This is a genomic window from Tabrizicola sp. (assembly GCF_022842145.1).
In the GTDB taxonomy this organism is placed as follows: domain Bacteria; phylum Pseudomonadota; class Alphaproteobacteria; order Rhodobacterales; family Rhodobacteraceae; genus Tabrizicola.
Genome location: NZ_JALHQD010000001.1, coordinates 61,301 through 116,749, shown reverse-complemented (window position 1 = coordinate 116,749; position 55,449 = coordinate 61,301). Strand labels below are relative to the sequence as shown.

General features: G+C 65.4%; 56 protein-coding genes and 1 tRNA gene (2 of these 57 only partly in view). 34 read left to right on the top strand and 23 right to left on the bottom strand.

Annotated elements, in window-relative coordinates:
- The 3 genes in view from Q0C42_RS00605 to Q0C42_RS00595 are tightly spaced (each overlapping or abutting the next) and all read left to right on the top strand, a layout consistent with a single transcriptional unit that may run on beyond the window.
- Positions 1-948: the 3' portion of an adenosine deaminase gene (locus Q0C42_RS00605; protein ID WP_295070504.1), read on the top strand. It extends 30 nt beyond the left edge of the window; 948 of the gene's 978 nt are visible here — the last part of the coding sequence; its start codon lies beyond the left edge, outside the window; its stop codon occupies positions 946-948.
- Positions 949-1,581 (top strand): uracil phosphoribosyltransferase, encoded by a 633-nt coding sequence (gene upp, locus Q0C42_RS00600; protein ID WP_295070502.1) that lies wholly within the window; start codon positions 949-951, stop codon positions 1,579-1,581.
- Positions 1,578-2,102 carry an SPOR domain-containing protein gene (locus tag Q0C42_RS00595; RefSeq protein WP_295070499.1) on the top strand — a complete coding sequence of 175 codons (525 nt, stop codon included), beginning with the start codon at positions 1,578-1,580 and terminating at the stop codon, positions 2,100-2,102. The genes upp and Q0C42_RS00595 overlap by 4 nt, the downstream gene beginning before the upstream one ends.
- Before the next feature lie 6 nt (positions 2,103-2,108).
- Here Q0C42_RS00595 and Q0C42_RS00590 read toward each other — a convergent pair whose 3' ends face one another.
- The gene (locus tag Q0C42_RS00590; protein ID WP_295070498.1) at positions 2,109-3,125 is read right to left on the bottom strand and encodes a hypothetical protein; all 1,017 of its coding nucleotides are present in this window, start codon (positions 3,123-3,125) and stop codon (positions 2,109-2,111) included.
- A 173-nt stretch (positions 3,126-3,298) separates the two neighbouring features.
- Between Q0C42_RS00590 and Q0C42_RS00585 the strand changes: the two genes are divergently transcribed.
- Entirely contained in the window at positions 3,299-4,234 is a 936-nt protein-coding gene (locus tag Q0C42_RS00585; RefSeq protein ID WP_295070495.1) for a DMT family transporter, read from the top strand.
- Here the strand turns inward: Q0C42_RS00585 and Q0C42_RS00580 are convergent.
- The gene (locus Q0C42_RS00580) at positions 4,207-4,785 is read right to left on the bottom strand and encodes a thymidine kinase (protein WP_295070492.1); all 579 of its coding nucleotides are present in this window, start codon (positions 4,783-4,785) and stop codon (positions 4,207-4,209) included. The two genes, Q0C42_RS00585 and Q0C42_RS00580, sit on opposite strands and share 28 nt — an antisense overlap.
- A gap of 366 nt (positions 4,786-5,151) precedes the next feature.
- Here Q0C42_RS00580 and Q0C42_RS00575 point away from each other — a divergent pair, with 366 nt between their 5' ends.
- Positions 5,152-5,607 carry a hypothetical protein gene (locus Q0C42_RS00575; protein WP_295072780.1) on the top strand — a complete coding sequence of 152 codons (456 nt, stop codon included), beginning with the start codon at positions 5,152-5,154 and terminating at the stop codon, positions 5,605-5,607.
- Between the two features lie 46 nt (positions 5,608-5,653).
- On the opposite strand, the gene Q0C42_RS00570 is transcribed toward Q0C42_RS00575, so the two are convergent.
- The gene (locus Q0C42_RS00570; protein WP_295070489.1) at positions 5,654-7,009 is read right to left on the bottom strand and encodes a DEAD/DEAH box helicase; all 1,356 of its coding nucleotides are present in this window, start codon (positions 7,007-7,009) and stop codon (positions 5,654-5,656) included.
- A gap of 341 nt (positions 7,010-7,350) precedes the next feature.
- Here Q0C42_RS00570 and Q0C42_RS00565 point away from each other — a divergent pair, with 341 nt between their 5' ends.
- Positions 7,351-8,445 carry an efflux RND transporter periplasmic adaptor subunit gene (locus Q0C42_RS00565; RefSeq protein WP_295070486.1) on the top strand — a complete coding sequence of 365 codons (1,095 nt, stop codon included), beginning with the start codon at positions 7,351-7,353 and terminating at the stop codon, positions 8,443-8,445.
- Positions 8,442-11,591 (top strand): efflux RND transporter permease subunit, encoded by a 3,150-nt coding sequence (locus Q0C42_RS00560; RefSeq protein ID WP_295070483.1) that lies wholly within the window; start codon positions 8,442-8,444, stop codon positions 11,589-11,591. Before Q0C42_RS00565 ends, Q0C42_RS00560 begins: the two co-directional genes overlap by 4 nt.
- Before the next feature lie 72 nt (positions 11,592-11,663).
- On the opposite strand, the gene Q0C42_RS00555 is transcribed toward Q0C42_RS00560, so the two are convergent.
- On the bottom strand, positions 11,664-12,665 hold the full coding sequence (locus Q0C42_RS00555; protein WP_295070480.1) for an HWE histidine kinase domain-containing protein: 1,002 nt from the start codon (positions 12,663-12,665) through the stop codon (positions 11,664-11,666).
- 359 nt (positions 12,666-13,024) lie between these two features.
- Here Q0C42_RS00555 and Q0C42_RS00550 point away from each other — a divergent pair, with 359 nt between their 5' ends.
- Genes Q0C42_RS00550 through Q0C42_RS00535 form a run of 4 tightly spaced genes read left to right on the top strand, consistent with a single transcriptional unit; the run spans position 13,025 to position 16,442 of the window.
- Positions 13,025-14,137: an MlaE family lipid ABC transporter permease subunit gene (locus tag Q0C42_RS00550; protein WP_295070475.1), complete on the top strand. Its 1,113-nt coding sequence runs from the start codon at positions 13,025-13,027 to the stop codon at positions 14,135-14,137.
- Positions 14,134-14,928 (top strand): ABC transporter ATP-binding protein, encoded by a 795-nt coding sequence (locus Q0C42_RS00545; RefSeq protein WP_295072778.1) that lies wholly within the window; start codon positions 14,134-14,136, stop codon positions 14,926-14,928. Before Q0C42_RS00550 ends, Q0C42_RS00545 begins: the two co-directional genes overlap by 4 nt.
- The gene (locus Q0C42_RS00540) at positions 14,928-15,833 is read left to right on the top strand and encodes an MlaD family protein (protein ID WP_295070472.1); all 906 of its coding nucleotides are present in this window, start codon (positions 14,928-14,930) and stop codon (positions 15,831-15,833) included. Before Q0C42_RS00545 ends, Q0C42_RS00540 begins: the two co-directional genes overlap by 1 nt.
- A gap of 3 nt (positions 15,834-15,836) precedes the next feature.
- The gene (locus tag Q0C42_RS00535; RefSeq protein WP_295070469.1) at positions 15,837-16,442 is read left to right on the top strand and encodes an ABC-type transport auxiliary lipoprotein family protein; all 606 of its coding nucleotides are present in this window, start codon (positions 15,837-15,839) and stop codon (positions 16,440-16,442) included.
- A 56-nt stretch (positions 16,443-16,498) separates the two neighbouring features.
- Here Q0C42_RS00535 and Q0C42_RS00530 read toward each other — a convergent pair whose 3' ends face one another.
- Complete coding sequence (locus Q0C42_RS00530; RefSeq protein WP_295070466.1) at positions 16,499-17,287, bottom strand: phosphatase PAP2 family protein; 789 nt, start codon at positions 17,285-17,287, stop codon at positions 16,499-16,501.
- Entirely contained in the window at positions 17,280-17,777 is a 498-nt protein-coding gene (locus Q0C42_RS00525; RefSeq protein WP_295070463.1) for a phosphatase PAP2 family protein, read from the bottom strand. The genes Q0C42_RS00530 and Q0C42_RS00525 overlap by 8 nt, the downstream gene beginning before the upstream one ends.
- Positions 17,778-18,063: 286 nt before the next feature.
- On the opposite strand from Q0C42_RS00525, the gene Q0C42_RS00520 reads away from it, so the two are divergent.
- A complete protein-coding gene (locus Q0C42_RS00520; protein ID WP_295070460.1) occupies positions 18,064-18,987 on the top strand; it encodes a LytTR family transcriptional regulator DNA-binding domain-containing protein in 924 nt (307 codons plus the stop codon).
- Positions 18,988-19,364: 377 nt separating this feature from the next.
- Positions 19,365-20,345, top strand: a complete 981-nt coding sequence (locus Q0C42_RS00515) for an FUSC family protein (protein ID WP_295070457.1) — start codon at positions 19,365-19,367, stop codon at positions 20,343-20,345.
- 290 nt (positions 20,346-20,635) lie between these two features.
- Here Q0C42_RS00515 and Q0C42_RS00510 read toward each other — a convergent pair.
- Positions 20,636-20,711: transfer RNA gene (locus Q0C42_RS00510), tRNA-Ala, on the bottom strand.
- A 104-nt stretch (positions 20,712-20,815) separates the two neighbouring features.
- The gene (locus tag Q0C42_RS00505; protein WP_295070454.1) at positions 20,816-21,151 is read right to left on the bottom strand and encodes a TIGR02300 family protein; all 336 of its coding nucleotides are present in this window, start codon (positions 21,149-21,151) and stop codon (positions 20,816-20,818) included.
- 123 nt (positions 21,152-21,274) lie between these two features.
- Here Q0C42_RS00505 and Q0C42_RS00500 point away from each other — a divergent pair, with 123 nt between their 5' ends.
- Positions 21,275-21,967: a M48 family metallopeptidase gene (locus Q0C42_RS00500; RefSeq protein WP_295070451.1), complete on the top strand. Its 693-nt coding sequence runs from the start codon at positions 21,275-21,277 to the stop codon at positions 21,965-21,967.
- A gap of 33 nt (positions 21,968-22,000) precedes the next feature.
- Positions 22,001-22,648: a GntR family transcriptional regulator gene (locus Q0C42_RS00495; protein ID WP_295070448.1), complete on the top strand. Its 648-nt coding sequence runs from the start codon at positions 22,001-22,003 to the stop codon at positions 22,646-22,648.
- Between the two features lie 172 nt (positions 22,649-22,820).
- Here Q0C42_RS00495 and Q0C42_RS00490 read toward each other — a convergent pair whose 3' ends face one another.
- From Q0C42_RS00490 to Q0C42_RS00480, 3 genes are read right to left on the bottom strand one after another with little or no spacing between them, the layout of a single operon-like run.
- On the bottom strand, positions 22,821-23,015 hold the full coding sequence (locus Q0C42_RS00490) for a hypothetical protein (protein WP_295070445.1): 195 nt from the start codon (positions 23,013-23,015) through the stop codon (positions 22,821-22,823).
- Between the two features lie 2 nt (positions 23,016-23,017).
- Positions 23,018-23,209, bottom strand: coding sequence for a hypothetical protein (locus Q0C42_RS00485; protein WP_295070442.1), 192 nt, complete (start codon positions 23,207-23,209; stop codon positions 23,018-23,020).
- On the bottom strand, positions 23,206-23,544 hold the full coding sequence (locus tag Q0C42_RS00480; RefSeq protein WP_295070439.1) for a hypothetical protein: 339 nt from the start codon (positions 23,542-23,544) through the stop codon (positions 23,206-23,208). Before Q0C42_RS00480 ends, Q0C42_RS00485 begins: the two co-directional genes overlap by 4 nt.
- Before the next feature lie 168 nt (positions 23,545-23,712).
- On the opposite strand from Q0C42_RS00480, the gene Q0C42_RS00475 reads away from it, so the two are divergent.
- Together Q0C42_RS00475 and Q0C42_RS00470 are read left to right on the top strand one after the other, a co-directional pair.
- A complete protein-coding gene (locus Q0C42_RS00475) occupies positions 23,713-24,624 on the top strand; it encodes a pirin family protein (protein WP_295070436.1) in 912 nt (303 codons plus the stop codon).
- 175 nt (positions 24,625-24,799) lie between these two features.
- Positions 24,800-25,522 (top strand): class I SAM-dependent methyltransferase, encoded by a 723-nt coding sequence (locus Q0C42_RS00470; RefSeq protein ID WP_295070433.1) that lies wholly within the window; start codon positions 24,800-24,802, stop codon positions 25,520-25,522.
- On the opposite strand, the gene Q0C42_RS00465 is transcribed toward Q0C42_RS00470, so the two are convergent.
- Entirely contained in the window at positions 25,519-28,032 is a 2,514-nt protein-coding gene (locus Q0C42_RS00465) for an FtsX-like permease family protein (protein ID WP_295070430.1), read from the bottom strand. The two genes, Q0C42_RS00470 and Q0C42_RS00465, sit on opposite strands and share 4 nt — an antisense overlap.
- A complete protein-coding gene (locus tag Q0C42_RS00460) occupies positions 28,029-28,724 on the bottom strand; it encodes an ABC transporter ATP-binding protein (RefSeq protein ID WP_295070427.1) in 696 nt (231 codons plus the stop codon). Before Q0C42_RS00460 ends, Q0C42_RS00465 begins: the two co-directional genes overlap by 4 nt.
- Here Q0C42_RS00460 and Q0C42_RS00455 point away from each other — a divergent pair.
- Positions 28,723-29,421, top strand: coding sequence for an arylesterase (locus tag Q0C42_RS00455; RefSeq protein WP_295070425.1), 699 nt, complete (start codon positions 28,723-28,725; stop codon positions 29,419-29,421). The two genes, Q0C42_RS00460 and Q0C42_RS00455, sit on opposite strands and share 2 nt — an antisense overlap.
- 11 nt (positions 29,422-29,432) lie before the next feature.
- On the opposite strand, the gene Q0C42_RS00450 is transcribed toward Q0C42_RS00455, so the two are convergent.
- From Q0C42_RS00450 to Q0C42_RS00440, 3 genes are all read right to left on the bottom strand, one after another.
- Positions 29,433-31,043 (bottom strand): SDR family oxidoreductase, encoded by a 1,611-nt coding sequence (locus Q0C42_RS00450; protein WP_295070422.1) that lies wholly within the window; start codon positions 31,041-31,043, stop codon positions 29,433-29,435.
- Positions 31,040-31,489 (bottom strand): thiol-disulfide oxidoreductase DCC family protein, encoded by a 450-nt coding sequence (locus tag Q0C42_RS00445; protein WP_295070419.1) that lies wholly within the window; start codon positions 31,487-31,489, stop codon positions 31,040-31,042. The genes Q0C42_RS00450 and Q0C42_RS00445 overlap by 4 nt, the downstream gene beginning before the upstream one ends.
- Before the next feature lie 86 nt (positions 31,490-31,575).
- The gene (locus tag Q0C42_RS00440) at positions 31,576-32,724 is read right to left on the bottom strand and encodes a Xaa-Pro peptidase family protein (RefSeq protein ID WP_295070416.1); all 1,149 of its coding nucleotides are present in this window, start codon (positions 32,722-32,724) and stop codon (positions 31,576-31,578) included.
- 87 nt (positions 32,725-32,811) lie between these two features.
- Here Q0C42_RS00440 and Q0C42_RS00435 point away from each other — a divergent pair, with 87 nt between their 5' ends.
- A complete protein-coding gene (locus Q0C42_RS00435; RefSeq protein WP_295070413.1) occupies positions 32,812-36,387 on the top strand; it encodes a hydantoinase B/oxoprolinase family protein in 3,576 nt (1,191 codons plus the stop codon).
- Here the strand turns inward: Q0C42_RS00435 and Q0C42_RS00430 are convergent.
- Entirely contained in the window at positions 36,384-37,130 is a 747-nt protein-coding gene (locus Q0C42_RS00430; protein WP_295070410.1) for a class II aldolase and adducin N-terminal domain-containing protein, read from the bottom strand. The two genes, Q0C42_RS00435 and Q0C42_RS00430, sit on opposite strands and share 4 nt — an antisense overlap.
- 261 nt (positions 37,131-37,391) lie before the next feature.
- Between Q0C42_RS00430 and Q0C42_RS00425 the strand changes: the two genes are divergently transcribed.
- On the top strand, positions 37,392-37,823 hold the full coding sequence (locus Q0C42_RS00425) for a hypothetical protein (protein WP_295070408.1): 432 nt from the start codon (positions 37,392-37,394) through the stop codon (positions 37,821-37,823).
- Between the two features lie 37 nt (positions 37,824-37,860).
- On the opposite strand, the gene Q0C42_RS00420 is transcribed toward Q0C42_RS00425, so the two are convergent.
- Entirely contained in the window at positions 37,861-38,067 is a 207-nt protein-coding gene (locus Q0C42_RS00420; protein WP_295070405.1) for a cold-shock protein, read from the bottom strand.
- 104 nt (positions 38,068-38,171) lie between these two features.
- On the bottom strand, positions 38,172-38,414 hold the full coding sequence (locus Q0C42_RS00415) for a hypothetical protein (protein ID WP_295070402.1): 243 nt from the start codon (positions 38,412-38,414) through the stop codon (positions 38,172-38,174).
- On the opposite strand from Q0C42_RS00415, the gene Q0C42_RS00410 reads away from it, so the two are divergent.
- The 11 genes from Q0C42_RS00410 (at position 38,404) to Q0C42_RS00360 (ending at position 47,561) form a co-directional block, all read left to right on the top strand.
- Positions 38,404-38,994 carry a d(CMP) kinase gene (locus tag Q0C42_RS00410; RefSeq protein ID WP_295070399.1) on the top strand — a complete coding sequence of 197 codons (591 nt, stop codon included), beginning with the start codon at positions 38,404-38,406 and terminating at the stop codon, positions 38,992-38,994. The genes Q0C42_RS00415 and Q0C42_RS00410 overlap by 11 nt on opposite strands.
- Before the next feature lie 38 nt (positions 38,995-39,032).
- Positions 39,033-39,890, top strand: coding sequence for a YihY/virulence factor BrkB family protein (locus Q0C42_RS00405; RefSeq protein ID WP_295070395.1), 858 nt, complete (start codon positions 39,033-39,035; stop codon positions 39,888-39,890).
- Between the two features lie 173 nt (positions 39,891-40,063).
- Positions 40,064-41,743, top strand: a complete 1,680-nt coding sequence (gene rpsA / locus Q0C42_RS00400; RefSeq protein WP_295070393.1) for a 30S ribosomal protein S1 — start codon at positions 40,064-40,066, stop codon at positions 41,741-41,743.
- A gap of 177 nt (positions 41,744-41,920) precedes the next feature.
- Complete coding sequence (ihfB, locus tag Q0C42_RS00395) at positions 41,921-42,202, top strand: integration host factor subunit beta (protein WP_294983597.1); 282 nt, start codon at positions 41,921-41,923, stop codon at positions 42,200-42,202.
- A 70-nt stretch (positions 42,203-42,272) separates the two neighbouring features.
- Positions 42,273-42,626, top strand: a complete 354-nt coding sequence (locus Q0C42_RS00390) for a LapA family protein (protein WP_295070390.1) — start codon at positions 42,273-42,275, stop codon at positions 42,624-42,626.
- A 1-nt stretch (position 42,627) separates the two neighbouring features.
- On the top strand, positions 42,628-43,263 hold the full coding sequence (locus Q0C42_RS00385; protein WP_295070387.1) for a phosphoribosylanthranilate isomerase: 636 nt from the start codon (positions 42,628-42,630) through the stop codon (positions 43,261-43,263).
- Between the two features lie 6 nt (positions 43,264-43,269).
- The gene (locus Q0C42_RS00380; protein WP_295070385.1) at positions 43,270-44,421 is read left to right on the top strand and encodes a hypothetical protein; all 1,152 of its coding nucleotides are present in this window, start codon (positions 43,270-43,272) and stop codon (positions 44,419-44,421) included.
- A 61-nt stretch (positions 44,422-44,482) separates the two neighbouring features.
- The gene (gene trpB / locus Q0C42_RS00375) at positions 44,483-45,715 is read left to right on the top strand and encodes a tryptophan synthase subunit beta (RefSeq protein ID WP_295072776.1); all 1,233 of its coding nucleotides are present in this window, start codon (positions 44,483-44,485) and stop codon (positions 45,713-45,715) included.
- A gap of 297 nt (positions 45,716-46,012) precedes the next feature.
- Positions 46,013-46,465, top strand: a complete 453-nt coding sequence (locus Q0C42_RS00370; RefSeq protein WP_295070382.1) for a PepSY domain-containing protein — start codon at positions 46,013-46,015, stop codon at positions 46,463-46,465.
- A gap of 88 nt (positions 46,466-46,553) precedes the next feature.
- A complete protein-coding gene (locus Q0C42_RS00365; protein WP_295070379.1) occupies positions 46,554-46,997 on the top strand; it encodes a hypothetical protein in 444 nt (147 codons plus the stop codon).
- A gap of 27 nt (positions 46,998-47,024) precedes the next feature.
- Positions 47,025-47,561 (top strand): LuxR family transcriptional regulator, encoded by a 537-nt coding sequence (locus tag Q0C42_RS00360; RefSeq protein ID WP_295070377.1) that lies wholly within the window; start codon positions 47,025-47,027, stop codon positions 47,559-47,561.
- Here Q0C42_RS00360 and Q0C42_RS00355 read toward each other — a convergent pair.
- From Q0C42_RS00355 to Q0C42_RS00345, 3 genes are all read right to left on the bottom strand, one after another.
- Positions 47,550-47,942, bottom strand: a complete 393-nt coding sequence (locus tag Q0C42_RS00355) for a group III truncated hemoglobin (protein WP_295070374.1) — start codon at positions 47,940-47,942, stop codon at positions 47,550-47,552. The two genes, Q0C42_RS00360 and Q0C42_RS00355, sit on opposite strands and share 12 nt — an antisense overlap.
- A gap of 84 nt (positions 47,943-48,026) precedes the next feature.
- The gene (locus Q0C42_RS00350; RefSeq protein WP_295070372.1) at positions 48,027-48,395 is read right to left on the bottom strand and encodes a DUF2237 domain-containing protein; all 369 of its coding nucleotides are present in this window, start codon (positions 48,393-48,395) and stop codon (positions 48,027-48,029) included.
- 108 nt (positions 48,396-48,503) lie between these two features.
- Complete coding sequence (locus tag Q0C42_RS00345) at positions 48,504-49,682, bottom strand: NAD(P)/FAD-dependent oxidoreductase (protein ID WP_295070369.1); 1,179 nt, start codon at positions 49,680-49,682, stop codon at positions 48,504-48,506.
- A gap of 336 nt (positions 49,683-50,018) precedes the next feature.
- Between Q0C42_RS00345 and ileS the strand changes: the two genes are divergently transcribed.
- Complete coding sequence (gene ileS / locus Q0C42_RS00340; protein WP_295070366.1) at positions 50,019-52,961, top strand: isoleucine--tRNA ligase; 2,943 nt, start codon at positions 50,019-50,021, stop codon at positions 52,959-52,961.
- A 65-nt stretch (positions 52,962-53,026) separates the two neighbouring features.
- The gene (locus tag Q0C42_RS00335) at positions 53,027-54,547 is read left to right on the top strand and encodes an AMP-binding protein (RefSeq protein WP_295070364.1); all 1,521 of its coding nucleotides are present in this window, start codon (positions 53,027-53,029) and stop codon (positions 54,545-54,547) included.
- Positions 54,548-54,604: 57 nt separating this feature from the next.
- On the opposite strand, the gene Q0C42_RS00330 is transcribed toward Q0C42_RS00335, so the two are convergent.
- Positions 54,605-54,820 carry a hypothetical protein gene (locus Q0C42_RS00330; RefSeq protein WP_295070361.1) on the bottom strand — a complete coding sequence of 72 codons (216 nt, stop codon included), beginning with the start codon at positions 54,818-54,820 and terminating at the stop codon, positions 54,605-54,607.
- Between the two features lie 89 nt (positions 54,821-54,909).
- Between Q0C42_RS00330 and Q0C42_RS00325 the strand changes: the two genes are divergently transcribed.
- Positions 54,910-55,449, top strand: partial view of a LysR family transcriptional regulator gene (locus Q0C42_RS00325; RefSeq protein WP_295070360.1) — the 5' portion only. Its footprint extends 342 nt past the window's final position; only the first 540 of its 882 coding nucleotides appear in the window; its start codon is at positions 54,910-54,912; its stop codon lies off the right edge, out of view.

Genomic DNA, 55,449 nt, shown 5'->3' with positions numbered 1-55,449 from the left:
TTGCACCTGGAGGGCGCGGCCCCGCCGGCCTTCATCGCGGGGCTGGCAAAGGAGAAGCATCTGGACATAGCCGGGGTCTTCGATGAGCGGGGGAATTACCGCTACAAGGACTTCTGGGATTTCCTGAAGGTCTATGAGGCGGCGACCTCGGCCTTGCAGTCGCCGCGCGATTACCAGCGGCTGGTGCTGGCGGTGCTGGAGGAATCGGCGAAGTCGGGGGTGGTGTATTGCGAGACCTTCGTCAGCCCGGATTTCTGCGGCGGACGGGACGTGGGGGCCTGGAAGGAGTACCTGCACGCGATGCAGGAGGCGGCGGACGAGGCCGAGCGTGATCTGGGCGTCACCCTGCGCGGAATCATCACCTGCATCCGGCATTTCGGGCCGGAGAAGGCGCGGGAGACAGCGCGTTGTGCGGCCGAGACGGCGGGGAGTTGGATCGTCGGGTTCGGCATCGCGGGGGACGAGAAGATCGGGGTGCCGAAGGACTTCCGCTGGAGCTTTGATTGCGCGCGGGAAGCGGGCTTGCGGCTTACGGCGCACGCGGGCGAGTGGGGCGGACCCGAGAGCGTGCGCGATGCGGTCCATGATCTGGGGGTGGAGCGGATCGGGCATGGGGTGCGCGCCATCGAGGATCTGGCGCTGGTCGACGAGCTGGCCGAGACGGGGATCGTCCTGGAGGTCTGTCCGGGGTCGAACGTGACGCTGGGCATCTACAAGACGTTCCGCGACCATCCGATTGCGGAACTGGATCGGCGGGGCGTGAAGGTCACCATCTCGACCGACGATCCGCCGTTCTTCCACACCACGATGGCGCGGGAGTATGACGAGTTGCACAAGGCGTTCGACTGGGACGAAGGGCAATTCCGGCGGATCGCGCGCCAGTCGCTTGACGCGGCCTTCTGCGATGCGGATACCAAGGCCAGGATCGGAAAGCTGTTGGAGGCCTGAATGCTGGATCACCTGACCGTCGTGTCGCACCCCCTGGTCCAGCACAAGCTGACCCTGATGCGCGAGAAGGACACCTCGACCGCGTCGTTCCGCAAGCTTCTGCGCGAGATCAGCCTGCTGCTGGCCTATGAGGTCACGCGCGAGTTGCCGATGACCACCAAGCGGATCGAGACGCCGCTGGAAGAGATGGACGCCCCCGCGATCGAGGGCAAGAAGCTGGCGCTGGTTTCGATCCTGCGGGCCGGAAACGGGCTGCTGGACGGGATCCTGGAGTTGATCCCTGCGGCGCGTGTGGGGTTTGTCGGGCTATACCGCGACCCCGAGACGCTGCAGCCGGTGCAGTACTACAACAAGCTGCCGGACCATATGGAGGACCGGATCGCCATCGTCGTGGACCCGATGCTGGCCACCGGGAACTCCAGCGTGGCGGCGGTGTCGCTGCTGAAGCAGGCCGGGGCCAAGCAGATCCGGTTCCTGTGTCTGCTCGCGGCTCCGGAAGGGATTGCCAGGATGAAGGAAGCGCATCCGGATGTGCCCATCGTCACGGCGGCGGTGGACAGTCATCTGAACGACCACGGCTACATTGTGCCCGGTCTCGGCGACGCGGGCGACCGGATGTTCGGCACCAAATGATCCGGATCGCGGCCCTGGTGGTGGTGGCCGGGACGGCTGTCGGCGCCGAGCCGCTGCGGCCGGCCGAATTGCCTCCGGCGGGATATGCAGGACTGCAATACGTCGACAGCAAGGGCTGCATGTTCGCCCGCGCGGGAAACGGAGCCGAAGTGCTGTGGATCCCCCGCGTGTCCCGCAAGGGGGTGCCGGTCTGCGGCAACCCGCCCTCGGGCCAGCGCGTGCCGGTGGTCGAGGAGGTCGGCGTGCAGCCGGTGCAGGCGACCGAGACCACCACCCAGGCCGATCCAGGGGGCGGATACTTCGTGGCTGTGGGCAGCTACGGCAGAACGGAAAATGTCGACCGGGCCGAGGCGCGTCTTGCCGAACTGGGCTATGCCGTGGTCAGGGGCCGGATTCAGCGCGGCAGCGGCCCCATGCTCACGGTTTTCGCAGGGCCGTTTCCCGACGCGGCGGCAGCGACCGCGGCGCGACAGGCACTGAAGAATGCCGGTTTTGCCGACGCGATTCTGATCGACCCCTGAGAGCGGTCAGCCGCCGCAGATGCCCTGCAGGGCGATCCAGCTTTCGTCGGGGATCAGCGGTGACGGCGCGAGGCCCTTGTAAGGGTCGTTCGTGGCAAGACCCGCGTTGGCTTCGGGGGTCACGGCCAGCGCATAGGGCGTGGCCGGAACCTGCGCGGCTTCAAACGCCGAGAGCACACTGGTTTCGGCCAAGGACTCCGGGACGGCGCGGAGGAGCGCCTCGCCATAGCCCGCAAGCGCCGCGTCGGGCAGATCGGCCGTTGTCAGAAGCTGCACCGTCGCCTTGAGACCGGCATAGTCCAGCAAGGGAATGATCGGGTCGCGCGTGCGGCTGCGCAGCCGTTCCACCAGTGCGGCACCGGCAACGGCCTCGGGGCCGTTCGACTGTTCGATCAGGCGGCGCGGCAGGATGATCACGTCGCCGGGAAGGTGGAGCGGCTGCTCCACGCCTTCGGGCAGGACATAGAGGATCGGCGTGTCGACCGGGCCGAAGACCCGTTCGGACAAGGCCGCCAGAGCTTGCAGGCCAAGCTGGTTGTTGCAGGCCGCGCCGGTCACGCGGGTGAGGTCATCGAGCGCGCGTTGCCCGATGTCGGCCCGTTGTGCCAGGGGCACGACCGAGGCCGTGTGGCGGACGAGTGCGCCGGGCAGCCAGATCATCCCGACAAGGACCACGGCCGCGGCCGACCCGGCCAGAAGGACCCCCCGCAGGCGTCCCGGTTTGGCGGTGGCGGCCTGCACGGCATGGCGCACGGCACCCAGGGCCGCGATCATGTCGGGATCGGTCAGTTCCAGACTTTCGCTCGCCTCGGGGCCGGGAGCGAAGATCGGTGGGTCCTCGCCCTTGTTCAGGCGCTCGATGGCTGGAAGCGACCAATGGCTGATCGCGGTACCGCTTTTGGGATCGGAGAGGACCAGCGTCGCCTCACCGAAACGGACCAGAACCTCACGACGCTGGTCCTGCGGCGTCTCGCGCCACAGGCCTCCACATTCCAGCCGTTGATACTTTCGAAGCGCCGTCATCGGCTGCGGGGTCTCTGCCTGTTTTGCGGCCAGCTTATCCGGCCCCGGCGGCGGCGACAATCACCCATACCGGATGCACGCAAGCGACCCGGATTTGGCCGCAAAGGTCGCGTTCGGGCTGGCGCGGGGGCCGGATGTGCGGGCAAGTGGAGCGAGGCAATCCGGGCGAGCAGATGACCGATACGACAAACCGAACCCTGGCCGCTTTCGGCGCCGTCCTGATCTATGCCAGCGTGATCGCCTATACCGACAATTACGTGCGGGTGATCGCCCGCGATGCTGGGCTTTGGCAGTTCCATGCAACGAGGACGGCGATGGCCTTCGCGATCCTGGCGCTGGTGGCCCTGCCGTTAAGCCTGAAGCTGTGGCCCAAGCGACCGAGAGCGGTGATGGCGCGGTCGGCGATCCACGGGGCGGCGATGGTGATCTACTTCGGCGCGCTGGCTTTCCTGCCGGTGGCGCAGGTGGCGGCGGGTCTGTTCACCGCGCCGATCTTTGTCCTTCTGATCCAGCGGTTCGCCTATGGCAGGCCGATCCTGGGGCTGCAGATCCTGGCGGTCGTCGTGGGGTTCGTCGGGGTCGTCCTGGTCCTGGGGCCCGAGGCGCTGTCGGGCGCGACCTTTGCCGCGCTTCTGCCGGTGATCTCGGGAGCACTTTACGCGATGGGCAACATCGCCACCCGCGAGTGGTGCGAAGGCGAGACGCCCGAGACGATCGTGGCCGGCTTCTTCGGTATGCTGGGGGTGATCGGGCTGGTGGGCATGGCGGTCCTCTGGGCCTTTCCGATGGAGGTCCCGGTCGGGCCGGAGGGCTTCCTGCAGCGCGGGCCGGTCTGGCCGACGGGCGAGTTCATGTGGTGGACCTTCGTGCAGGCGGCGGGGTCGCTGCTGGGGGTGGGGATGATCGTGAAGGCCTACCAGATCGCCGAGGCGTCACGTGTGTCGGTCTTCGAATACGTGATCCTGCCGGCCTCGGCCGCCTGGGGGTTCTTTCTCTGGGGCGAGACGCTGACCTGGATCGCGGTTGCCGGCATGGCGCTGATTGTGCTGGCGGGCGTGCTGATCGCGCGGCCGCAGCGGGTTCAACCGCCCATCGCCTCGCGCCAGTGACGGCGGCAGAGACTGACGTAGGTCTCGTTTCCGCCGATCACCACCTGTTCGCCTTCCTTCAGCGCCCGGCCGTCGGGGCCCTTGCGGACCACCATCGTGGCCTTTTTCCCGCAATGGCAGATCGTGCGGACCTCGCGCATTTCGTCGGCCCAGGCCAGAAGGGCTGCCGAACCGGGGAACAAATTGCCCTGAAAGTCGACCCGAAGCCCATAGGCCATGACCGGGACACCCAGATCGTCCACCGCGCGGGCCAGTTGCCAGACCTGCGGTTTGGACAAAAACTGCGCCTCGTCGATGAAGACGCAGGCGACAGGGCCGTTTTGGAAGCGGGACTTCAGCTTTTCGAACATGTCTTCATCCGGGCCGAAGGTGTCGGCAGGTTCGCCGATGCCGATCCGGCTGGCGATCCGGCCTTCCCCGGCGCGATTGTCGAACTGCGCGGTGATCAGATAGGTCTGCATCCCGCCTTCGCGGTAGTTGTGCGAGGCTTGCAAGAGCGAGGTCGATTTCCCCGCGTTCATGGTGGAATAGTGGAAATAGAGCTTTGCCATGCGGCGATTCCCTAGCCGAACACCGGGCCGTGCTGCAAGCTTGATGACTGGCAGACACGGCCCGTTTTGCCGAAGGAACCACTTACCTGGTCTAGACAGCAGGCCCGGAACGCAGGCTTGCCCGTACCATCCACACACTTGCACAAAACCGGTCCGCCGCGTTTAGTCGGCAACACCGTCATTCCGTCTCCGGCCTGATGCGGCGGACCTTACTGCTTGCCGATGCTGGGGACATCGACCACTCACTAACGCTCCGGACTGCCCGGAACCTCTTTATCCATGACAAACGGTTCCCATCCGATTAATGGGAAAAAAAGATCGGGTTTCCCCGGGGTTGACCCAGGGGCATGCAGGTTGGTGGAGTTTCTGATGTCGATCGCGTCCTATCTGAAGAAGCACACCGAAGCGCTGGTCAAGGATGTGGGGATCGAAGCCGCCTGCGAGATCACCGGCAAATCGAAGGCGACCCTCGGGCGCTACTATTCGGACAGCGACGAGCACGACGACCGCTTCATGCCGATCGACGTGGTCGCTGCGCTGGAATCTTCAAGCCGGTTCCCGCATGTGACGGCCGCCCTGGCGGACCTGCGGGGGATCACGCTGTCCTATGACGGCGAGAAGCGGAACGCGTCGTCCTCGGGCGTGAACCAGGATGTGGTGGCACTGGCGCAGCGGTTCGGGATGCTGATGGCGGAATACAACCAGGCGATCGGCGACGGGAAGATATCCGTCAACGAAGCCAAGCGACTTCTGCGCGAGACGCTGGCGATCCAGCAGGTCTTGCTGGAGATGAAGCTGAACCTGGAAGAAGAGGCCAGCTGACACGGGTGGATGACGGGGCCGGTCTGGCCGACCCCGCCTGTCGCGTCTAGCGTGCGTCGCGGCGCGGCGCGAAGCTGCCGCCCTGCGGCTTGGCCGGGCGCTGGCCTGCAGGTTTGCCCTGACCAGCCGGACGCCCCTGACCCGCAGGCTTGCCCGCGCCGGACCGCTGGCCCTGCGGTTTGGCCGTCAGCTTCTGACCCTGCCGTCCGCCATTGCCCTGCCGCTGGCCGCGGTTCTGGCCCGGCTTCGGAGCGGCCGCGACGACATCGGCTGCCCAGGGAGCACCCCCGACGACCGGAAGCGGCGTCTTCAGCATCTTTTCGATGGCCTGCAGCTCGCCCATCTCGGCAGGAGCACAGAAGCTGATCGAGGAGCCATTGGCCCCCGCCCGTGCCGTACGGCCGATGCGGTGGACATAGTTTTCCGGCACGTTCGGCATGTCGAAGTTGTAGACGTGGCGCACGGTCGGAATGTCGATCCCGCGTGCGGCGACGTCGGTGGCGACCAGCACGTCAAGCTCGCCGTTGCGGAACTCGGTCAGGGTGCGGTCACGCTGGTTCTGGCTTTTGTTGCCGTGGATCGACCCGACCTTGAAGCCCCAGACCGCCAGAAGCTTCATCAGCTTTTCCGACCCGTGCTTGGTGCGGCCGAAGACCAGAGCCTGCTCGCCCGGGTGCTTCTTCAGATACTCTTCCAGCACGCGGGCCTTGTCGCCGTTCGGAATGTAGTGGACGCCCTGGCTGATCCGCTCGACCGGCTTGCCGGGGGGTGCCACCTGCACCTTGATCGGATCGCGCAGGTAGGTGTCGGCGATTTCCGAGATGTCCTTCGGCATGGTGGCCGAAAAGAGCATCGTCTGCCGCTTCAGCGGGATGTGCTTGGCGATCTTCCGCAGGGAATGGATGAAACCCATGTCCAGCATGTGGTCAGCTTCGTCCAACACGAGGTAGGCGCATTGGTCCAGCTTGACGTCGCCGCGTTCCAGAAGGTCGATCAGACGGCCGGGAGTTGCGACCAGAACGTCAGTGCCTTTGGACAGGGCCTGCGCCTGCTTGAACAGCGAGGCGCCGCCGACGACCATCGTGATCTTGACGGCAGTGCCCTTGGTGAAGACTTCGAAGTTGTCTTTGATCTGCGCGATCAGTTCCCGCGTCGGGGCAAGGATCAGTGCGCGGACGTTCTTCGGTCCCGGCGGGTGGCCGATGTCCAGCAGGCGGTGCAGCAGCGGCAGCCCGAAGGCGGCAGTCTTGCCGGTGCCGGTCTGGGCAAGGCCCATCAAGTCACGGCCTGCCATGATATGGGGAATGGCCTGCGCCTGGATCGGCGTCGGCGTCTTCAGAGTGGTCTTTTCCAGCGCCTTCAGGATTTTCGGCGAAAGGCCGAGGTCGGCAAAAGTGGTCATGGGATATCCCAGCATTCAGAGGGCCTGCGACCCTCGCCCCGGGCTGATGCCCGTGACCGTGCCGCAAGCGGCGCCCCTGCGTGACTAATGGGAACCAGAGTATCCGGGCCTTTCGGTGCTCACGCGGCACGGGCGTCGGATTGGGGGGACATGGGGACTTTTCGGGCACAAGTCAATGCCAAAGCGGTTGCAAGAGCAGACTGGACCTTGTTTGGCCGCAGGCGTATGACTCCGCGCGTCCGCGTACAGAGTCTTTCCCTACCTCCGGCCGCCGGGCCATATGGGGCCCGCGTCGCGAGAAGTCTTTTCCGATCAACCGTTTATTCGGGTTTAGCCTCGCCATGCCGAAATTCCATCGAATTGCCGCCTTCTGTGTCATGATCGGCGCCGTCGCCTGGATCGCGACCGGCGAGTTTTCGTCGGTGGGCAGTGCACAGACTGCCGAGGGTAAGGAATCCCCGACTGCCGAGGCGCCTGCCGCGATCACTCCGCTGATCCGCACGGTCTCGGTGGCCGATCCCGCGTTCATCGACCATGCCCGCGCCATCCGGTTGTCGGGGATCACCGAGGCGGACAAGCGGGTGGAGCTTGCCGCGCGGGCTGATGGGGTCATCGCCGCGCTGGCCATGACCAAGGGCGGAATGGTCGAGGTGGGGGCCGAGGTCATGACGCTGGAAGGTCCCGAAGCCGTGGCGCAGGAAGAGATCGCGCGCATCGCCCTGGACCAGAAAGAGCGGGACCTGGAGGTTGCGCAGAAGCTGTTCGAGGGCGGAAGCACCTCGGAGTCGAACCTGACGAATGCCCGGTCCGCCCGCGACGCCGCTGCCGCCGAGCTTGCCCGCGCCCAGGCGACGGCCGACCGGCTGCGGCTGAAGGCGCCCTTCGCGGGTGTCGTCGATGCCGTATCGGTGGAACTGGGTGAGTGGGTGCAGACCGGCACCCCGGTTGCCACCATCCTCTCGCTGGACCCGATCCTGGTGAAGGCCGAGGTCAGCGAGGTCGACCTTGCGGCTGTCGCCGTCGGCTCGACCGCCAAGGTAAGGCTGGCCAATGGCACCGAGATGGAGGGGACGGTCCGGTTGGTTGCGCGCGAAGCCTCGGCCCAGACCCGGACTTTCCCGGTCGAGATCGCCCTGCCGAACCCGCGGATGACGCTGCCGTCGGGGATGACGGCCCAGGTCTCGCTTTTTGCCCAGCCGGTCCGCGCCGTCGTGGTGCCGCGGTCGATCATCACGCTTTCGGACACGGGCGAGCTTGGCCTGCGCGTCGTCGGCAAGGACAACGTGGCGAAGTTCGCCGCGGTGCAGATCATCGACGATACCCCTGAAGGCTTGGTCGTCATGGGCGTTCCCGAAGATGTCCGCATCGTCACTGCGGGCCAGGACCTGGTCCGCGATGGCGACACGGTCGAGGTGGCCTCAGGGGTCGGCCAATGAAGATCGTCGAAACCGCCATTGCCAATGCCCGGCTGACGATCTCGGTCCTTCTGTTCCTGATGCTGGCCGGGGCGATGGCCTACGTCTCGATCCCGAAGGAAGCCGAGCCGGACATTCAGATCCCGATCCTTTACGTCAGCATACACTACACCGGTATCTCGCCCGAGGACAGCGAGCGGCTCTTGCTGCGTCCGATGGAAACCGCGCTGAAGTCGATTACCGGGATCAAGAAGATGACCTCGACCGCCTATCAGGGCGGGGGCAACGTGCTGATCGAATTTCAGGCCGGGGCCGACCTGAAAAAGGCTCTGGACGATGTGCGGAACAAGGTCGACATGGCGCGGCCCGAGTTGCCGGATGGGGCCGACGAGCCCACCGTGAACGAGGTCAACCTGTCGGAATTTCCGATCCTGGTGATCACGCTGTCGGGCGATGTGCCGGAACGCGTGCTGGCCAAGGCCGGGCGTGAGCTGCGCGACCGCATCGAGGAACTGCCTCCGGTCCTTAACGGCGAGTTGCAGGGCGTTCGCGACGATCTGGTGGAGGTCGTGATCGACCCCGGCAAGCTGGCGACCTACGGATTGCGCCCCGATATCCTGATCGCGGGCTTTGCCGCCGGGAACCAGCTGGTGGCCGCAGGGTCGCTGGAAGGGGCCGAGGGCCGCTATGCGATCAAGGTGCCGTCTCTCCTGGAGACGATCGAGGACGTCGCGAACCTGCCCGTCGTGTCCACGGGAACGGCGACGGTCCGCGTCCGTGACATCGCCAGCATCCTGCCGACGCTGAAAGAGCCCGAGACCGTCACCCGCCTGAACGGCGCCTCGGCCATTGCCATCGAAGTGTCGAAACGCTCCGGCGCGAACCTGATCGAGACGGTGGACCAGGTGAAGGCCGTTACGGAGGAGTTCAAGGCGCTTCTGCCGGAAGGCACCGAGGTCACCTTCAGCCAGGACAAGTCCAAGGACATCCGGCAACTCTTGTTCGACCTCCAGAACTCGGTCCTGACGGCGGTGATCCTGGTCTTCATCGTCATCCTTTACGCTTTGTCGGTCCGCGCCTCGATCCTGATCGGGCTAGCGATCCCGGCGTCCTTCCTGATGGGGATGTTGGCGCTGTCGCTTTGGGGCTTCACGGTCAACATCGTGGTGCTGTTCAGCCTGATCCTGGCTGTGGGGATGTTGGTCGATGACGCCATCATCGTGACCGAATATGCCGAACGGCGGATGTCCGAAGGCATGGACAAGCGCGAGGCCTTTGCGATGGCCTCGCACAAGATGACTGGGCCGGTGGTCGCGGCGACGATGACCCGGGTGGCGGCCTTCTCGCCCCTGCTGTTCTGGCCCGGGATCGTCGGCGAGTTCATGAAATACCTGCCAATCACGCTGATCGTGACGCTGTCGGCGTCGCTGGTCTATGCGCTGATCTTCGTGCCCACCCTGGGCGCGCTGATCGCAAAACCCTTCAAGCACCCGCCCGAACACAAGGACGGGGCGTATATGTGGGTCGTCGGCAAGGCCGTGCGGCATCCGGTCATCATGCTGTTCGTGGCCGTCGGGCTTCTGGTCTCGGTCCCCTTCGCCTATGCCAAGTACGGCAAGGGCGTGATCTTCTTTCCCGATGTGGAACCCGAATTCGGTCTCCTTTACGTCAAGGCGCGCGGGAACCTGTCCATCGCGGAGAAGGATGCCCTCGTCGCCCAGGCTGAGGCACGCATCCTGGGCTGGCCGGGGATCGAGACGGTCTACACCCGCACAGGCGCGGGCGGCAGCATGGGCAACGAGGTAGATGCCGACGTGATCGGCGTGATCCAGTACGAATTCGTCGACTGGCGCGAACGCAAGAACGCCAACGCCATCCTGGCCGACCTGCGGCAGGCGATGGTGGGCATTCCCGGTGTGGACATCCAGGTCTCGGTCCCGCAGGCCGGACCGCCCACCGGCAAGGCGATCCAGATACAGTTGTCGGCCGACGACCCGACCTACCTGAACGAGGTCGCCCAGCAGGTCGCCGCCCGCCTTGCCACGGTGCCCGATGTCATCGACATCTCGAACGGTTTGCCGCCCCCAGGCGTGGACTGGGAGTTGCAGGTCGACCGTGCCGCTGCCTCACGCTACGGCATCGCGCCTTCGACCGTGGGCGCCATGGTGCAGCTGGTGACGGGTGGGCTGAAACTGTCGGACTACCGCCCGGCAGGGGCCGATGACGCGGTGGATATCGTCCTGCGCTTGCCCGCCGACCAGCGGACGATCTCCGCGCTGGACCAGCTGCGCATCCAGACGGCGGAAAGGTCGGTCCCGATCTCGAACTTCGTCACTCGCAAGGCCGCACCGACCACCGGGACGCTGACCCGCCTGGACAGCGCGCGCACCGTCACGGTGCAGGCCGGCATCCGCGAGGGTGTACAGCCCGACGCGATCTACGCCCAGGTGACCGCCGCGCTGGAGGAGGCGAACCTTGACCAGTACGGCATCCGCTGGAAGCTGGCGGGCGAGGATGCCGAACAGGCCGAGGCCGGGGCCTTCCTGTCCAAGGCGTTCGGGGCGGCGATCTTCCTGATCTTCATCGTGCTTCTGGCCCAGTTCAACAACTTCACCTCGGTCTGGCTGGTGCTGTCCGCCGTGGTCATGTCGACGATCGGTGTGCTTCTGGGCCTGATGATCATGGCGCAACCCTTCACCATGGTGATGACCGGGATCGGGATCATCGCGCTGGCGGGCGTCGTGGTGAACAACAACATCGTGCTGATCGACACCTACGACACCTTGCGCCGCGAGGGCCGCCCCAAGATCGAGGCGATCCTGCAAACCTGCCGCGAACGCGCGCGCCCGGTGGTCCTGACAGCGTTGACGGCGATCCTGGGGGTCCTTCCCATCGCCTTCGGCCTCAACATGGAGCTTCTCAGCCACGAGGTCACGATCGGCGCGCCCTCGACCCAGTGGTGGATCGCGCTTTCTTCGGCCATCGTCTATGGCCTCGCCTTCGCCACCGTACTGACGCTGATCATCATCCCGTCGATGCTGATGCTGGTGACGCGGGCCGACCATCCGAAACCCTGGTTCTGGCAGCGCGAGAAGCGGCGGGCATGGTACGCGGAACACCGCCCGGCAAAGCTGCGCGGTCGGGGTGGGGCGCAGCCCGCCGAATAGTCAGTAGATCGACCGGCGGAAAACTCTGCCACCTCAAAGTAACGCCCTGTTGGCACCGCGTGGGGCCAGAGGCTAGATCGACAGAAGCTCGCTGTTCAGTACCAGGACGACCGTAACCCCGGTCTTCAGCCAGTCGTAGGTCAACGACCCGCCAAGGGCCCCCTCCACCGTGGAGCGAAGCAGTCTGCTGCCATAGCCCTGGGTCTCGGAGAGTGTCGCAATCTCGGGCCCACCCTGTTCGGTCCATGTCAGGGTGACAAATTGGTCCGCCACACTGCCGGAAACGTCCAGAACGCCCTCGTTGGACGAAAGCGAACCGTATTTCAGCGAGTTGGTGGCCAGTTCGTGGACGACCAGCGCCAAGGACCCCGCCGCCCGTTCACCAATACCCATGCGTGGCACCGATATGCGGACGCGACCGGCGAAGGCCCCCTGGTCGTCGTAGGGCGCAAGCAGGACGGTGAAGATATCCCCCAGAAGCGCGGCCCCGCCTTCGTTTCCCGGCAAGGGCCGGACAAGATCATGCGCGCGGCCAAGCGCCGTCAGCCGGTTCGTCAACTGGGCCAGCATATCGTCGATCGAACTCGACGACCGCGAGGTGATGCGCGCCAGTGACGACGCAATGGTCAACAGGTTCTTCACCCGGTGGCTCATTTCCCCGGCGAGAAGTTCGCTGCTTTCTTCGGCCTGCTTGCGCCCCGTGACATCCAGAAACACGCCGACCATCGCCCGCTTGACGATGTCCTCGTCGCTTCCCCGTCCCCGAGCCGAGATCCACCGCACCTCGGAGCCGACCAGCGTCCGAAAATCGATCTCGTAGGGGCCGACAACCGCCCGCGTTGCAAAGAAGGCGGCACGCACCCGGTCACGGTCGGCGGGGTGAATCTTCGCCGACAGGTGCTCGAAGGTCAAAGCCTCGACGGAGGAGACGTCCCAGAGTTCGAAGCCGCGTTCATCCATGAAGAACGCGTCGGTGTCGACGTTCCATTCCCACAAGGCAATGCCCGCCGCGTCGACCGCCCGTCGCAGGGCGTCTTCCCCCCACGGGGCATGCAAACGGCTGCTGCTGGTCATCAAAGCCTCCGCTAACAGAAAAATGGCAGGGTCGGCCAAGCGGCGTCTATGGGGCTTCAGGTTCGGCGGGTCAATGACCGGGGCAGGGACCCTTGCCTTCAGGACCCACCGGATTCTGCACGGCTGCGTGAACTCACCCTCGCTTCCAAGCCGACAAAACGCCGGCATGGAACCGTTTGGCCTTGGGTTTCGTTAGGTTCCGCAAAGGTTTGGAACCGGCTTGGCGTTCAAGGCACCGAGCCTGCGCCGTTTCAGGGTTCATGGGGGTAGGTGCGTGAGTGGAAAAGGCGTCCCGGCAAAAGTGTGTACTGCATGGCGCGGCAGTCCTTGCCGAACGCCGGATCGTTCCAGAGTGATCGATGTCCACGGAAGGTCGTGACGCTGGAAACGCGTCCCGCGCCAAACTCGTCGGCGCCGTGACCCTGACCAACCTTGCCACGCAGCGGGGATTTCTTGACGCGCAAGCGGGGGTCAGCGTCCTTGATTTGTCCGAAGTCACCCAGCTTGATACAGCAGGGGCCTGGGCCATCGCGTCGTTCCAGGCGGCGCAACGGACCAAGGGGCGAGAGGTCAGCATAGACAACGCCTCTGGCGCGCAGGCCTTGCTATTGCAGACTGTCGTCGACGCGATGCCCCCCAGCCGCAAGCGGCGGCGTCGCCTGCCGCACCACGAAGCGGGTGACTTGCTGTTTGACCTTGGCAGGGCTGTCTCGCTGTTCGTGACCCAGCTTGGCAAGAACGTCGGATTTCTGGGCCTTGTCCTCAGCCGACTTGCCACTACCGCTATGCACCCGTCGCGCCTGCGGGGGACCGCCTTGGTCCATCACATGCAGCAGGCGGGCCTGAATGCCGTGCCGATCGTCGGTCTGATGGGATTCCTGATCGGAATCGTCCTGGCCTTCCAGGGGGCATCGCAGCTGGAACAGTTCGGGGCCGAGATCTACGTCGTCGATCTGATCTCGATTTCGATGCTGCGCGAACTGGGCATCCTTCTGACCGCGATCATCGTTGCCGGACGGTCGGCTTCGGCCTTCACGGCCGCCATCGGCTCGATGAAGATGCGCGAAGAGATCGACGCGATGCGTGTCCTTGGCCTTGACCCGATCGAGCTTCTGGTCCTGCCCCGTGTTCTGGCGCTGCTGATCCTGCTGCCGGTTCTGGGCTTTGTCGCCAACATGGCCGGTCTTTTTGGCGGCGCGCTCATGGCCTGGATCGACCTTGGAATCTCTCCCGCGATGTTCCGGACGCAGCTAGCCACCAACACGACGGTCAGCCACGCGCTAGTCGGGCTGTCCAAGGCGCCGGTCTTCGCCCTGATCATCGCTCTGGTCGGCTGCTACCAGGGGCTGCAGGTCGAGGGGAACACCGACTCCCTTGGCAGCCGCACGTCGCGGTCGGTGGTCGTCGCGATTTTCCTCGTCATCGTCGTCGACGCCGTGGCCTCGATCTTCTTTTCGGTCTGGGGGGTCTGATGGGCGAGACGGTCATCACCGTACGAAACCTGACCAACCGGTTTGGCAAGACCACCGTCCACCAGAACCTTGACCTCGATGTGCGACGGGGAGAGGTGCTGGGGGTTGTCGGCGCGTCGGGCAGCGGCAAGTCCGTCCTGTTGCGCAGCATCGTCGGCCTGCAGAAACCTTCCACGGGGACGATCACGGTCCTGGGGACCGAAGTGCTGACCGATCCGCCAACCGAGACGGAAGCAAACACAGGCGACCCAGATGGCGTGCAGAACCGATGGGGCGTGATGTTCCAGGACGGTGCGCTGTTCTCGTCGCTGACCGTCCGCGAGAATGTCGAAGCGCCGGTGCGCGAGAAGCTGGCAATCGACGCGGCAACCCGCGCCGCACTCGCCGATCTGCGGATCGCAATGGTCGGCCTGCCTGCGACGGCCGGTGATCTTTACCCGTCCGAGCTTTCCGGCGGCATGCGCAAGCGCGCCGGTCTGGCGCGCGCCCTGGCGCTGGATCCGCAGATCCTGTTCCTGGACGAGCCCACTGCCGGCCTAGACCCGATCAGCGCGTCCGAGTTCGACAACCTTATCCTCTCGCTGCAGAAGGCGCTCGGGCTGACCGTGTTTCTGGTGACCCACGATCTGGACACGTTGCATGCCACCTGCGACCGGATTGCCGTCCTGGCACAGAAGAAGGTGCTGGTGACCGGCACGATGGCCGAGATGATGAAGGTCGATGACCCTTGGGTCCGATCCTACTTCCACGGTCCCCGTGCGCATGCGGCCCAGCCGCAAGGGGCGCAGTGATGGAAACCAAAGCCCGCTACATTCTGGTCGGGGCCTTCACTCTGGGCGCAATGGCTGCCCTGCTGGGATTTCTGCTTTGGCTGGCCCAGGTCGAGATCAACCGCTCCTACGCGCAGTACGACATCGTGTTCGAAACCGTCTCGGGCCTGAGCCAGGACAGCCTGGTGCGCTATAATGGCGTCGATGTGGGCAAGGTCCTGTCGATCGATCTGGACCGCGAGAATCCGCAGTTCGTGCGGGTCCGGATCGAAGTCCGGGCCACCACCCCCGTCCGCCAGGACACCGTGGCGATGCTCTCGTCGCAAGGTGTGACCGGCGTTTCCTTCGTGGGCCTTGAGGGCGGCAGCCCGATGTCCGACCCGGTGGAAGCGATCCCCCCCGCCACGGTCCCGCTTATCGCCTCGAAGCCGTCGGTCGTGCAGGAACTGACCGATGCCGCGCCCGATCTTCTGCAGGAAGCCATCGCACTGATCGAGGATGTACGCGAATTCACCACTCCGGAAAACCGCGAGGCGGTTGCCGCGATCCTGAAGAACGTCGAGACGGTTAGCGGGCGCGTCGATGCGATCGTCGAGCGTGCGGAAAAGCTGGTCACCGCCGCCGAAGGCACGCTGGCCCGCGCCGATGCGGCACTGGGCAAGGCCGAGGCGGCCTTTGCCAGCGCGGACGCCGTGATCAAGGACGACATCCCCGGTCTGGTCGCCGAACTGAAGGCGACCGCCGCAGATGTCGGCGACACCGCAGCCGAACTGGAGACATTCGCCCGCTCGGCCCTGCCAGAGTATCGCGACCTAGCGGCCGACGCGCGCAAGGTGATCGCGAACATCGGTGCGGTGGCAGACCGCATCGGACGTGACCCGGGTCGCTTCCTTCTTGGCACTCAGACCCCCGAATACAGGAATTGAAAGATGCGCTGGATCGCTACTGCCCTTGTCATCGCCCTTTCCCCGCTCTCTGGCTGTGGGGCGATTTCCTCGATTTCAAAGTCAGGTGCCGAGCTTGACTCCTACACCTTGACGCCCGCCCGCAGCGCGGGCTCGCCAAGGGGTGGCACCGGACATCTGATTGTCGAATTGCCAAGCTCTGCCGGTGCGCTGGCGACCGACCGGATCCTGATCAAGCCGGTCCCCTATCAGGCGCAATATCTGCCCGAGGGCCGCTGGTCCGAACCCGCTCCCGCCCTCTTGCAGACGCTTCTCGTCGCATCCTTCCAGAACCTGGGAGGGTTCGAACTGGTGGGTCGAACGGCGAACGGTCTGAACCCGGACTACACGCTGATGACCGAGCTTCAGGACTTCCAGATTGAACCGGTGGGCGCGGAACAGGGTGGATTTGTCATTCGGATCGGCATGATGGCAACCTTGATCCGCGAGTCCGACCGGCAGATCGTCACCTCGCGGCGCTTCTCGGCTACCGAGACAGTTGCGTCCGACGACACGCGGACTTTGGTCGGAGCCTTCGACAGTGCTTTGCAGAGGGTGCTGGCCGAGATCGTTGGGTGGACCGTCAGGTAACGCCGCGCGACTGCTTTTCGGCGGCCTCGAACGGCCCGGTTACGCTCGCACTATCCCTAGCGATTTGCCTGGACTGCGGCTTCGGTCCGTCGTGCCCCGGGCAGGTGGCGCGCCCAAGACTGAAGCAACACCGACAGCGCCCAAGCCAGGAGCAGGGTGAAGAGCACTGCAAAGACGGTATCCGACAGGAAATGCCGACCGGCGGCAACACGCTGCAACGCGACGACCAGCGGCAAGCCCCAGGCGACCATCAGCAGGACAGTCGACATGCTTTTGCCAAGCCGGTGCTTCAGGTGGAAGTGCAGAAGCATCAGCGCCATCGCCGTCACTGTGGCACCCGAAACCTCTCCGGACACGAACGAGCAATTGCGCGTGCAGACCTCGACCAGTTCGTTCGGTGGGCTGAAGGGAAGCGATCCGCCGAAATCGGCAACTTGCGCGGGTCTGGCCCGACCCCAAAGGGGCTTTGTCAGCATCTCGACCATCAAGCCGGGACCAAGGATGTAAAGCGCGAGGATCAGGCCCCAGGCGCGCGTCGGCAGAACCAGCACTTTGCCAGCCAGTCCGATGGCCGTGCCGAACGCGGCTGCCATGCAAAGCAGGATTGCGACGTTCCATATCGCCAGGCGGAGCGTCTCGGTCATCGGATTGCCTTCGATCGCGAACCCGGTCGTCGGATCATGGAAAGCCAGGGATACGCGAAGGTCGATCTCGGGCCAGATTGCAAAGACGGCGAAGCTGACAAGGATGCATCCCAGGATCCGCGCCACCTGGCGGTCGGGATCGGTGGTGACATAGAACGGCTGGTGAGCCAGAGGCGTTTCGCCCGTATCCAGATCAGACATGGCGGCCGCCCCGGACCCGGCGTATCCAGCGGCCTGCGCCCCGAAACCCGGCCAGGGGCAGGCATGCGATCGCCCAGCCCCAGGCGGCTCCGGCCATGGTCTGCCACAGGCTGTGCCGTCCGGATTCGATCCGCGACCCCCCGGTGAAGGCCGCCGCAGCAACTGCAGCAGCCTTCGTGACCGGATGCAGTCCTGCGCAGTGTCTGACAATCTGCGCGGCAGCAAAGGTCGCCACTGCCGTGTGGCCCGACGGGAAGCCGTTGTTGCCGCCGTCCGGGCGTTGGCTGATCCGACGTTCACCGAACAGATGTTTTGGACCCTTGACGCCGACTTGCAGCACGGCAAACCGCCCCACACTCTCGACAGTCTTTCCGCCTGTGGCCGCGCATCCCAAAGCGATCAGCGGCAGAACGACCTGAAGGGCGCTTCCCATGCGCTGGTTGTCCGGGACTGTTGCCAGAACCGTCAGGGCAAGCAGCACGACGATCACGGCGTCGGCACTCCTGGCAAAACGGTGCAGGGGGCGCCTGGCCGACTGCAAGGCGGAACGGAAGGGATGGGTCGGTATCATCGGTCGGGCACCGGATAAATGCGGGAGTGCGGTCTTGGCCCTGTGCTGCCCTTGGGATTGGCCCCGTGCCAGCCGTTCTGCACGAACAGACGGTGTTGCTGCATCAACGCCCGATACGGCGGTTTGAAACCGACGGGTGGTCAGCTAACTTCCGGACAGAAGCGGCAACGAGCAGGTAACCTTGTCCAGCAGACCCCATCTTCCGGTGCTCGATGATCTTGTGGCGCAGATCGATCCTCGCACCTCCTGGACGGGCTACCTGATCGCCGCAGGCACCGTCCTCTCCTTCGGCCTCGCCCTCAGCGAACCTTCGGCATCAAGCGGGCTCGGCTTCTTTGCGCGGATCGTGTTCTGGCTGGCCCACGTCGCTGCGGCTTTGGTGCTGTTTGAACTGGCGCAGATCACGCTGGGCCGCATCGCACTGTTCGAGCGCTTGCCGCCTCTCTTGCTGGTCATGGCGGTGGGCGTGGTCGGCGCAATCCTGTTTTCGATCTTCAATCTGCTCCTGCTTGACCGGATTGCCTTCCTGGTCGGCGATCTGACGGACGTGGAGCCGATCTCCATTCCCGGCTTGATGGAGGAACTGCGTGACAGCGGTGCCACGTCCGTTCTGTTCTGGGTGCTGCTGAACAGCCCGCGCCTGATCATGATCGCCCAGCAGAAGGATGCGGCAGAGGCGGGCGAACCGCCGTCGGCCGAGGTAGCGTCGATCCAACCCGAAGCGGCAATCGCACCGACTGGTGCGAGCCGACAACTCCTCGACCTCCTCTCGCGTCTTCCCCGCCGCATCGGGACCGACATCGTCGCGATTTCCGCCGAACTGCACTACCTTCGTGTTTACACGCGGGGCGGAGAGGCCTTGATCCTGATGTCCTTCGGCCGTGCCGTCGAAGCGCTTGGTGTGATCCCCGGGCAAATGATTCACCGCTCGCACTGGATCGCGCTGGCGCATATCGCGACCGTTGAGAGCGTCGGGGATCGCTTCGTCTGCCGGCTGGATACCGGTCTGGAACTGCCGGTCAGTCGCACCTACCGTTCAAGATTGCGCGCAGCCCTGGCCAGCCGTGACCATCAGCGCGTGCTTCAAGCCGCCGAGAGGATGGAATTGGGTCCGAAGCCTGCAGAATGATCCAGGTGCCTGTAAGGGGCTGAACCACCGAGCCGTCGCGGCGGGCGCTTCCCTTTTTCCCACGAGATTCTCAGCGCCGCGTTATCGAGCATCGCATCCGCCAGCAGCAGTCGCTTCAGGCGGGCGTTCTCGTCCTCACGCCTTTCGGGCGCTTGGCCACGCTGACCTCCATCCCGCCATACTTGGCTTCCGCTTAAGACGGTCGCTGACGCCGTGCTTGCGGCATAGATCGGCGGACGATACCCCGGCCTAGTGCTCCTTCAAAATGCCACTGTGAAAGCGGCGCGCAGATGGTACGATCCACCGAACCCAAGACGGCATGGCTTGGTCAGGGCCATGGTCAAGATCGTCGGGGTGTTGCCCGTGGAGTGGATGATGTGACCGAGGCAGTCCCCCAGCCCCGCCCGGCAGTTCCAACCGTTTTGCCTTGGCGCTATGCCCTGACGATCTGCGCTGCCGCACTTGGCCTTGGCATCGCAGGCTATGCCGCGACTGGCAGCGCCGGGAGCATGGCGGCAACCGCTGGCTTTTCCGTTGGCCTTTTCGCGGCCTTGTCCGGTGGGCTACGGGCCATGCTAATCGCGGGCATTGGGTTCATCTGCGCTGCCGGACTGGTCCTGGCCTTACCGGTCCTGCCGGTTGTGCTGGCTCTTTGTATCGTCTTGTCGGTCGGGGCGGCGGTCGAGGTGGCACGGGTCGGCACCCGTGTCTCGGTCATAGTGCTTTTGGGTGTGATTCTGTTCGCCATCGCAACAGAACGCGGGAGCGACGTCCGAATGCTCGCCATGGGCGCCGTCGGTCTTGGCGGGGGCTACCTGGTGACAGCACATCTGCGCATGTCGTCTATCCTGCGCCCACCGCGAGCCAACCGGGCCGAGGCGATCCGACTGGCAATCTTCCTTTCTGTTGGCATTGCTTTGTCCACAGGTCTGGCGATGGCGATCAACCTGCCTCATGCCTACTGGATCGTGATCCTGTTCGTCTCGCGCTGCCTGATGCCGATGCAGGACAGGTCTGGTGCCCTTCTCAAATACGGCCACGGCGCAGCACTTGGCGTAGCGGGCGCCATCCTCATCGAACTGGTCGGGACGCCAGACACATGGCGTCTGCTGCTGGCTCTTGCGGCCTTTGGTCTTGGCCTGCGCTTCCTGCCCCACCCGAAGCCGATCTCGGCTGCGGCAATGACCGCAGGAGTACTGCTCGTCTCTGCCCCCACACCGACAGAGGCGACCTTCCGCATCGAGGCTGTTTTTCTCGTCATCGCCCTGATCTTGTTCCTGACCCTGATGCTGGAACGGGTCGTGCCAAGGCTTGTGGGCGCACAGGCCGCCCCCAAGCCCGCGGGCAAGGACAGATAAGCCGGTTCAGAAGCGCGAAGTCCCCGCCAGTTTGGAGATATCGCGCGATGCGCTTCACCTTCGATTGCAGCGCCCAGGGGCTTCGAATGGCCGTTCTGCGACAGGACCCCAGTGCAAAACCATCAGTGCCGAACGGTAGCAAAGGGCAGAAAACGGAACGCTGGAATGCAGCAGGCCTACCCGACACCCAGAATGCCTCAACATCGTCAGGGCATTACCCCCAACCGTTACCCTGAACGAAGAAGCCCCGCACTTGGCGGGGCTGTCTTTCGTCTAAGTCTTTGTTCTCTTGGTGGAGCCAGGGAGGATCGAACTCCCGACCTCTTGAATGCCATTCAAGCGCTCTCCCATCTGAGCTATGACCCCACCGGAGAGAAACACCGCGACGTTGCCGCCGCGATGCGGGGTATCTAGGACAGGTCGCCGGGTGGTGCAAGGGGGAAAATTGCCCTTGTCCAGCGGCGCTTGTCTTAGACTTCTTCCTCGTCGCCCGGCACGTCGGCAAGGTCGTCGAGCGAGACGTTGTCGTCCGCGTCGTCTTCCAGCAGATCATCGTCCAGCTCGGCGTCATCGGCGACGGCGCCGTCCAGGAGGACGTCTTCGGTTTCCAGATCCTCGACCAGAACGTCCTCGTCCTTTTCGGGAACAGCGCGCGAAATGACCGACGCGGCCATCTTGCGGCGGACGGATTCGATATCCACGACCTCGCCCGTGTAGGGGCTGACGATCGGGGTTTTGTACAGGTCGTAAAAGCGCTTGCCGGTGGTCGGGCAGATACGCTTCGTGCCCCATTCTGCTTTGGGCATGGTCATCCCTTTGAGTGGTGGGTAACGGGAAAATGGTCGCTTGCCACAGGCAAAGGCGACTGTCAAAGCCTTTCGTCTGTCGGCCGAGATGGCTATGTTTACCGGAAGTTTCAAGGGGATTCCATGCCGGTTCTGCCAGGCTCGCCACCGGTTGAGGTACATCTGAAGCGTTCGGCGCGGGCCCGGCGATTCTCGCTGCGCGTTTCGCGGCTGGATGGGAAGGTGACGCTGTCGATGCCGGTCCGCGCGCGTGAGGGCGAGGCGCTGGCCTTTCTGAAGGGAAATGAGGACTGGCTGCGGCAGACGCTGTCGGCGATGCCCGGTCCCACGCTGCAGGCGGTCGGTCCGGGCTCGGTGATCTGTGTCGAGGGGGACGAGCTGGTGCTGGCCCCTGCCACTGGCCGCGGGGTTCGGGCCGAGGGCGGGCTGTTGCTGGTACCGGGAAGTCCCCAGACGATGGGCCCCCGGGTTGCCGCCTGGCTGAAGGTGCTGGCCCGCGACCGGTTGGCCACCGCCTCGACCCGTTATGCGGGGTTGGTGGGACGGCAGTATTCGTCGCTGGCGATCCGGGACACGCGGTCGCGCTGGGGGTCCTGTTCGCCCGACGGGCGGCTGATGTATTCCTGGCGGCTGATCATGGCCCCGCCAACGGTGCTGGACTACGTCGCCGCGCATGAGGTCGCGCATCTGGTCGAGCTGAACCATTCGGCGGCCTATTGGAAGGTCGTCACGTCCATCTGCCCGGACTGGAAGGACCACCGGGCCTGGTTGAAGACCAACGGCAACAGCCTGCACCGGGTGCGCTTTCAGGATTGACCCGTCGGCGGCGGGGGTGCTTCCCTGCAGTGCATGTTGACGCCCCGCCCCACCGATCCCAACGCCTTGGCCCACGAACGGCTTTACCGGTCTCTGCGCCAGCAGGTGATGCATGGCGAGCTGGACCCCGGGCAGTCGCTGACGCTGCGGGGGCTGGGCAAGGCCTATGGCGTCTCGATGACCCCCGCCCGTGAGGCGGTTCGGCGGCTGGTGGCGGAGGGGGCGCTGACGCTGTCCTCCTCGGGCCGGATTTCCACGCCGGAGTTGACCCCCGAGCGGATCGAGGAGCTGGCGGCGATCCGGGCTTTGCTGGAGCCGGAGATGGCGGCGCGGGCGCTGCCTCGCGCCCACTTCGCGCTGATCGAGCGGCTGACGGCGATCAACCTGATGAACGGCGAGGCGGCGGTCCGGGGGGATGCGGTCACCTATGTCCGCACCAACCTCGAGTTCCACCGGACGCTCTACCTGCGGGCCCAGACCCCGGCGATGCTGGCGATGTGCGAGACGGTCTGGCTGCAGCTGGGGCCGACGATGCGGGCGGTCTATGCGAGGGTCAGGCGGAGGGAGCCTCCGACGCACCACCGGATGATCCTGGCGGCCCTGAAGGCAGGGGATGAGCCGGGCCTCAGGCTGGCGGTGCGGACCGACGTGACCCAGGGGCTGCGGCATCTGACGGGCTGAGCTGCCCGCGCGTGGCGCGGTTTGCGGGCGAAGAGAAATCAAGGGGTTGGCCGCGAGCATTAGTGGTTTGGTAATGAATACCTTCGAGGCGCTAGGCCGCCCTGCACTCGCCGTCTCCCGCTGTTTCTCAGTGACCATTCCTCCTTGTGACCGGCCGCGGCGCGTCTGGGAGTCAGCCCTTCATATTGGGATCATGGGTGTGGTGCCGGTCCTGTTCGCCGCCGCCGCCGGAGGTCTTGCTGCGGGTGCGGCGGTCCTGCGGATCGGCCGCCGGCTTCTTCGGGTCTTTTGGCGCCTTTGCATTCTCATGCGAGGCTCCCGGTCCGCCCTGGCGGATCGTTGCGTCGGATTTGTCGGAAGTGGACATGTCTATCGATCCTGCTGATGGCCCTGGTTCGTGGTGTTGATCCGGGTGTTTCCGGCCTGACCGGTCTTGTCCGGGTTGGCCTTGTTGCCGCTGCTGTCGCCCTTGGACTGGTCGGACGAGCTGTGCGTTGCACCTTCGCCCGGGCCCTTCGGGCTGCGGTTTGCGGGTGGGACCGGGGGTGCCTTGGCTGTCATTCCTTGTCCTCCACGATATCTGCGATCCGGGCGGTTGCGCCTTCGCCGTCGCGGTCAAGGTCCGCGGCCGCAAGGTCGGCGGGGTCCACGGTTGAGGGATCGGGTGCGCCCTCGGCAGGGTCGTCGGCCAGCCTGGCCCCGGCATGGTCCTGCAACTGCTCGGTCTGCACCGCCTTGCTGTCGAGGCCGCGTTCCTCGGAATGGCGGGACTTGTCGCGGTTGGACAGCACTGCGTTGGCGGGAATCTCTGATGCGTCCAGGTCTGTCATTCCGCCGGTGCCGTCGCCCTTGCCTTGAACGGCCGGGCCGTGGTGCTTCTTGTCTGCATTGGCCATTGCTGGTCATCCTTCGCCGCCGCGGCCTTTGTGCCGCAATGTGACAACTGTCCCGGCGGTCGGATGTTCCTGCTGGGTGCGCTCCTGCACAGGAGTTGCTTGCTTTTGCGCCTTGGCGCGCAGGCTCTGCCGCTCCATGTTCTGCGCAACGCAATTGAGGAGACAGCCATGTCCATCCGTCCCGTCATCGAGACCCGCCGCGCTTCGCCCCACATCGAGGGCGCGGGCGTCCATCTGCATCGCGCCTTCGGGTTTCAAGACCCGACCGAGGCGGATCCGTTCCTGCTGTTCGACGATTTCCGGGGCGATGATCCCCGGGATTACTCGGCGGGCTTTCCCTGGCACCCGCACCGGGGGATCGAGACGATCACCTATGTGCTGGCGGGGACCGTGGAGCATGGCGACTCCTTGGGCAACCGGGGCATCCTCGGGCCGGGGTCGTTGCAGTTGATGACGGCGGGGCGGGGCATTCTGCACCAAGAGATGCCGAAGGGCGACGCCAAGGGGCGGATGCACGGGTTCCAGCTGTGGGGCAACCTGCCGCGTGCGCTGAAGATGACCGCGCCGCGCTATCAGGACATGCCGGGCGATGCCTTGCCCGAGCGGCATGAGGATGACGGCACCAGTATCCGGGTGGTGATCGGCGACTATCGCGGGGTGAAAAGCCCGGTCGATGGCATCGCGGCGGACCCGCAGTATCTGGACATCTATGTGCCGGCGGGCAAGCGGAAGACCTTCAAGGTCGACACCCGCCGTCGGGCCTTTGCCTATGTCTTCGAGGGTGCGGGCAACTTCCGGGATGCGGCGCGGCCGGAGGGCGTGCTCTTGGAGAAGGAAGTGAAGGGGCAGGAGGTCAACATCCGCGACCTTTCCGGCAACCGGACCCTGGTGCGGTTTGGCGCGGGCGACGAGGTGACGGTGACGGCGGGGCCGGACGGGGTGCGGTTCCTGTTGATCTCTGGTGCGCCCATCGAAGAGCCGGTGGCCTGGGCCGGGCCGATCGTGATGAACTCGGAGGCCGAGCTGCAGCAGGCGTTCAAGGAGTTGCGCAACGGGACCTTCATCCGCCCGGCGCATTGACCGGGCGGCTCGTCGTCGCATTTCATGCGCTCCTCGCTGGAAGCTGAGCCAAGCGAGGAGTGACGAAGTCCGACGACGAGCGGTTGGCAACCGCCCGGGTTGCACAGCGCGCCACCGCCCGGCATGGTGCCCGTGTTCAGTTACGGGACCACTTATGTTCGTCAAACCCTCTGGCATGCCCTATTACCGCTTACTGCGGAGCCTGCATGAGGCTTTCCTGTTCGACTGGTATCTGGAAGTGGGCTGCCGTTCGGGGGAAAGCTTCGCGCCCGTCCGGTCGAAGACCGTGGCGGTGGACCCGTTCTTCCGGGCCGAGATCAACATCATCGGCAAGAAGCCCGCGCTGCATGTGTTTCAGCAGACCAGCGATGATTTCTTCGCCTCGGGGTTCCTTGCGCGGAATGGCGTCCGGTTGGGGCTGGCCTTCCTGGACGGGATGCACCTGTTCGAGTTTCTCTTGCGGGATTTCATCAACACCGAGGCGGCGATGGCGCCCGGCGGGGTGATCCTGCTGCATGATTGCGTGCCTTATGGGCCGGGCATGACGACGCGGGACCTGGGCAATCTGCCGAGGGGGTCCTGGACCGGGGATGTCTGGAAGCTGATCCCAATCCTGCAGCGCTGGCGGCCGGAGTTGACGGTGACGGTGCTGGATTGCCGGTCGACGGGGCTGGTCTGCGTCAGCGGCCTGGACCCGGAAAGCCGGGTGCTGGCCGACAGTTATGACCGGATCGTCGCCGAGTTTACCGGGGTGGACCTGGAAGCGTTCGGGGTCGAGCGGTTCTTCGGGTCGTTCCAGATGGTCAGCGCGCGGGCCGAGCGGCATGCGGGGTTTCCGCTGTTCCGCCCGGCTGCTGTTGAGGGTGCGGCGCTGGAGCCGGTTCCGGTGACGCCCTAGTCCTGTGCGCGCAGTGTCCCGGCGGGGCGGGCGTTGAGGGGGCGGAGCGCGAAGAAGAGCCCGGCGAGGAGGGTGGCGAGGATGCCGCCGATCACGATGCCGAGGGCCGAGACGGGTTCGAAGCGGTAGGTCGAATCCATCACGAAGGTCATGACGGCCCAGCCGGAGATACCGCCTGCGATGACGGCGACCACGCCTGCGGCGGCCCCCATGAGGGCGGAGCGGAGGGCGAAGCTGGCGAGGATCTTGCCGCGCGTGGCTCCAAGGGTCTTCAGGATCGCGGATTCGTAGATGCGGGCGCGTTCGCCTGCGGCGGCGGCGCCGATCAGGACGACGAAGCCGGTGATGAGGGTGCCTGCGGCGGCCCAGGCGGTCGCGGTGGCGATGGCCGACAGGGCCTCGGCCACGCGATCCACGGCCTCACGGATGCCGATGGCGGTAATGTTGGGCCAGGTCTTGGTGACGTCCTTGAGAAGCTGGGCTTCCGCTTCGGGGGGCGCGTAGACCGTGGCGATGTGGGTGTGGGGGGCTCCCGCCAGGGCGGAGGGGTTCAGGGTCATGACAAAGCCCATGCCGGCGTTGGAAAAGTCGACCTCGCGGAAGGATGTCACGGTCGCGGTCAGGTCGCGGCCAAGGATGTTGACCGTCATGGTGTCGCCCAGCTGAAGGCCGATCTCTTCGGCTTCCTCCGCAGCGAAGCTGATCTGCGGGTCGCCGGTGTAATTCTCGGGCCAGAATTCGCCTGCGGTGATGCGGGTCTTTTCGCCGGGGGTCGCGGCGTAGGTGATGCCGCGGTCGCCGCGCACGACCCAGTGGTCGCCGGCAACCTCACGCGCGGGCTTGCCGTTGATCTGGGTGATGACGCCGCGCAGCATGGGGGCGGTCTCGATTTCCGTGACGGCGGGGTTGCCGTCGACGGTGGCTAAGAACGGGTCAAGCTGGTCGGGCTGGATGTCGACGAAGAAGAAGGCGGGCGCGCGGGTGGGCAGGTCGGTGGCGATGGCCTGGCGGAGGTTCCAGTCGATCTGGCCCACGGCGGCAAGGACGGAGAGGCCGAGGCCGAGGGAGAGGACGACCGAGGTGGCGTCGGACCTGGGCGCGCCGATGGCGGCAAGGGCGGCGCGGGTGGCGGGGCGGCCGTGGGTGAGGCTGGTGCGGGCGAGGCGACGGGCGGCCTTGCGCAGGCCAAGGGCGGCGAGGGCAAGGATGATGAGGGCGCCAAGGACGCCGCCGGCCGCGCCGAGGGCCAGTTCCGGGATGCCGGAAAGCCAGGTGGCGCTGCCGATCAGGGCGATGGACGCAAGGACGAGGGCGGCGAGGTATCGTTTCCGCGGCCAGCTGCGGGTGCCGCTGCCGCCGCGATACAGGGCGGCGGGGCGGATACGCTCGGTCTGGGCAAGGGGGAGGAGCGTAAAGATGAGGGCTGAGAGGGTGCCGTAGAAAGCGGCTTCCAGAAGCGCGCCGGGGGAGAGGCGGATCTCGGCCGGGAAAGGGAGCGAGGCTTCGATCAGGGGGGCGGCGAGAAGGGGGACAACCGCGCCGAGGGCAAGGCCGATGGCGATGCCGAGGGCGGAGAGGATGGCCGTTTGCCAGAGGTAGCTGCGGAAGATCAGGCCGCCTTCGGCCCCGAGGGTTTTCAGCGTGGCGATCGTCTCGGTCTTGCCGTCGAGGTAGCTCCGGATCGCGGCAGAGATGCCGACGCCGCCCACCGCGAGGCCCGCGAGGCCGACGAGGACAAGGAAGCTGCCGATGCGGTCGATGAAGGCTTCGATCCCCGGTGCGGCATTGCGGCTGTCGGTCCAGCGCATACCCTTGTCGCGGAATGTTTCTTCGGCCTGTTCTTCAAGGAGTTGCAAGTCCGAACCGGCTGGCAGGACCAGCCGGTAGCGGGTCTCGTACATTGAGCCGGACGCGAGAAGACCCGAGTTCGCCAGCGCGTCGGAGTGCACGACGGTGCGGGGGCCGAGAGTGAAGCCGGTGGAGGCGCTGTCGGGTTCGCGTGTCAGGGCGGCCGTCAGGCGGAATTCCTGGGTGCCGAGGCGGAAGCTGTCGCCGATGGCAAGGGACAGGCGCTCGACCAGCACCGGGTCCATGATCGCGCCTGGCAGACCACCGGTGACGGCCAGCGCCTCGGCCACCGGGATCGGTGGGTCAAGCTGGGCGACACCGGTCAGCGGCCAGAAATCGTCGACGGCCTTGATCTGGGTAAGAGCCTGGTCGCCTTCGACCAGGACCATCGAGCGAAAGTCGTAGACTTCGGAGACCTGGGTGGCGATGCGGTCCATGTAAGCCAGTTCATCCGCATCAGCCTGGCGGTAGGTGAAGCGCATCTCGGCATCGCCGCCAAGGATGACGGAACCCTGGTCGGTCAGGCCCTGCTGGATGCCGGTCCGTAGCGTTCCGACGGCCGCGATGGCCGCGACGCCAAGCGCAAGGCAGGCGAGGAACACGCGAAACCCGCGCAGGCCGCCGCGGAGTTCCCGGCGGGCGATGGTGAAAGCAAGGCTCATTCGGCGGCCTTGGCGTGCGCTTCGGGGGCCAGAAGGCCGTCGGCCAGACGGATCACCCGGTCGCAGCGGGCGGCAAGCTCGGGCGCGTGGGTGACAAGGACCAACGTTGCGCCGTGGCGGTCACGCAGGCCAAAGAGGAGGTCCATGATCGCCTGGCCGTTGACGCCGTCGAGGTTGCCGGTCGGCTCATCGGCCAAAAGGATCGCGGGGCGCGGCACGGCGGCGCGGGCAAGGGCCACGCGCTGCTGTTCGCCGCCCGACATCTGGCTGGGGTAGTGCTGCATCCGCGAGCCAAGGCCCACGGCGGTCAGTTCCGCCTCGGCGCGGGCGAAGGCGTCGGTCACGCCGGCGAGTTCCAGCGGTAACGCCACGTTCTCGAGCGCGGTCATCGTCGGAATGAGGTGGAAGGATTGAAACACAACCCCCATATTCCCTCGACGGAACCGGGCGAGCGCATCTTCGTCCATCGCGGTCAGGTCCTGCCCAAGTGCCAGAACCTTGCCGCCGGTGGCACGCTCCAACCCGCCCATGAGCATGAGGAGCGATGATTTGCCCGACCCCGATGGCCCGACCAGCCCGACCGTTTCGCCCTTGTGGACCGAAAGGCTGATGCCCCGCAGGATCTCGACCGGGCCGGCATTGCCTGCAAGGGTCAGCCGGGCATCGGTCAACGCGAGAACGGGATCGGTCATGCAAAAGGTCCTTCGGGTGATGCTCTGCACGGGATATGGCGCGATGCGCCGAATGCGCAATGCTGCAATTGCAGTCTTGGCACTGTCAAGTTTCGCAATGGCCGAGCCGGTCACGATCGTGGCATTGGGCGACAGCCTGACGGCGGGCTACGGGCTGGAGGACCAGTCACAGGGATTTGTCCCGCAGCTGGAGGGCTGGCTGAAGACCAAGGGTCATGACGTCGTGGTCCAGAACGCGGGCGTGTCAGGGGACACGACGGCGGGGGGGCTTGCGCGCGTGGGCTGGGCCCTGGGGCCGGAGACGGATGCGCTGATCGTGACTTTGGGGGGCAATGACCTGTTGCGCGGCCTGGACCCGGCTTCGTCCCGAGCGAACCTGGACGGCATCCTGAAGGAAGCCGTTGCGCGCAAGCTGCCGGTGCTGCTGGTGGCTATGAAAGCTCCGGGCAACTTCGGGCCAGAGTACAAGCAGGCGTTCGACGTGATGTATGGCGAGCTGTCGGCGATGTATGGGACGCTTCTGGCCGAGGACTTCTTCGGCGGTTTGCGCGCGGCCGGGGCCGATCCGGCGGACCCTGCGTCCTTTGCGAAGTTCATGCAGGCGGACGGGCTGCACCCCAGCCCCGAAGGCGTGAAGCTGATTGTCGAAGGTCTGGGACCCAAGGTCGAGGACCTGCTGGCTGCCGTCGGGTCCTGAGGGGGCCCGGCTCAGGGTGGGGAGGACGGATCGTCCGGCTGCCTTGGCCGAAGGTGCCCGCGGTAATGGACCATCAGCGCCCCGGTGACAGGGGCGTATAGCCGGACATCGAAGTGGAAATAGCCATCGATGGCGTATTCCCGCGCCTCTGACACGGGCAAAAGCCAGCGCGGCAGGGGCAGGGGGCCAAGGCGTCCTGCGACGACCGGGTAGTGCAAGGCCTGGTCCCGGACCGTCAGCCCAAGCCGGAACGTGAAGGGGCCGAAGCGTTCGGTCATGCCTTGCGCTGTCGCGCGCAACTGCGAGCGGAAGGACCTGCGTCCGAAGCTGCGGGTCCAGGTCTCGCCCTTGGCGGTGGCGGTCTTGGTGACGTCAACCGGGATGTCGGGAGTGGCGGGCGGAAAGCCGAAGAGGGTGGCGATAAGGCGGCTCCACGCCGCTGTGCCTCGGGTGACCGAAGCGCGGCCCGTCCAGCGGGTGGTGCCCGCGGTCTGGTGGGTGGCGCGGACCGCTTCCGGCAGGGTGGCGAAGGCCGGGCCGAGGACGCGGGGGAAGATCGGGTCCAGGGGCGTGGTCCGGCGGTCGCAGCGGATGGAGAGGTCTGACATCGCGGCCTCGATTTCGCCGAGGGTCACGATTTCCAGCGCCGGGGCGGCTTTGACCGGCAGGATTTGGCGCCGCAGGAGGGCGCGGATGGCAATGGCGGGAACGAAGGGGCCGTCGCCGTCGGTGGCGAGAAGGGTCCAGGTGTGGCGATGGGTGGCGGTGGTGACGGCGACGGACATGCCGCCGGTGCCGGTGCCGAAGGGGGCAAGGAGGTTGGCTGCCAGCCGGAAGGCGCGGACGAGGGGAGTGGTGACGGGGAAGGGGACCCGGCGGCGCAGGGCGGCAAAGGCGGCTAGGCCGTAGCGCATGAGGCCAAGCTCCAGCCCGGCGCGGAAGTCGACGGTCCTGGCACCGAAATGGGCGGGAAACAGGCGGGTATCCGGAACCTCGATGCGCCAGCCCTGGCGGGACAGGCCGCCGGGGAGCGGATAGTCCTGCGGGTCGGACCAGCCTGGAGCGGTGGTCCACGAACCGCCCTGGTAGACGGGGAAGGGCGGGCCGGCCTGGGCCATGATCGAGGCCATGACGGCAAGGCCGCGGGGGCTTTGGTTGCCGGGAAGGATCGCGCCGTCGATGTGGATCGGCTGGTCCGATCCGCAAAGGGCGCGGACGGCGGCGCTGGAGATGGCCGGGACGGAGGAAAGCCCCGAGATCGCGGCGCGATCGGCCTGCCGGGCCAGACCGTCCAGCGCGGTGATCCCGGTGCAGAACGCGGCGTTGTCGGCAAGGTCGAGGTAATGCGCCCCGGACAGGAGGGCTGCCTTGGCCAGGCGGTAGGGGTCCGCGCCGTAGGTGTGAAACGGGCCGGCGGCATCGATGATGACATCGTGACCCACAAGACCCGCGAGGTCGCCGTTGCGGTCGATCTGCAGGGCGGTGGCCTTCAGCTCGGCCGCAAGTGACTGCGCAGCGGCAAGCGACCGGGCGGCAATGGTGAGCTGGTGGCCGTCGCGGGCAAGAAGGCGGGCGAGGCGCGAGCCGAAGACTCCGGTTCCGCCAAGGATCAGGACCTTCATCGCAGGATGCGGCGTTGCAAGGCGGGGTCCGGCAGCGCGCAAAGGTCGGCCCGACCGAAGAGGCGGTAGCGGTTTCGGGCAAGGCGGCGGTAGAGCCAGTCGCGCAAGGGGCGGGGGATCAGCCGCAAGGCCTGGGTCAGGTGGCCGAACCCGCCGAAGCGGCGACCGGCATGGAGCACGGCTTCGAAGTCCTGGTGCGCGACGCCTTGATCCAGGAAAAGCCAGCTGGCGGGGTCCTGCGGATCAAGATCGTAGTGGCGGAGCAGTGCCGAACCGAGAGGCGACTGGACCGGGCAGATCCGCGTGGTCCCGGCGCGGTCCAGCCGGTGGATCATCCGCGCGCCCCAGCTGCAGATCGCACACTCCGCGTCCATCACCGCGACGGGCGCGCCGTCGTCGAACGGCGGAACAGCGGGGTCGCGGCGATAGGAATAGGCGTCTCGCATGGGCAGAAGGTTAGGCGCGGACACCGCCACGGGCAATGTGGCCTCGTGTCGCGCGAGGGTGAAATTCCGACGAAGTTTCAGCAGCTTCAAGCGTTCAGGATCAGGCCGAGCCCGTGGCGTGACAACCGCTCGATCCCGTCGGATTTCACCAGGACGGAATGGCCCAGGGTCATCGCTTCGCCGGCCTCACTGTCCATCAGGATCATGTGCAAAAAGAAGACCTGGCCTTCCTGCATGATCAGCGGATTGCCCTGATAGAACATCGGAAAGTCGACCCAGATCGGGTTATAGACCGCGCCCATGCCATAGCCGCAGGCCCTGAGCCGCGCGTGTGACAGCCCGCGGGCGTCGAAGACGCGGGCATGGGCGTCGTAGACGTCCCCCATCGGGCGGCCGGGCCGGATCGCCGCTTCGCAAGCCTCCAGAGCCTCTACCGCGGCGGCGTGCATCCGGCGGTGGTGGTCCGAAGCCCGGCCCACGAGGACGGTCCGCATCATCGCGGCATGGTAGCGCGCATAGGCGCCGGACCATTCCAGGGTAAGCTGGTCGTTGGCAGACAGATGGCGGCGGCCGGAGTAGTAGCGGCAGAGAAGCGCCCCCGGGCCGGAGCCAAGGATGAACTCGTTCCCGGCATAGTCGCCGCCGCCCTTGAAGACCGCCCCCTGCATGGCCGCCAGGATGTCGCCCTCGAAGGCCCCCGGTCTGGCAAGCTGGATGGCCTGGTCGAGGGCGTCGTCCGACAGGGAGGCGGCGCGGCGATGCATCTCGATCTCGGCCGGCGACTTGACGCGCCGGAGGCCGCGAATGAGGTCTGACGCGTCGATGAGGCCGGGAATGGCGAGGTGAAGCGCGCGGCCGGTGCGGTCCGTCAGGCCGACCGTATCGGATTCGTAGCCGACGGGGCCGGTGACGCCGAGGTCGGTCAGCAGCTGTGCCAGGTCCCGGGCGGGGGTGGCACCCTCGACGTCCTGCCAGATGTGGATTTCGTCAGCGGTCAGCGTCGAGGTGAACTGTGCCTGGCGCAAGTCGGGCGTGCGGGTCAGAAGGTGCAGATCCCCGCGTGCGGTCAGGACCATGCACTGGAACATTGCAAAGCCGAACGTATCGTAGCCCGAGATCCAGAAGTGGCTTTCGGGCGCGAACATCAGAAGCGCATCAAGGCCCAGGGACTGCAGGGCAGTGCGGGCTTTCGCCTGGCGGGCGGCATATTCTGCCGGGGTGAAGTGCAGTGGCATCCGGTCAGGAAAGCCGCTCCTCCGTTGCAGGTCAAGTGTTGCATCTTCCCGTGCGCCGGGCCACGAATTGCCCGGATGGAGGCACGCATGGCTTGGGAATTCTGGATCGACCGCGGCGGTACCTTCACGGATGTGGTCGGACGGGCGCCGGATGGGCGGCTGACGACGGTGAAGCTCTTGTCCGACAACCCCGAGCGTTATCCGGATGCAGCCGTGCAGGGCATTCGGGATTGCCTTGGTCTGCAGGCAGGAGAGCCCATTCCGGACCAAGCCATCGCGGCCGTGAAGATGGGAACGACCGTCGCCACCAACGCCTTGCTGGAGCGGAAGGGAGAGCGGGTTGCCCTGCTGATCACCGAAGGTTTCGGCGACCTTCTGCGGATCGGAACCCAGGCGCGGCCGGCGCTTTTCGATTTGAACATCCGGCGGCCGGACCTGCTATATGAACAGGTGTTCGAAATTCCCGGGCGGTTGGACGCCGAGGGCGCCGAAGTGCGGCCCTTGGACGAGGCGGCGATTGCTGCCGCTTTGGCCAAGGCGCGGACGGACGGGATTGGCGCGGTGGCCGTTGCGTTGATGCATGGGCATGTGAACCCGGCTCATGAGTTGCGGGTCGGGGACATGGCGCGGGCTGCGGGCTTTCGCCAGATTTCCCTGTCGCATCAGGTCTCCAGATTGGCAAAGCTGGTGCCGCGCGGCGATACGACGGTGGTGGATGCCTATCTCTCTCCGATCCTGCGGCGCTATGTGGCGCAGGTGGAGGGGGCCCTGGATATCGGCCGCGCGACGGGGCGACTGCTGTTCATGCAGTCCAACGGCGGTTTGACCGAGGCGGGGCGCTTCCAGGGCAAGGACGCGATCCTGTCCGGCCCTGCGGGGGGCATCGTCGGCATGGTCCGAACCGGCGAGGCGGCGGGCTTCGACCGGTTGATCGGCTTCGACATGGGCGGGACCTCGACCGATGTCAGTCATTATGCGGGCGTATATGAACGATCGTTCGAGACCGAGGTGGCTGGCATCCGGATGCGGGCGCCGATGATGGATATCCACACCGTGGCGGCGGGAGGTGGGTCGATCTGTTCCTTCCGCGATGGCCGCTTCCAGGTCGGCCCGGAAAGCGCGGGGGCGAACCCCGGACCTGCAAGCTATCGCCGGGGCGGGCCGCTGACGATCACGGACTGCAACGTGATGCTGGGGCGGCTTTCGCCGGACCATTTCCCGGCGGTGTTCGGGCCGGAGGGAAACTTGCCACTGGACGCGGATGTGGTGCGGGAGAAGTTCGCCGACCTGGCACGTCAGGTGGCGGTCGTGACGGGGCGGCTGGACCCTCCTGCGGTGATCGCCGAGGGCTTCCTGCGGATCGCCATCGACAACATGGCGAATGCAATCAAGAAGATAAGTGTTCAGCGCGGGCACGATGTGATGTCCTATGCGCTGCAGTGTTTCGGTGGCGCAGGCGGGCAGCACGCTTGCGGGGTTGCGGACGCGCTGGGGATGAAAGCCGTTTTCATCCATCCCTTCGCAGGGGTGCTTTCCGCCTTTGGCATGGGGCTTGCACAGCTGCGAGAGCTGCGGGAGGCGCAGTTCGACGCGCCGCTGTCGGCCGTGGACGAGGCGAGCGGACGGATCGAAACGCTTGCCTCCGAGACGGTGAATGCCTTGGTCGTGCAGGGCATAACGGCACCGCAGGTGACCCGCACGGCGCATCTGCGGTACGAGGGTCAGCACCAGTCCCTGCCAGTGCCGTTCGGGACCGTCGCCGAAATGGAACAGGCGTTCGTATTGGCGCATCAGGCGCGCTTCGGGTTTACCTCGCCGGAACGGGCGGTGTTGTTCGAGATGCTGGCCGTCGAAGCCGAGGGCGGTGGCGCGGAGTTGCCATACCTGGCGCCTGGCCGGGATGCGGGCGGGCCGGAGGAAATGGTGACGGTCTGGGTGGCCGGGCAGTGGCAGGACGTCCCGCTTTACCGGCGCGAAGCTTGCGGAATGGCCACACGGATTGCGGGGCCGGCCGTGATCTCGGAGGCGACGGCGACGACGGTGGTCGAACCGGGCTGGGAGGCCACGGTCGACGGACAGGGGAACCTGATCCTGCGGCGCGTCGAGGCGATGGTACGGCCTGCGGCTGCGGGGACGAAGGCCGATCCGGTGCTGCTGGAGGTGTTCAACAACCTGTTCATGTCCGTCGCGGACCAGATGGGCGCAACGCTCGCAAACACGGCATGGTCGGTCAACATCAAGGAAAGGCTGGACTTTTCCTGTGCCATATTCGATGCGCAGGGCGATCTGGTGGCAAATGCGCCGCATGTCCCGGTGCATCTGGGATCGATGTCCCATGCGGTGAAGACCGTGATCGCGGCGGTGGGCGGGGCGGCGCAGGAGGGCGATGCCTGGATGCTGAATGCGCCCTGGAACGGGGGAACGCATCTGCCGGATGTGACGGTGATCACCCCGGTCTTCGTGGCCGGGCAGGCGGCATTCTGGCTGGGCTCGCGGGGGCATCACGCGGATATCGGCGGACGGACACCCGGTTCGGCGCCACCGGACAGCACGACGATCGAGGAGGAAGGCGTGGTCATCGACCTCTTTCCGCTGGTGGTCCGGGAAACGCTGCGCGAGGCGGAGACGCGGGCTCTGCTGGCTTCGGGGCGATGGCCATGCCGGTCGATCGATCAGAACATGGCGGACCTGAAAGCGCAGATCGCAGCGAACGAGACCGGGCGGAGAGAGTTGCTGCGCGTGGTGGCCATGCATGGGGCAGATGTGGTTTCGGCCTACATGGGGCATGTCCAGCGCAATGCCGAGGAATGCGTGCGGGCGGTCATCGATCATTTGCATGATGGATCGTTCACATATCCGATGGATATCGGAACGAAGATTCAGGTAACTGTGTCGGTCGATCATGGGACGCGGTCGGCGGTGATCGATTTCACCGGCTCCAGCCCGCAGCACAGGGGCAACTACAACGCGCCGCAGGCCGTGACGCGGGCTGTCGTGCTTTATGTCTTCCGCACACTGGTCGGCAAGGCGATCCCGCTGAACGAGGGTTGCCTGCGACCGTTGACCATCATCGTGCCCGAGGGAACGCTGCTAAATCCGGTTGCCCCCGCCGCGGTGATCGCCGGAAACACCGAGGTCAGCCAGTCTGCCTGCAATGCGCTTTACGGTGCCTTGGGGGTCGTTGCGGCGGCACAGGGCACGATGAACAACTTCATCTGGGGCAATGACCGCTTCCAGAATTACGAGACCATCGCGGGCGGCACGGGGGCGGGATCGGGGTTCGACGGCTGTGACGCGGTGCAAAGCCATATGACCAACACGCGGATGACCGACCCGGAGGTGCTGGAAAAGCGGTTCCCGGTCCGGCTGGAGGAGTTCGGGATCCGTCGGGGTTCCGGGGGCGAAGGACAGTGGCGCGGCGGCGATGGCGCGGTGAGGAAGTTGCGGTTTCTGGCACCGGTCACGGTGACGACGCTGTGCGGCAGCCGGACGATTGGTCCGTTCGGCGGCGACGGCGGCCAGCCTGGGGCCGTGGGCGAGAACATTGTGCACTGGCCAGACGGCCGGATCGAACACCTGGGCGGCAATGCCGAGCGTGACTTGCCCGAATCCGCGATCTTCGAGATGCGGACGCCGGGTGGCGGAGGTTGGGGCCGGGCCTAGTCGGTGTAGCCCGGGTCTTGGTCGTCGAGGATCGCGCGAAGCTCGCGCAGGTGGGCTTCGGCGAAACCGGGGTAGGCCTCCCATTCCCGGGCGGTCTTTTCGGCCACGGCCTCGGGCAGGAACCGCAGCGGGCGACCGGTTTGCAGCGCGCGGATATAGGTCTCGGCTGCGCGTTCGAAGTAGTAGAGGCGGTTGAATGTCTCGGCCACGGTGCGACCGATGACAAGGACGCCGTGATTGCCCATGATCATCGTGGTGATCTTCGGATCGGCCAAAAGGGCTGCACAGCGCGCGCCCTCATCCCCAAAGGCCATGCCGCCATAATGTTCGTCCACGACCTGCCGGTTGTGGAACATTGCGGTGTTCTGGTCGATTGCTGGCAGCTGGGAGTCGGCGAGGCTGGCAAGAACGGTGGCATGAACGGAATGCACATGCATGACGCAGGCTGCGTGCGGACAGGCCCGGTGAATGCTGCCATGCAGGCCCCAGGCGGTGGGGTCCGGCGCGTCGGGACGGGACATGGTGGAGGGATCGTTTGCGTCGATCTCGATCAGCGAGGATGCGGTGATCCGGCTGAAATGGCGGCCGTTCGGATTGATGAGGAAACGGGTGCCCTCGGGGTTCACCGCAAGCGAGAAGTGGTTCGCCACAGCCTCGTGCAGCCCAAGACGCGCGGTCCAGCGAAAGGCGGCCGCAAGGTCCTGGCGGAGGTCGAGAAAAGCCAGGTTCGTGTGATGATTCATACAGAGACCTTCCCGCGAATCAGGCATCACCCATCGAAGGGCTGCAATTCCGCCCAGAATAGGTTAACAACTTCCCAATGGGTATGTCGGCGACAAAAGGAAGTGAGTCTTGCAACCTTAGTGCGGGCTGCTGGTCAAAAGCCAGCAACCTTGGCTTGAATGTGGCGCAGATCGGTAGTTTTACCTGCAAGTTTCCTTTATTCCGGCGAATGCTCTCCGCATTGTTCAGCGAGATTGGCAGAAGGTAGTGGAGGAGTGCGCGTGCAGACTTTCATTCAGACCAACCGCCAGCCGGTTCAGACGCACACCCTGGGTGTGCGTGTCATGCTTCTGAGCGATCAGGCGGAGGGCTCCACGGCGCGGCGTCTTGCCGACTTCGGCAGCGTGGTGGACGTGGCCGACGACCTGGACGAGGCGCTTGCCGTGATCCTGGAAGACCCGTTCGGCTATGATCTGTTCGTGATGGATTGCGACGGGTTCGGCGGGGTCGCCGGGGCCGAGCAGGCGATTGCGGCATTGATCGCCGGTGCCGCCAAGATGCGTGTGATGCTGGTCAGCAGCGAATTCGAGGTTCCGGCCTATCCCCTGGGACGCCGCACGGCGGTCTGCCTGCCCGACGATGTGTCGGACGCAAGCTTTCGCATCGGCTTTGACCATGTCCTGCGCGACCGGGCCGCACTGACGATGAACTGAACGGAAAGTAGGGGGCGGCGAACCGCCCCCGAATGCCTTATGCCAGCGCCAGGTTGGTCGCGCTTTCGCGGCCGTCACGACCAGCTTCGATGTCGAAGGTCACGGCCTGGCCGTCCTTCAGACCGCGGAGGCCGGCACGCTCAAGCGCGGTGATGTGGACGAACACGTCCTTCTTGCCACCCTCGGGGGCGATGAAACCAAAACCCTTGGTCTCGTTGAACCATTTCACGGTGCCTTTGGCCATCGTGAAGTCTCCTCTTGTCGTCCCGCCCGCGGGATGCGGCGGCTTGGCCCCGTCAGCTTGTGGTCGATTGCTGTGGCCGATGGTCGGAGACAGTGGTCGAGAAGTTAACGTCGCACGGTGAAGATAGGCAGGTTGCCTTGCGATTCCAAGCGGAAATCATGGAAAATGTGCGGTGTCGGCAGACTGCAGACAAACCTTTTCAACGGCTTGGAAAGCCGAGCCGATGGATGCCGCAGCGTGCCCGTTTTTGCGCCATTTGCAGAAAGCACTTCACGCTTCGGACGTTTCCAAATAGTCCGGCTTCTGGCATCCGGATGGGGACGCAAGGACCAGATGATGATCTTCACGGTGGCAATCGACGGGCCGGCGGCGGCGGGAAAAGGCACGATCTCGCGCGCGGTCGCCGATCGTTTCGGCTTTCCGCACCTTGATACCGGGCTTTTGTACCGCGCTGTTGCGGTGAAGGGCGGTGATCCGGTCGAGGCAGCGCAGCACCTGACGCCCGAGGATCTGTGCCGCGACGATCTGCGCAGCCTGGAAGCGGGACAGGCGGCCAGCCGGGTGGCGGCGGTGCCGGAGGTGCGGGCTGCCCTGGTTGCGTTCCAGCGCCGGTTTGCCCGCAGCGAGGGCGGGGCCGTCCTGGACGGGCGTGACATCGGCACGGTGATCTGCCCCGAGGCCGAGGTGAAGCTTTATGTCACCGCCAGCCCCGAAGTTCGCGCGCATCGCCGCTGGCTGGAACTGGGCGGCGACGCGGCGCGCGTTCTGGCCGAGGTGCGGGAACGTGACGCCCGCGACATGGGGCGGGCGGATGCTCCGCTCAGGCCAGCGGCGGATGCGGTGCTGATCGACACCTCCGATCTGGGGATCGACGAGGCGGTTGCGGCCGCGGTCGCCATTGTTGCCGCGCGACTATCCGGAACTTGAGCGGCTTTTGCGGGTTTCCCTTGAAAGGAGCCTGCCAAATGCCAATCCGATCCCTCTCCGACTTTTGGGACTTTCTGCGCGATCTCAAGGACGAGATCGACCGCGACCGCGTGCTGGCCGTCGCGGCTGGCGTGACCTTCTATGCGATTCTGGCCGTCGTACCCGCGATCACGGCGCTGATCTCGGTGTTTGGTCTGGTGCTGTCGCCGGCCGAGGTCCCGGGTCTTCTGGCCCCCATCACCAGCATGATGCCGGAAGAGGCCGCGACCCTGATCACCGCGCAGGCCGAGCGGATCTCGGGCACGGCGAATGACACGTTGTCGCTGACGGTGCTGATCTCGCTGCTGATCGCGCTGTGGTCCGCCAACGGCGGGACCAAGGCGCTGATCGAGGCTTTGGGTATCGCCTACGACGTCAAGGAAACGCGGGGCTTTGTCCGGCTGAACCTGGTCTCGCTGGCGTTCACGCTGGCGGGGATCGGCATTGTGATCGTTCTGGGTGTGCTGGTGGCGGCGCTTCCCTTCCTTGTCGACCAGCTGGGACCGGTGGGCGAGGATCTGATCCTCGCGCTGCGGTGGCCCGTCATCCTGGCGCTGCTTCTGGCGGTGCTGGCGGCAATCTACTACTGGGGACCGGACTGGCCCGAACCCGTGTGGGCCTGGATCACTCCGGGCGCGGTGGTCGCCGCCGTCGGGCTGATCGCGGCTTCGGCGGGGCTGGGGTGGTATGTCAGCAACTTCGGCAGCTACGACGAGACCTATGGCTCGCTTGCTGCGGTGGTGGTGCTGATGCTGTGGATCTGGCTTTCGACCGTGATGGTGCTGATCGGCGCGGAAATCAACGCCGAACTGGACCGGCGCAGCGTCCGGCGGGGCGGTTCGGTGCCGGCGGTATAGGGCTGCAACCCGGTTTTCCTTGCCTCGTGCGGGCGTTGGGATTATAGGCCCCACATCCTGAAAGGACTCGCTGCCCGCCGGTTTTCCGGACGGCTGCGTTTTTTCGTTCGGGGCAAGACCGGCGGAGCCAACCGCATGGCCTGTGAAAACACGTGAAAAGGAAACTGATCTATATGTGCGCTAAAGCAACCATGGAAGACTTCGAAGCCCTGTTGAAGGAAAGCTTCGAGATCGACACCCCCGAAGAGGGCACTGTCGTCAAAGGCCGGGTCATCGCGATCGAAGCGGGCCAGGCCATCATCGATGTCGGCTACAAGATGGAAGGCCGCATCGACCTCAAAGAATTCGCGAACCCCGGTGAGCAGCCCAACATCAACGTTGGCGACACCGTCGAAGTCTATCTGGACCGCGTCGAGAACGCTCGTGGCGAAGCCCAGATCAGCCGTGAAAAGGCCCGCCGCGAGGAAGCCTGGGACCGTCTGGAAAAAGCCTACGCCTCGGAACTCCGCGTCGAAGGCGCGATCTTCGGTCGCGTCAAGGGTGGCTTTACGGTCGACCTTGGTGGCGCTGTGGCGTTCCTTCCCGGCAGCCAGGTTGACGTCCGCCCGGTGCGTGACGCTGGCCCGCTGATGGGCATGAAGCAACCGTTCCAGATCCTGAAGATGGACCGTCGTCGCGGCAACATCGTTGTCTCGCGCCGTGCGATCCTGGAAGAAAGCCGCGCCGAACAGCGCGCCGAAGTCATCGGCAACCTGACCGAAGGTCAAGTCGTCGACGGCGTGGTCAAGAACATCACCGAATACGGTGCGTTCGTGGACCTGGGCGGTGTGGACGGCCTCTTGCACGTCACCGACATGGCCTGGCGCCGCGTCAACCACCCGTCGGAAATCCTTGCCATTGGTGAGACTGTCAAAGTGCAGGTCATCAAGATCAACAAGGAAACCCACCGTATCAGCCTGGGCATGAAGCAGCTCCAGTCCGATCCGTGGGATGCCGTCGAGAAGATGTACGCCATCGGCACGGTCCACAAAGGCCGCGTCACCAACATCACCGATTACGGCGCCTTCGTGGAGCTGGAAGCTGGTGTCGAAGGTCTGGTTCACGTCTCGGAAATGTCCTGGACGAAGAAGAACGTGCACCCCGGCAAGATCGTCTCCACCTCGCAAGAAGTGGACGTCATGGTGCTGGAAATCGACAGCGCCAAGCGTCGCGTTTCGCTGGGCCTGAAGCAGACGCAGCGCAACCCGTGGGAAGTCTTTGCGGAAACGCATCCCGTGGGCTCGTCGATCGAAGGCGAAGTCAAGAACATCACCGAGTTCGGTCTGTTCGTCGGCCTCGACAACGACATCGACGGCATGGTCCACCTTTCGGACCTGTCCTGGGACCAGCGCGGCGAAGAAGCGATCCAGAACTACCGCAAGGGCGACACGGTCCAGGCCGCCGTCACCGAAGTCGACGTCGAGAAAGAGCGTATCTCGCTCTCGATCAAGGCTCTGGGCGACGACACCTTCACCGATGCCGTTGATGGCGTGAAGCGGGGGGCGATCATCACCGTCACCGTGACCGCGATCGAAGAGGGCGGGGTCGAGGTCGAGTACAACAGCCAGAAGTCCTTCATCCGCCGTTCGGACCTGTCGCGCGACCGTGCCGACCAGCGTCCCGAGCGCTTCCAGGTGGGCGACCACATCGACGTTCGTGTAACCAACATCGATCCGAAGACCCGCAAGCTGGGCCTGTCGATCAAGGCACGCGAGATCGCGGAAGAGAAGGAAGCGGTCGAACAGTATGGCTCGTCCGATTCGGGCGCGTCGCTGGGCGACATCCTTGGCGCGGCCCTGAAGGACCGCAGCTAGGGCTTTCCCGGCTTCAGCCTCTGATTGAACTGGAAGGCCCCGCCACAAGCGGGGCCTTTTCATGTGCGCCAAGTCCCCGTTTTTGTTTGCTTGAATTCAAATCCCTCAGCTATAGTCTCGCGAATACAACAGCGTGGCGGTCGCCTGCCAGCGACTGAACCACAGGGGGGACTGCGCATGATCCGTTCGGAACTGATCCAGAAGATCGCGGATGAGAACCCGCATTTGACCCAGCGTCATGTCGAGCGGATCGTGAACACTGTCTTCGAGGAAATCATCGAGGCGCTTGCCAAGGGCGACCGGGTGGAGCTTCGCGGGTTTGGCGCCTTCTCGGTGAAGGCGCGGGATGCGCGTGTCGGACGCAATCCCCGCACCGGCGAGGCGGTGAAGGTCGATGACAAGAAGGTTCCGTTCTTCAAGACCGGCAAGCTTCTCCGCGACCGGTTGAACGGCAAGTAACCCCGCATCGTCTTGCGCCCGGCCCGGAACGGGCCGATATTGGTTTGGAAGCCCGGGGGCACCGAACCAGATGATCCGCTACCTCAGATTGATCCTTTTGGCCCTGCTGGGTCTGTTCCTGCTGACCGTAGCCCTTGCCAATCGGGCCGTTGTTCCGGTGCGCCTGCTGCCCGAGGACCTGGCCGCCCTGACCGGCCTTACCTGGGCGATGGAACTGCCGCTGTTTCTTATCATCTTCGCGGGGATCATCGCGGGCGTGCTGATCGGCTTTGTCTGGGAATGGTTCCGCGAGCATGGCCACCGCGCCACCGCCAGCCAGAAATCGCGCGAAGTCGTGCGGCTGGAGCGGGAGCTGGCCGTCCTGAAGGATGCGACCTCGGTCCCGCCGAAGGATGATGTTCTGGCGCTTTTGGAAAAGCGCTGAGATGGACGTCAGGGTCAAGATCTGCGGGCTGCGCACCGCGGCCGATGTCGCGGCTGTGGCCGCAGCGGGTGCGGCTTATGCCGGGTTCAACTTCTTTCCGAAGTCTCCTCGCTATGTGACACCCGCCGAGGCACGGATGCTGGCGTTGGATGCTCCCGAAGGCCTGTGCAAGGTCGCGCTGGTGGTTGATGCCGACAACGCGCTTCTGGACGCCATCACGGCCGAGGTGCCGCTGGACATGCTTCAACTGCACGGCCACGAGACGCCCGCCCGCGTGGCGGAAGTAAAGGCGCGTTATGGCTTGCCGGTGATGAAGGTGATTGGCGTGGCGTCCGAGGCAGACCTGGAGAGCCTGCTGGATTATCAGCTGGTGTCCGACCAGATCCTGGTCGACGCCAAGGCGCCCACGGGCGCGGTGCTGCCGGGCGGCAACGGGCTGACCTTCGACTGGCGGCTTCTGGTCGGACGCAAGTGGCTGAAGCCCTGGATGCTGGCGGGTGGCCTGACCCCGGACAATGTGGCGCAGGCGGTGCGGCTGACCGGCGCGCGGCAGGTCGATGTCGCGAGCGGTGTTGAAAGTGCCCCGGGCCTGAAGGATGCGGCGAAGATTGCCGCCTTCGTCGCGGCGGCAGGCTGACCCATTGTGAGCTACTTCTCCAACCGCAGTTTCAACCTGGTCTATGTCCATGCCGGCTTGCAGGCCTTTGCCTCCTATGGTGGCGAAGCTTTTGCCTTTGTCTACCTCCTCAAAGCGGGAATCCCGGCCCCGCTGGTCCTTCTGGCCATCGGAGCGATGTTCGGCAGTCGGATGATCTTTCGCCAGCTGGTGCTGCCGCTGGTGCGGAAGGTCGGCCTGCGCCGGGCGCTGGTGGTGGCGATCCTGGCCGAAGCCGCGACCTACCCGATCCTGTCCCAGATCACCGGGACCGGCTGGCTTCTCTTCGGATATCTGGCGCTTTGGGCGCTGAGCAGCAGCCTCTATTGGACGACCTACCATTCTTACGTCGCGCTGATGGGCGATAACCACACGCGCGGCAAGCAGACCAGCGCCATCGAACTGATCGGCATCAGCATGGGGATACTGGCCCCCCTGGTGACCGGGCTGCTTTTGACCGCCTTTTCCCCGATTGTCGCCTTCGGCACCGTTGCCGCGGCGATGGCGCTTTCAATCGTGCCAGTTCTGCTTGGCCCCGACCCGGCGGTGGCCGACCGGGCCGAGATGCCGAGCGAGGCGCGGAATGCGGCGCGGACAATCCTTTTCGCGGACGGCCTGCGCAGCGGGTCTTTCCACTTCACCTGGCTGATCGCGCTGTTCCTGACGCTGGGGTCCAGCTACGCGGCCTTCGGCGGCGCTATGGCGCTGAGCGGCCTTGCCGGCGCGGTCGGGGGGTTGCTTCTGGGCCGGGCGATCGACCTTGGACGCGGACTTGGCGCGGTGCAGATCGGCTTTGCCGCCCTGACCGTGGCGGCGGTTGCGCGGCTTTTCGGCTGGCCGGTTCCGATGCTGGCGGTGGCGGCCAATGCGGCGGCGGCCCTGGCCTGGCCGCTTTATGCGACGGCGTTCAACGCGCGGGTCTACAATCTGGCGCGGCAGTCGCCCTGTCCGCTGCGCTTCCACATCGTGGCGGAAGGCGGCTGGGACCTTGGCACCTGCCTGTCCTGCCTGGCGGCGGCGGCGCTCTTGTATATGGGCTTCGACTACCACCTGCCGCTCGCCATCGGCGTCCTTGCCTGCGGGCTGGGCTACCTGACCATCGCCCGGACCTTCCGGCCCGTTGCAGATGCGGTGCAGTGAGGCCCTTTCCCAAGCCTTGCTGGGGCGCTACATCGAACGCAGCAGAACAGAGGAAAAGATCATGGCCGAGGACGGAATCAACAGCTTCATGACGGGTCCGGACGAGGCGGGACGCTTCGGCCTGTTCGGTGGGCGGTTCGTCAGTGAAACCCTGATGCCGCTGATCCTGGAACTGGAAGAGCGCTACGAGCATGCCAAGACCGATCCCAGCTTCTGGGCCGAGATGGACGACCTGTGGAAGCACTACGTCGGTCGTCCCTCGCCTTTGTACTATGCACCGCGGCTGACCGAGCATCTGGGCGGTGCCAAGGTCTACATGAAGCGCGACGAGTTGAACCACACCGGCGCGCACAAGATCAACAATGTCCTTGGTCAGATCATCCTCGCGCGTCGGATGGGCAAGACGCGGATCATCGCGGAAACGGGCGCGGGGCAGCACGGCGTTGCGACGGCAACGGTCTGCGCCAAGTTCGGGCTGCAATGCGTGGTCTACATGGGCGCGCATGACGTGGAGCGGCAGGCTCCGAACGTGTTCCGGATGAAGCTGCTGGGCGCCGAGGTTATTCCGGTCACCTCCGGTCGCGGCACGCTGAAGGACGCGATGAACGACGCGCTGCGCGACTGGGTCACCAACGTCCGCGATACCTTCTATTGCATCGGCACCGTGGCAGGCCCGCATCCCTATCCGGCGATGGTCCGCGATTTCCAGTCGATCATCGGCAAGGAAGTGCGCTGGCAGCTGGAGGAGCAGGAGGGCGAGGGTCGTCTGCCCGACGTCCTTGTCGCGGCCATCGGCGGCGGGTCGAACGCGATGGGCCTGTTCTACCCGTTTCTTGATGACCCTTCAGTGCGGATCGTCGGCGTCGAGGCCGGGGGCAAGGGTGTCGACGACCGGATGGAACATTGCGCTTCGCTGACCGGCGGACGTCCGGGCGTGTTGCATGGAAACCGGACCTACCTGTTGCAGGACAATGACGGGCAGATCCTGGAGGGCTTCTCGATCTCGGCCGGTCTCGACTATCCCGGGATCGGGCCGGAACATTCCTGGCTGCATGACGTGGGCCGGGCGGAATACGTGAGCATCACCGATGCCGAGGCGCTGGAGGCGTTCCAGCTTTGCTGCAAGCTGGAGGGAATCATTCCGGCGCTGGAACCGTCCCATGCCCTGGCGCAGGTGATGAAGCTGGCTCCGACGCTGCCGAAGGACCAGATCATCGTGATGAACATGTGCGGACGTGGCGACAAGGACATCTTCACGGTGGCTAAGCACCTGGGCTTCCAGATGAAGGTCTGACCGGGCCTAGGTCCCGGCGATTCTTGCGGCCCTTCGCAAAGGCGGAGGGCCTTTTTATTTGGGTGAAACGGTGCAGTTTCACCTGACCCGGCCGATACGGGGTCGATAATGCCGCGAAAGGCATAAACCCCGGTTTATTGGCGCAAACCGGCGGCCTAAGGCGCGGTCACTAAACCCCTGTGCAATAGTCAGTCCGGCCTCGGTCGGTGCTTGTGGTCTCCATGCCCTCGACGGTCGCACTGGCTGCGTCCCGACGGGCTGGAACCGTAACGAGGACCCTGAGGACGGAGAAAACCGATGAAGCTGAGAAACAGGCTTTTGACCTACACCGCCGCGATTGCGCTTTCGGCAGGCGCCGCATTTGCCGCCATCGACGGCAACCAACTGGCTGATGCCTACCTTGCGAAGGGCTTTTCCTTTGTAGAAGTGAAGATCGGCCCGACCCAGACCAAGGTCGAGGCGATCAAGGATGGCCGCAAGGTCGAGGTTGTCTACGACAACGCGACCGGCAAGATCATCAAGCAGGAAGACGAGGCCGACGACGGCGACGATGCCGGACGCACGGGCAAGGACGTCAAGACCGTCAAGAAGGACTTCGAGGACGGCGACGACGACGACGATGAGGACGACGACAAGGATGATGACGAGGACGAGGACGAGGACGACGATCATGGGAGCGACCACGACGACGACGACGACGATGATGATGACGATGACGACGATGATGACGGTGACGATGACGACAACTGAGGTCGCGATGTGACCTGCTGTCGGGCCCCGGTCTTGCCGGGGCCCAAGGCATGTCGCATAGTCGGCCTGAACCTTTACGGGGTGTAACATGAAACGCAGAGCGTTTCTTACCGGGATGGTGGCTGGGATCGCGTTGGCAGGTCCTGCGCTGGCCCAAGGCATGGTGGATGACATTGTCGCGCAACTGAAGCGGCAAGGCTTCCGATCGGTCGTGACCGAGCGCACCTTGCTGGGCCGCGTTAGGATCGTCGCGTCACGCAACGACGGCTCGCGCGAGATCATCATCAATCCGCGGACGGGCGAGATCCTGCGCGATCTCTGGACCCCCAAGTCCGGCGGCAAGGGCAAGGTCGAAATCATCGAGGAGGGGTCCGGAAACGGCGGCCAGGGTCAAGACGACGATGACGACGATTATGACGATGACGACGATGATGACGACAACAGCGGTCATGGCGGCAGCGGAAGTGGCGGTAGCGGCGGCGGTGACGACGGTGATGACGATGATGATGATGACGACGATGACGACGACTGACCGTCTGTCCGGGCACGTGGTTCGGGGGTGAGGCGCGCGGCCCCCTTCATCGCGATCCTGGTCATCCAGGCGCTGTGCGCCTTCTTTTTCGTGTCCGACATCCTGTCGTCCTTCTTCGGCTTCCAGACTGCACCCATCAGCTGGGAGATGCGCGAGCTTCTGGAGATCGGCGCCGCCATCGGGCTGATCCTGGGGGTGGTCCTGGGCGGGGTGATGTTGCGGCGAGCGCTCCGGGACCGGAACCAGGCGCAAGAGCAGCTGCGCCGGGCCTCGGGAGCCTTCATGGACCTTCTGGAGGAACGCTTTGCCGAATGGGGACTGACCCCGTCCGAGCGCGACGTGGCACTGTTCGCCATCAAGGGCATGTCGACCGCTGAAATCGCGACGCTGCGGACGACCTCGGAAGGCACGGTCAAGGCCCAGACGAATGCGATCTACCGCAAGGCGGGGGTCAGCGGCCGGTCGCAACTTCTGTCGCTGTTCATCGAGGACCTGATGCGCGACGACGGGACGGTGCGACCGATGCCAGCGCCGCCGCCCTCGGCCATGATCTCAGCGAAGTGACGGCGGCGCGCCCCGGTCGCCCTGCATCCCGAACATCAATCCGCGTCCGATCCGGTGGGCCAGGGCCGACCATTCCGCGGCAGTTTCCGGTGGGAGTTCCAGCTTGAGCACGCTGTCGAACAGGCCGAGCCAGACCTCGAACATCCCCAGCCGGACGTTCCCCGCGGCGCGGTGGACGGCCAGCGGGTTCCCGTCGTAGCTGCGTTCGTGCAGGATCGCGTTGCGCCAGAACCGGGTGATCTTCGTCTCGTGCGCGGGCCAGTCGGTGACATGGGCCGCGAAAACCGGGCCCAGGCCGGGATGGTCGCGGATGCAGGAATAGAAGGTCGCCACCACGCGGGCGATCTGGTCTTCGGTGACATCGAAGCGGGGCGGGATCATGGGGTTCGCTCGTCCACGCGACTTGCGTGCGCTCCTCGCTGGTGTCGCGCGGGGCGGGACGGAAGTCCACCTGCGGGCATCGGGTCAGTCGGTGGCGTATTGCCGCAGGATGTCCAGGGGAACGACGGCAAGGGTCGCCTGATGCGTGGCGGCAAGCCGGACCTTCGGGGCAGCGCCCTCCTCATGGGCCTGGAGGAACCGCGCGGCGCAGAGGCACCACTGGTCGCCGGGCTTCAGACCCTGGAAACCGTATTCCGGCCGGGGGGTCGACAGGTCGTTGCCGAGGTATTTCGACAGGGCCAGAAACTCGGCCGTCATCTGGGCGCAGACGGTGTGCAGCCCCCGGTCCATCGGGCCGGTGTTGCAGCAGCCGTCACGGAAGAAGCCGGTGACGGGGTCGGAGGAGCAGGGTTCGATGTCCTGCCCGAGGACGTTGAGGGAGGGGAGTTTCATGGGCTCAGGATGGCAGGTCGGGGACGGGCTGTCCAGCCTTGTCCACGCCAGACGCTGGGGTCAGTTGTAATGAATTCAAACCCTTGAGCTCATGCATTCAGGAATTGTTTACTTTGGTTGATGGCCCGTGGGCTGGCCCGCGATAGGCGGGATCAGGTCGCCGGAGACCAGCGCCGACAGGATGCGTGGCAGGGGCCAGAAGCGGGAAATCGGCGACAGGAGGCGGTCTCGCAGGGCGGGCAGTGCGCGGCTGTGCGACTGGTATTGCGGGGTGAAGGCGGCGGAGAGGGTCTGGTAAAGGCCCAGGTGCCAGCGGCGGGACTGGCGGTAGCGGGGCAGGGCGTCCTCCAGCGGCAGGCGCAGCGCCAGGGCCAGCGCCAGCGCGTCGAGCAGCGCCATGTTGGCCCCCTGTCCCAGCTGCGGGCTGGCGCGGTGGGCGGCGTCGCCGATGTGGATCAGGCGTTGGTTGTAGGGTTTGGCGAGGGTGCCGTGGCTGTAGCGGGCCGGGGTCAGCTGGGCCTTGTCGGTGATCTGGGCCAGGAAGGGCGACATGGCGGGCCAGAAGTCTGTGACCTCGGCCTTCCAGCCGTCAAGGTCCTTGGTCGGCCAGGCATCCAATTCGGCGGTGGGAAGCGACCAGAAGACGGCGGCCCGTGGGGTCGGGTCGCCGGGCAGCCGGCCAATGGGCAGGATGCCGGCCATCCGTGAGGCGCGGTGGTAGCGTTGGCGGAGTTCAGTGCCGGGCAGGTCGGTGACGGGCCAGGGGACATGGGCCCAGACGGCTCCGAAGGGCAGGGGTCTGGACTTGAGGGGTGAGAGGGTCGACGCCGCGCCCGAAGCGTCGATGATAAGGTCAAAGGGGCCGTGCTCGCCCTGATCGGTGGTCAGGTGGATGCCGACCGGGCCCTCGCGGGTGCCGGTGGCGGTGTGGCCGGTGGTGGGGCTGATCCCGGCGCGGGTGGCGGCCTGCCAGAGGCAATGGAAGAGCGCCGCCCGGTGCATCGCCAGGCCCGGCTGGCCAGTGCGGTAGGCGACGTCCAATGCGATGCGGGGGCCGGAGTGGCCGAGCATCCGCGTCAGGGGTGCGCCAAGGCTGCGGGCTTCCTCACCGGCTCCAAGTGCATCAAGGACGGCAAGGCCGACGGGTTGGACGACGAGGCCGGAGCCGAGGGGTTTCGCGGTGGGGAAACGCTCGAACAGGGTGACCGCGTGGCCGTCCTGCGCCAGGAGGGCGGCGGCGGCAAGGCCGCCCATTCCGGCCCCGATGATGGCGATGCGGTAGGTCATGGCGCATCGGTGGCAAAGGATTGTGGTTCTGGCAAGGGCAGCGGTGTCGCGGGCGGTTTTTGAATGGAGCGGCTTGCGCCGCAGGTCATTTGTCTCGTCGTCGGGCTTGCGCCTCCTCCTCGGGGCCGCCGGCGGGGATATTTGGGCAAATGTGAAAGGCATGGGCGCGGGCTGGACCCCTGTCGGGCCTTTGTCTATAAGGCCGGTCATGCAGATAGGTCAGGTCATTCGGTCGCGAATTACTTGCCCGGCGGGCTGAGGCCTTGCCGGGTTTGACGTCTTGCCGCTGGTCCTTTCCTGGACCCTTCTGACCCTGACCTTTGAGGTTTCCCTGCCATGTCCGCCGATACCGCCGCTGTCGACTACCGCGAGACCGTTTTCCTGCCCGAAACCACCTTCCCGATGCGCGCGGGTCTGCCGCAGCGCGAGCCGGAATGGCTGGCGCGGTGGGAGCGGATCGGGGTCTATGACCGGCTGCGCTCCTCTGCGGCGGGGCGCGCGCCCTTCGTGCTGCACGACGGACCGCCCTATGCGAACGGGCACCTCCATATCGGCCACGCGCTGAACAAGGTGTTGAAGGACATGGTGGTCCGGTCGCAGCAGATGATGGGCCGCGATGCGCGCTATGTGCCGGGCTGGGACTGCCACGGCTTGCCGATCGAGTGGAAGATCGAGGAGCAGTACCGCGCCAAGGGTTTGAACAAGGACGACGTGGACATCGTCGACTTCCGCCAGGAATGCCGCCGCTTTGCCGAGGGCTGGATCGACATCCAGCGCGAGGAGTTCAAGCGGCTGGGCGTGACGGGGAAGTGGGACCGGCCCTACCTCACGATGGACTACCACGCCGAGGCGGTGATCGCGGACGAGTTCATGAAGTTCGTCATGAACGGGTCGCTGTACCAAGGTTCGAAGCCGGTGATGTGGTCTCCGGTCGAGAAGACCGCGCTGGCCGAGGCGGAGGTGGAGTATCATGACCATACCAGCCATCAGGTTTGGGTGCGGTTTAAGCCTTGGATGGTGCCGCAGCAGAACGATCTGGACCTCCGGTCGCACGACGATCTTCGCAAGGCTTCGGTGCTGATCTGGACAACGACACCCTGGACGATTCCGCAGAACCGTGCCGTCGCCTTTAACCCGGATATCGAATACGGGTTGTTTGAAGTCTTGGAAGTTGCTGAGAATTCGTCAGCAGTTGTCGGTGAAACACTCGTTCTTGCGAACAAGCTGGCTGCAGGCGTCTTGAGCGCGGCGAAAGTCGCTCGATTCGAAAAGGTGCGGGACGTTCCGGCTGTTCAACTTGAACAGATGGGCCTCGCGCATCCGTTCCGTGGGATAAAGGATGCCGACGGCAAACAGCTTGATGAATGGGACTATGACGTCCCGATGCTCCCCGGCGACCATGTCACTGACGACGCGGGGACGGGGTTTGTGCATACCGCTCCGTCGCACGGCGATGACGACTATCAGCTGGGCGTGAAGTTCGGGCTGCCGATGACCTACAATGTCGAGGCGGATGGGTCCTACCGCACTGACCTGCCGCTCTTTGGCGGGCAGCACATCATCACGCCCGATGGCAAGGAGGGGCCGGCGAACGTGTCGGTCATCAAGCAGCTGGCGTACACCGGCGCGCTGTTTGCCAAGGCGAAGCTGAAGCATTCCTACCCGCATTCCTGGCGGTCGAAGGCCCCGGTCATTTACCGCAACACGCCGCAGTGGTTCGTGGCGATCGACCGGAAGCTGGACGACGGGCTCTCGACCTATGGCGAGACGATCCGGGCGCGGGCGCTGACGTCGATCAATCAGCTGGTGGACTGGACGCCCGCGACGGGGCGCAATCGGCTGTTCTCGATGATCGAGGCGCGGCCGGATTGGGTGCTGTCGCGGCAAAGGGCCTGGGGCGTGCCGCTCACGGCCTTCGTCAAGAAGGGCGCTCGGCCGGATGCGGCGGACTTCCTTTTGCGCAACGCCGAGGTGAACGCGCGGATCAAGGCGGCGTTCGAGGCGGACGGTGCCGACGTGTGGTATGTGCAAGGATTCAAGGAGAAGATGCTCTCTGCCATCGTCGAGCCGTCCGATTATGAACAGGTCTTCGACGTGCTGGACGTCTGGTTCGACTCCGGCTCCACCCACGCCTTCGTGCTGCGCGACCGTGAGGATGGCGCGGCGGACGGGATCGCCGACCTTTATCTGGAAGGCACCGACCAGCATCGCGGGTGGTTTCATTCCTCGATGCTGCAATCCTGCGGCACCAAGGGCCGCGCGCCCTATCGGGGCGTGCTGACCCACGGCTTCACGCTGGACGAGAAGGGCATGAAGATGTCCAAGTCGCTTGGCAACACCGTCGCGCCGCAGGACGTGATCCAGGAATACGGTGCCGATATCCTGCGGCTCTGGGTGGCACAGGCCGATTTCACGGTCGACCAGCGCATCGGGAAGGAGATCCTGAAGGGTACCGCCGACAGCTACCGGCGTCTGCGCAACACGATGCGCTACATGTTGGGCGCGCTGAAGGGCTTCACCGAGGCCGAGCGGGTGGCAGTCGAGGACATGCCGGAGAGCGAGCGGTTCATCCTGCACCGGTTGGCGGAACTGGACGCCGAGGTGCGCGAGGGCTACGCCAAGTACGACTTCCAGGGCGTGTTCCAGAAGCTCTTCACCTTCTGCACCACCGACCTGTCGGCAATCTACTTCGACGTCCGGAAGGACAGCCTTTACTGCGATCCGGTGGACAGCTTGACGCGGCGGTCGTGCCGGACGGTGATGGACATCCTCTTCCACCGGCTGACCACCTGGCTGGCCCCGGTGCTGGTCTTCACGATGGAGGAGGTCTGGCTGGAGCGGTTCCCGGGCGAGGACTCGTCCGTCCATCTGATCGACTTCCCCGAGACGCCGAAGGCCTGGCTAGATGAGGCGCTGGCCGCGAAGTGGGATCAGGTGCGCGAAGTGCGCCGGGTGGTCACCGGTGCGCTGGAGGTGCAGCGGACGGCAAAGGTGATCGGCTCCAGCCTGGAAGCGGCGCCGACGGTGTTCGTCTCGCCGGTGATGATGTCCATCCTGGAGACGGTGAAGTTCGAGGAGCTGTGCATCACCTCGTGCATCTGGCTGTCGACGAAGCCTGCGCCCGAGAATGCGTTCCGGTTGCCGGACGTCGCCGAAGTGGCCGTGCTCTTCGAGCCCGCGAAGGGTGAGAAGTGCGAACGCTGCTGGCGCGTCTTGGCCGACGTCGGCACGCACAAGCACCCCGGCACCTGCCAGCGCTGCAACGACGCGCTGGGCTGACGTCAGGGGACTGAAACTTTTCGTCTCAAAGCGTGGTATCCTCCCCTGACCAGGGGAGGACAGCCATGATCTACCAAAGCCCGTATCCGCCGATCCCGCTGACCGGCGAAAGCATCACCGAGCGTGTGTTTCGCGGGCTGGAGGGCGACCCTGACCGGGTGGTGCTGATCGACGGCCCCTCTGGGCGCGAGATGACGGCGGGGGCCTTGGTCGAGGGTGTCCGGCGGCTGGCCGGTGGGCTGCGGTCGCGGGGCATCGGCCAGGGCGATGTGGTCGCGATCCTTGCGCCGAACTGTCCGGAATACGCGGTGGTGTTCCACGGTGTCGCCTATGCCGGGGCGACGGTCACGACGATCAACCCGACCTACACCGCGCCCGAGGTGGCGCACCAGCTGGAGGATTCCGGCGCGACGTTGCTGGTGACGATCCCGGCCTTCCTGGAAACCGCACGAACAGCCGCCGGGGGTCGGGAGATCGTGGTGATCGGCGAGGCAGAGGGGGCGACGCCCTTGTCCGCGCTGATGGGCGCGCCGCTGCAGGTCCAGGTGCCGGTCGCTGCCGAGACGGATGTGGTGGTGCTGCCCTACTCCAGCGGGACGACGGGTCTGCCCAAGGGCGTGCGGCTGACGCATCGCAATCTGGTGGCCAATGTGGATCAGATGCTGGCCATGGTCTGCTGTGATGCCGGGACGTGGTCGGTGGGCTTCCTGCCGTTCTTTCACATCTACGGCCAGACCGTGCTGATGAACATGCATTTGGCGGCAGGGGCGGGCGTGGTAACGATGCCCCGGTTCGATCTGGAGCAGTTCCTGACCCTGGCGGCGAAGTACCGGACCCCGACGCTGTACAGTGCGCCCCCGGTGGCGGTGGCGCTGGCGAAGCACCCGATGGTGGCGGGGTTCGATCTGTCCTGCGTCGACCGGTTCTTCTCGGGCGCGGCTCCCTTGGGCGGGGAGGTCGGTGATGCGGTCGCGGCGCGGATCGGTTGCCTGTCGGTGCAGGGCTACGGGATGACCGAGATGAGCCCCGTGAGCCACGCAACGCCAAGGGGTCAGGCGCGCAAGGGCTCGGTGGGCGTGACGTTGCCCTCGACCGAGTGCCGGATCGTGGTGGACGGGCGCGATGCCGGGCCGGGCGAGGCAGGGGAGCTTTGGGTGCGCGGGCCGCAGGTGATGGCGGGGTATCACAACCGGCCCGAGGCGACGGCGGACACGCTGACCCAGGACGGTTGGCTGAAGACGGGTGATCTGGCCGAGGTGGACGCCGAAGGCTGGGTCTTCATCCGCGACCGGCTGAAGGAACTTATCAAGGTCAAGGGTTTCCAGGTTGCCCCCGCCGAGGTGGAGGAGGCGCTTTTGACCTGCCCGATGGTCAAGGACGCGGCGGTGAGGGGCGTGCCGGATGATGAGGCGGGTGAGGTGCCGGTGGCCTTCGTCGTGCCCGCCGAAGGGGCCGACGAAGCCGCGATCCGGGAACATCTGGCCGCACGGCTGGCACATTACAAGCTGCCGCGGCGGATCAGCTTTATCGAGGCGATCCCCAAGTCGGCCTCGGGCAAGATCCTGCGGCGGATGCTGCCGGTCTAGGTCGCTCGGGAGGTAGCGGAAAAACTTCGCCGAGGGCCCAAGACCCCCGGCGAAGAGTCAAACCGATGCGCTTACGGGGAGACCGCGGGGCGTCGGCGTCGAAGGAAGGCGGGTCGTGCTGAGGAAAGCGCGGGTCAGATGGTCGCCCCGGCGCAGCGTCAGAAGGTCGTCGCGGGTGAGGCCGATGTCGTCCAACAGGTGGTCATCTTCACGTTCCAGCAGGAACGCAGTCGAGCGGCGCAGCTGCAGAAGGGCGAAGAGGCGGGCGAACATGATGGTCTCCTTTGCTTGAGACCCAGAGATAGGGACGGGTTTGACATTTCACAAACGAATAGGTTTGATAGGTGACATAAGCCTGACTCATGGGTGTTCCGATGCAGCCGCTGGACAGTGACCTGATGCGCAGTTTTCTGGCGGTGGCCGATGCCGGGTCCGTCACGGCGGCGGCGGGACGGCTTTACCGGACGCAATCAGCGGTCAGCCTGCAGGTGAAGCGTCTGGAGGACAGCCTGGGCCAACCCCTGTTCGACCGGCAGGCGCGCGGCGTTGTGCTCACCCCGCGCGGCGAGCAACTGGTGCCCTATGCGCGGCGGGTGGTGGCGCTTCTGGACGAGGCGGCGGTGGCCCTGCGGGAAAAGCCGCTGGTCGGACCGGTGCGGGTGGGGATCTCGGACGAGTATTCCGGCACGGTCCTGCCCCGCGCCTTGGCGGCCTTCGACGAGCGGCACGAGGGGGTGCAGGTCTCGGTCCGGGTGGACCATTCGACGTCGCAGATCGCGGCTCTGGAGGCGGACGAGATCGACCTCGGCGTGATCTATGACTGGCAGTATGTGCAGGACGGCGAGGTTCTGTGCATCGACCCCACCGTCTGGGTCACCTCGGTGACGCACGCCCAGCATTTG

Coding starts and splice junctions, on each gene's coding strand:
- upp (WP_295070502.1), top strand. CDS start 949: ATGCTGGATCACCTGACCGTCGTGTCGCACCCCCTGGTCCAGCACAAG.
- Q0C42_RS00595 (WP_295070499.1), top strand. CDS start 1,578: ATGATCCGGATCGCGGCCCTGGTGGTGGTGGCCGGGACGGCTGTCGGC.
- Q0C42_RS00590 (WP_295070498.1), bottom strand. CDS start 3,125: ATGACGGCGCTTCGAAAGTATCAACGGCTGGAATGTGGAGGCCTGTGG.
- Q0C42_RS00585 (WP_295070495.1), top strand. CDS start 3,299: ATGACCGATACGACAAACCGAACCCTGGCCGCTTTCGGCGCCGTCCTG.
- Q0C42_RS00580 (WP_295070492.1), bottom strand. CDS start 4,785: ATGGCAAAGCTCTATTTCCACTATTCCACCATGAACGCGGGGAAATCG.
- Q0C42_RS00570 (WP_295070489.1), bottom strand. CDS start 7,009: ATGACCACTTTTGCCGACCTCGGCCTTTCGCCGAAAATCCTGAAGGCG.
- Q0C42_RS00565 (WP_295070486.1), top strand. CDS start 7,351: ATGCCGAAATTCCATCGAATTGCCGCCTTCTGTGTCATGATCGGCGCC.
- Q0C42_RS00560 (WP_295070483.1), top strand. CDS start 8,442: ATGAAGATCGTCGAAACCGCCATTGCCAATGCCCGGCTGACGATCTCG.
- Q0C42_RS00555 (WP_295070480.1), bottom strand. CDS start 12,665: ATGACCAGCAGCAGCCGTTTGCATGCCCCGTGGGGGGAAGACGCCCTG.
- Q0C42_RS00550 (WP_295070475.1), top strand. CDS start 13,025: ATGTCCACGGAAGGTCGTGACGCTGGAAACGCGTCCCGCGCCAAACTC.
- Q0C42_RS00540 (WP_295070472.1), top strand. CDS start 14,928: ATGGAAACCAAAGCCCGCTACATTCTGGTCGGGGCCTTCACTCTGGGC.
- Q0C42_RS00535 (WP_295070469.1), top strand. CDS start 15,837: ATGCGCTGGATCGCTACTGCCCTTGTCATCGCCCTTTCCCCGCTCTCT.
- Q0C42_RS00530 (WP_295070466.1), bottom strand. CDS start 17,287: ATGTCTGATCTGGATACGGGCGAAACGCCTCTGGCTCACCAGCCGTTC.
- Q0C42_RS00505 (WP_295070454.1), bottom strand. CDS start 21,151: ATGCCCAAAGCAGAATGGGGCACGAAGCGTATCTGCCCGACCACCGGC.
- Q0C42_RS00500 (WP_295070451.1), top strand. CDS start 21,275: ATGCCGGTTCTGCCAGGCTCGCCACCGGTTGAGGTACATCTGAAGCGT.
- Q0C42_RS00495 (WP_295070448.1), top strand. CDS start 22,001: ATGTTGACGCCCCGCCCCACCGATCCCAACGCCTTGGCCCACGAACGG.
- Q0C42_RS00490 (WP_295070445.1), bottom strand. CDS start 23,015: ATGTCCACTTCCGACAAATCCGACGCAACGATCCGCCAGGGCGGACCG.
- Q0C42_RS00485 (WP_295070442.1), bottom strand. CDS start 23,209: ATGACAGCCAAGGCACCCCCGGTCCCACCCGCAAACCGCAGCCCGAAG.
- Q0C42_RS00480 (WP_295070439.1), bottom strand. CDS start 23,544: ATGGCCAATGCAGACAAGAAGCACCACGGCCCGGCCGTTCAAGGCAAG.
- Q0C42_RS00475 (WP_295070436.1), top strand. CDS start 23,713: ATGTCCATCCGTCCCGTCATCGAGACCCGCCGCGCTTCGCCCCACATC.
- Q0C42_RS00470 (WP_295070433.1), top strand. CDS start 24,800: ATGCCCTATTACCGCTTACTGCGGAGCCTGCATGAGGCTTTCCTGTTC.
- Q0C42_RS00465 (WP_295070430.1), bottom strand. CDS start 28,032: ATGAGCCTTGCTTTCACCATCGCCCGCCGGGAACTCCGCGGCGGCCTG.
- Q0C42_RS00455 (WP_295070425.1), top strand. CDS start 28,723: ATGCAAAAGGTCCTTCGGGTGATGCTCTGCACGGGATATGGCGCGATG.
- Q0C42_RS00460 (WP_295070427.1), bottom strand. CDS start 28,724: ATGACCGATCCCGTTCTCGCGTTGACCGATGCCCGGCTGACCCTTGCA.
- Q0C42_RS00450 (WP_295070422.1), bottom strand. CDS start 31,043: ATGAAGGTCCTGATCCTTGGCGGAACCGGAGTCTTCGGCTCGCGCCTC.
- Q0C42_RS00445 (WP_295070419.1), bottom strand. CDS start 31,489: ATGCGAGACGCCTATTCCTATCGCCGCGACCCCGCTGTTCCGCCGTTC.
- Q0C42_RS00440 (WP_295070416.1), bottom strand. CDS start 32,724: ATGCCACTGCACTTCACCCCGGCAGAATATGCCGCCCGCCAGGCGAAA.
- Q0C42_RS00435 (WP_295070413.1), top strand. CDS start 32,812: ATGGCTTGGGAATTCTGGATCGACCGCGGCGGTACCTTCACGGATGTG.
- Q0C42_RS00430 (WP_295070410.1), bottom strand. CDS start 37,130: ATGAATCATCACACGAACCTGGCTTTTCTCGACCTCCGCCAGGACCTT.
- Q0C42_RS00420 (WP_295070405.1), bottom strand. CDS start 38,067: ATGGCCAAAGGCACCGTGAAATGGTTCAACGAGACCAAGGGTTTTGGT.
- Q0C42_RS00410 (WP_295070399.1), top strand. CDS start 38,404: ATGATCTTCACGGTGGCAATCGACGGGCCGGCGGCGGCGGGAAAAGGC.
- Q0C42_RS00405 (WP_295070395.1), top strand. CDS start 39,033: ATGCCAATCCGATCCCTCTCCGACTTTTGGGACTTTCTGCGCGATCTC.
- rpsA (WP_295070393.1), top strand. CDS start 40,064: ATGTGCGCTAAAGCAACCATGGAAGACTTCGAAGCCCTGTTGAAGGAA.
- ihfB (WP_294983597.1), top strand. CDS start 41,921: ATGATCCGTTCGGAACTGATCCAGAAGATCGCGGATGAGAACCCGCAT.
- Q0C42_RS00390 (WP_295070390.1), top strand. CDS start 42,273: ATGATCCGCTACCTCAGATTGATCCTTTTGGCCCTGCTGGGTCTGTTC.
- Q0C42_RS00385 (WP_295070387.1), top strand. CDS start 42,628: ATGGACGTCAGGGTCAAGATCTGCGGGCTGCGCACCGCGGCCGATGTC.
- trpB (WP_295072776.1), top strand. CDS start 44,483: ATGGCCGAGGACGGAATCAACAGCTTCATGACGGGTCCGGACGAGGCG.
- Q0C42_RS00370 (WP_295070382.1), top strand. CDS start 46,013: ATGAAGCTGAGAAACAGGCTTTTGACCTACACCGCCGCGATTGCGCTT.
- Q0C42_RS00365 (WP_295070379.1), top strand. CDS start 46,554: ATGAAACGCAGAGCGTTTCTTACCGGGATGGTGGCTGGGATCGCGTTG.
- Q0C42_RS00355 (WP_295070374.1), bottom strand. CDS start 47,942: ATGATCCCGCCCCGCTTCGATGTCACCGAAGACCAGATCGCCCGCGTG.
- Q0C42_RS00350 (WP_295070372.1), bottom strand. CDS start 48,395: ATGAAACTCCCCTCCCTCAACGTCCTCGGGCAGGACATCGAACCCTGC.
- Q0C42_RS00345 (WP_295070369.1), bottom strand. CDS start 49,682: ATGACCTACCGCATCGCCATCATCGGGGCCGGAATGGGCGGCCTTGCC.
- ileS (WP_295070366.1), top strand. CDS start 50,019: ATGTCCGCCGATACCGCCGCTGTCGACTACCGCGAGACCGTTTTCCTG.
- Q0C42_RS00335 (WP_295070364.1), top strand. CDS start 53,027: ATGATCTACCAAAGCCCGTATCCGCCGATCCCGCTGACCGGCGAAAGC.
- Q0C42_RS00330 (WP_295070361.1), bottom strand. CDS start 54,820: ATGTTCGCCCGCCTCTTCGCCCTTCTGCAGCTGCGCCGCTCGACTGCG.